56 protein-coding genes, 1 tRNA gene and 1 pseudogene (1 of these 58 cut by a window edge) are annotated in these 55,099 nt (G+C 55.5%); 30 read left to right on the plus strand and 28 right to left on the minus strand.

What is annotated here, in order from left to right; all coding sequences use genetic code 11:
- The 3 genes and pseudogenes from ACR0NN_RS20300 to ACR0NN_RS20310 all read right to left on the minus strand — a co-directional run.
- Positions 1–601, minus strand: a pseudogene (locus ACR0NN_RS20300) (hypothetical protein); the annotation flags it as partial.
- Positions 602–1,353: 752 nt separating this feature from the next.
- On the minus strand, positions 1,354–2,691 hold the full coding sequence (locus ACR0NN_RS20305; RefSeq protein WP_170723675.1) for an adenylate/guanylate cyclase domain-containing protein: 1,338 nt from the start codon (positions 2,689–2,691) through the stop codon (positions 1,354–1,356).
- 311 nt (positions 2,692–3,002) lie between these two features.
- Positions 3,003–3,869, minus strand: a complete 867-nt coding sequence (locus tag ACR0NN_RS20310) for an NAD(P)-binding domain-containing protein (RefSeq protein ID WP_170583810.1) — start codon at positions 3,867–3,869, stop codon at positions 3,003–3,005.
- 102 nt (positions 3,870–3,971) lie between these two features.
- Between ACR0NN_RS20310 and ACR0NN_RS20315 the strand changes: the two genes are divergently transcribed.
- A complete protein-coding gene (locus ACR0NN_RS20315) occupies positions 3,972–4,889 on the plus strand; it encodes a LysR family transcriptional regulator (protein WP_480685405.1) in 918 nt (305 codons plus the stop codon).
- 194 nt (positions 4,890–5,083) lie between these two features.
- Here ACR0NN_RS20315 and ACR0NN_RS20320 read toward each other — a convergent pair whose 3' ends face one another.
- A complete protein-coding gene (locus ACR0NN_RS20320; RefSeq protein WP_170583814.1) occupies positions 5,084–5,560 on the minus strand; it encodes a MarR family transcriptional regulator in 477 nt (158 codons plus the stop codon).
- Between the two features lie 208 nt (positions 5,561–5,768).
- Here ACR0NN_RS20320 and ACR0NN_RS20325 point away from each other — a divergent pair, with 208 nt between their 5' ends.
- The 3 genes from ACR0NN_RS20325 (at position 5,769) to ACR0NN_RS20335 (ending at position 7,080) form a co-directional block, all read left to right on the plus strand.
- Positions 5,769–6,299: a GNAT family N-acetyltransferase gene (locus ACR0NN_RS20325; RefSeq protein WP_480685408.1), complete on the plus strand. Its 531-nt coding sequence runs from the start codon at positions 5,769–5,771 to the stop codon at positions 6,297–6,299.
- Between the two features lie 38 nt (positions 6,300–6,337).
- A complete protein-coding gene (locus ACR0NN_RS20330) occupies positions 6,338–6,736 on the plus strand; it encodes a helix-turn-helix domain-containing protein (protein ID WP_170583819.1) in 399 nt (132 codons plus the stop codon).
- Positions 6,737–6,807: 71 nt separating this feature from the next.
- A complete protein-coding gene (locus tag ACR0NN_RS20335; protein WP_170583821.1) occupies positions 6,808–7,080 on the plus strand; it encodes a helix-turn-helix domain-containing protein in 273 nt (90 codons plus the stop codon).
- Positions 7,081–7,340: 260 nt separating this feature from the next.
- Here the strand turns inward: ACR0NN_RS20335 and ACR0NN_RS20340 are convergent, their stop codons facing one another.
- A complete protein-coding gene (locus tag ACR0NN_RS20340) occupies positions 7,341–8,237 on the minus strand; it encodes a LysR family transcriptional regulator (protein WP_480685410.1) in 897 nt (298 codons plus the stop codon).
- Positions 8,238–8,330: 93 nt separating this feature from the next.
- Here ACR0NN_RS20340 and ACR0NN_RS20345 point away from each other — a divergent pair, with 93 nt between their 5' ends.
- Entirely contained in the window at positions 8,331–9,068 is a 738-nt protein-coding gene (locus ACR0NN_RS20345) for an SDR family oxidoreductase (protein ID WP_170723677.1), read from the plus strand.
- A gap of 23 nt (positions 9,069–9,091) precedes the next feature.
- Positions 9,092–9,304 (plus strand): tautomerase family protein, encoded by a 213-nt coding sequence (locus tag ACR0NN_RS20350; RefSeq protein ID WP_170723782.1) that lies wholly within the window; start codon positions 9,092–9,094, stop codon positions 9,302–9,304.
- A 62-nt stretch (positions 9,305–9,366) separates the two neighbouring features.
- Here the strand turns inward: ACR0NN_RS20350 and ACR0NN_RS20355 are convergent, their stop codons facing one another.
- Positions 9,367–10,272 (minus strand): AraC family transcriptional regulator, encoded by a 906-nt coding sequence (locus ACR0NN_RS20355; RefSeq protein ID WP_170723678.1) that lies wholly within the window; start codon positions 10,270–10,272, stop codon positions 9,367–9,369.
- A gap of 95 nt (positions 10,273–10,367) precedes the next feature.
- Between ACR0NN_RS20355 and ACR0NN_RS20360 the strand changes: the two genes are divergently transcribed.
- Positions 10,368–11,117 (plus strand): SDR family oxidoreductase, encoded by a 750-nt coding sequence (locus ACR0NN_RS20360; RefSeq protein ID WP_480685413.1) that lies wholly within the window; start codon positions 10,368–10,370, stop codon positions 11,115–11,117.
- Positions 11,118–11,187: 70 nt separating this feature from the next.
- On the opposite strand, the gene ACR0NN_RS20365 is transcribed toward ACR0NN_RS20360, so the two are convergent.
- Both ACR0NN_RS20365 and ACR0NN_RS20370 read right to left on the minus strand, forming a co-directional pair.
- Positions 11,188–12,030 (minus strand): methylenetetrahydrofolate reductase, encoded by an 843-nt coding sequence (locus ACR0NN_RS20365; protein WP_170723680.1) that lies wholly within the window; start codon positions 12,028–12,030, stop codon positions 11,188–11,190.
- 105 nt (positions 12,031–12,135) lie between these two features.
- Complete coding sequence (locus ACR0NN_RS20370) at positions 12,136–12,525, minus strand: DUF983 domain-containing protein (RefSeq protein ID WP_170723681.1); 390 nt, start codon at positions 12,523–12,525, stop codon at positions 12,136–12,138.
- 159 nt (positions 12,526–12,684) lie between these two features.
- On the opposite strand from ACR0NN_RS20370, the gene ACR0NN_RS20375 reads away from it, so the two are divergent.
- The 3 genes from ACR0NN_RS20375 (at position 12,685) to ACR0NN_RS20385 (ending at position 15,331) form a co-directional block, all read left to right on the plus strand.
- Positions 12,685–14,055 (plus strand): aminotransferase-like domain-containing protein, encoded by a 1,371-nt coding sequence (locus ACR0NN_RS20375; protein ID WP_170723682.1) that lies wholly within the window; start codon positions 12,685–12,687, stop codon positions 14,053–14,055.
- A gap of 89 nt (positions 14,056–14,144) precedes the next feature.
- A complete protein-coding gene (gene map / locus ACR0NN_RS20380) occupies positions 14,145–14,945 on the plus strand; it encodes a type I methionyl aminopeptidase (protein ID WP_170723683.1) in 801 nt (266 codons plus the stop codon).
- Positions 14,942–15,331 (plus strand): SgcJ/EcaC family oxidoreductase, encoded by a 390-nt coding sequence (locus tag ACR0NN_RS20385; RefSeq protein WP_170723684.1) that lies wholly within the window; start codon positions 14,942–14,944, stop codon positions 15,329–15,331. The genes map and ACR0NN_RS20385 overlap by 4 nt, the downstream gene beginning before the upstream one ends.
- Positions 15,332–15,344: 13 nt before the next feature.
- On the opposite strand, the gene ACR0NN_RS20390 is transcribed toward ACR0NN_RS20385, so the two are convergent.
- Positions 15,345–15,962 carry a TetR/AcrR family transcriptional regulator gene (locus ACR0NN_RS20390; protein WP_170723685.1) on the minus strand — a complete coding sequence of 206 codons (618 nt, stop codon included), beginning with the start codon at positions 15,960–15,962 and terminating at the stop codon, positions 15,345–15,347.
- Between the two features lie 106 nt (positions 15,963–16,068).
- Here ACR0NN_RS20390 and ACR0NN_RS20395 point away from each other — a divergent pair, with 106 nt between their 5' ends.
- From ACR0NN_RS20395 to ACR0NN_RS20410, 4 genes are all read left to right on the plus strand, one after another.
- Entirely contained in the window at positions 16,069–16,530 is a 462-nt protein-coding gene (locus ACR0NN_RS20395) for a DMT family transporter (protein WP_170723686.1), read from the plus strand.
- A 69-nt stretch (positions 16,531–16,599) separates the two neighbouring features.
- On the plus strand, positions 16,600–17,055 hold the full coding sequence (locus tag ACR0NN_RS20400) for a nuclear transport factor 2 family protein (RefSeq protein ID WP_170723687.1): 456 nt from the start codon (positions 16,600–16,602) through the stop codon (positions 17,053–17,055).
- A complete protein-coding gene (locus ACR0NN_RS20405) occupies positions 17,048–17,926 on the plus strand; it encodes an ergot alkaloid biosynthesis protein (RefSeq protein ID WP_170723688.1) in 879 nt (292 codons plus the stop codon). Before ACR0NN_RS20400 ends, ACR0NN_RS20405 begins: the two co-directional genes overlap by 8 nt.
- A 136-nt stretch (positions 17,927–18,062) precedes the next feature.
- Entirely contained in the window at positions 18,063–18,551 is a 489-nt protein-coding gene (locus tag ACR0NN_RS20410; protein WP_170723689.1) for a DUF1993 family protein, read from the plus strand.
- Between the two features lie 109 nt (positions 18,552–18,660).
- Here the strand turns inward: ACR0NN_RS20410 and ACR0NN_RS20415 are convergent, their stop codons facing one another.
- Complete coding sequence (locus tag ACR0NN_RS20415; RefSeq protein WP_480685416.1) at positions 18,661–19,593, minus strand: LysR family transcriptional regulator; 933 nt, start codon at positions 19,591–19,593, stop codon at positions 18,661–18,663.
- An 83-nt stretch (positions 19,594–19,676) separates the two neighbouring features.
- Between ACR0NN_RS20415 and ACR0NN_RS20420 the strand changes: the two genes are divergently transcribed.
- Together ACR0NN_RS20420 and ACR0NN_RS20425 are read left to right on the plus strand one after the other, a co-directional pair.
- The gene (locus tag ACR0NN_RS20420) at positions 19,677–20,084 is read left to right on the plus strand and encodes a RidA family protein (protein WP_170723690.1); all 408 of its coding nucleotides are present in this window, start codon (positions 19,677–19,679) and stop codon (positions 20,082–20,084) included.
- Positions 20,085–20,108: 24 nt separating this feature from the next.
- A complete protein-coding gene (locus tag ACR0NN_RS20425; RefSeq protein ID WP_170723691.1) occupies positions 20,109–20,267 on the plus strand; it encodes a hypothetical protein in 159 nt (52 codons plus the stop codon).
- Between the two features lie 60 nt (positions 20,268–20,327).
- Here ACR0NN_RS20425 and ACR0NN_RS20430 read toward each other — a convergent pair whose 3' ends face one another.
- Positions 20,328–20,843 (minus strand): RrF2 family transcriptional regulator, encoded by a 516-nt coding sequence (locus ACR0NN_RS20430; protein ID WP_480685464.1) that lies wholly within the window; start codon positions 20,841–20,843, stop codon positions 20,328–20,330.
- 72 nt (positions 20,844–20,915) lie between these two features.
- Between ACR0NN_RS20430 and ACR0NN_RS20435 the strand changes: the two genes are divergently transcribed.
- Together ACR0NN_RS20435 and ACR0NN_RS20440 are read left to right on the plus strand one after the other, a co-directional pair.
- Positions 20,916–22,325 (plus strand): MFS transporter, encoded by a 1,410-nt coding sequence (locus tag ACR0NN_RS20435; protein WP_170723693.1) that lies wholly within the window; start codon positions 20,916–20,918, stop codon positions 22,323–22,325.
- A 13-nt stretch (positions 22,326–22,338) separates the two neighbouring features.
- Positions 22,339–22,983: a class I SAM-dependent methyltransferase gene (locus ACR0NN_RS20440; protein WP_170723694.1), complete on the plus strand. Its 645-nt coding sequence runs from the start codon at positions 22,339–22,341 to the stop codon at positions 22,981–22,983.
- 214 nt (positions 22,984–23,197) lie between these two features.
- On the opposite strand, the gene ACR0NN_RS20445 is transcribed toward ACR0NN_RS20440, so the two are convergent.
- The 8 genes from ACR0NN_RS20445 to ACR0NN_RS20480 all read right to left on the minus strand — a co-directional run bounded on the left by ACR0NN_RS20445 (position 23,198) and on the right by ACR0NN_RS20480 (position 29,780).
- Entirely contained in the window at positions 23,198–23,629 is a 432-nt protein-coding gene (locus ACR0NN_RS20445) for a DUF5946 family protein (RefSeq protein WP_480685465.1), read from the minus strand.
- Between the two features lie 312 nt (positions 23,630–23,941).
- Entirely contained in the window at positions 23,942–24,448 is a 507-nt protein-coding gene (locus ACR0NN_RS20450; protein ID WP_480685419.1) for a DUF6653 family protein, read from the minus strand.
- Positions 24,449–24,561: 113 nt separating this feature from the next.
- A complete protein-coding gene (locus tag ACR0NN_RS20455; protein WP_480685421.1) occupies positions 24,562–25,428 on the minus strand; it encodes an alpha/beta hydrolase family protein in 867 nt (288 codons plus the stop codon).
- A gap of 78 nt (positions 25,429–25,506) precedes the next feature.
- Positions 25,507–26,130 carry a LysE family transporter gene (locus ACR0NN_RS20460; protein WP_170723696.1) on the minus strand — a complete coding sequence of 208 codons (624 nt, stop codon included), beginning with the start codon at positions 26,128–26,130 and terminating at the stop codon, positions 25,507–25,509.
- A gap of 106 nt (positions 26,131–26,236) precedes the next feature.
- Positions 26,237–26,677 carry a TetR family transcriptional regulator C-terminal domain-containing protein gene (locus ACR0NN_RS20465; protein ID WP_170723697.1) on the minus strand — a complete coding sequence of 147 codons (441 nt, stop codon included), beginning with the start codon at positions 26,675–26,677 and terminating at the stop codon, positions 26,237–26,239.
- An 85-nt stretch (positions 26,678–26,762) separates the two neighbouring features.
- Complete coding sequence (locus ACR0NN_RS20470) at positions 26,763–27,041, minus strand: hypothetical protein (RefSeq protein ID WP_170723698.1); 279 nt, start codon at positions 27,039–27,041, stop codon at positions 26,763–26,765.
- Positions 27,042–27,365: 324 nt separating this feature from the next.
- The gene (locus tag ACR0NN_RS20475; RefSeq protein WP_170723699.1) at positions 27,366–29,648 is read right to left on the minus strand and encodes an adenosylcobalamin-dependent ribonucleoside-diphosphate reductase; all 2,283 of its coding nucleotides are present in this window, start codon (positions 29,646–29,648) and stop codon (positions 27,366–27,368) included.
- 26 nt (positions 29,649–29,674) lie between these two features.
- Positions 29,675–29,780 (minus strand) — tRNA-OTHER (locus tag ACR0NN_RS20480).
- Positions 29,781–29,906: 126 nt separating this feature from the next.
- Here ACR0NN_RS20480 and ACR0NN_RS20485 point away from each other — a divergent pair.
- Positions 29,907–30,338, plus strand: coding sequence for a DUF1489 domain-containing protein (locus ACR0NN_RS20485; protein ID WP_170723700.1), 432 nt, complete (start codon positions 29,907–29,909; stop codon positions 30,336–30,338).
- On the opposite strand, the gene hisG is transcribed toward ACR0NN_RS20485, so the two are convergent.
- From hisG to hisS, 3 genes are read right to left on the minus strand one after another with little or no spacing between them, the layout of a single operon-like run.
- Positions 30,335–31,024: an ATP phosphoribosyltransferase gene (gene hisG, locus ACR0NN_RS20490; RefSeq protein WP_170723701.1), complete on the minus strand. Its 690-nt coding sequence runs from the start codon at positions 31,022–31,024 to the stop codon at positions 30,335–30,337. The two genes, ACR0NN_RS20485 and hisG, sit on opposite strands and share 4 nt — an antisense overlap.
- Positions 31,021–32,109 (minus strand): ATP phosphoribosyltransferase regulatory subunit, encoded by a 1,089-nt coding sequence (locus ACR0NN_RS20495; protein WP_170723702.1) that lies wholly within the window; start codon positions 32,107–32,109, stop codon positions 31,021–31,023. The genes hisG and ACR0NN_RS20495 overlap by 4 nt, the downstream gene beginning before the upstream one ends.
- Positions 32,110–32,112: 3 nt before the next feature.
- Positions 32,113–33,600 (minus strand): histidine--tRNA ligase, encoded by a 1,488-nt coding sequence (hisS, locus tag ACR0NN_RS20500; protein ID WP_170723703.1) that lies wholly within the window; start codon positions 33,598–33,600, stop codon positions 32,113–32,115.
- Positions 33,601–33,725: 125 nt separating this feature from the next.
- Between hisS and ACR0NN_RS20505 the strand changes: the two genes are divergently transcribed.
- A complete protein-coding gene (locus ACR0NN_RS20505; protein WP_010443294.1) occupies positions 33,726–33,920 on the plus strand; it encodes a SlyX family protein in 195 nt (64 codons plus the stop codon).
- A gap of 3 nt (positions 33,921–33,923) precedes the next feature.
- Here ACR0NN_RS20505 and ACR0NN_RS20510 read toward each other — a convergent pair whose 3' ends face one another.
- The 3 genes from ACR0NN_RS20510 to dnaE all read right to left on the minus strand — a co-directional run bounded on the left by ACR0NN_RS20510 (position 33,924) and on the right by dnaE (position 38,074).
- The gene (locus ACR0NN_RS20510) at positions 33,924–34,286 is read right to left on the minus strand and encodes a YmgD family protein (RefSeq protein ID WP_170723704.1); all 363 of its coding nucleotides are present in this window, start codon (positions 34,284–34,286) and stop codon (positions 33,924–33,926) included.
- Between the two features lie 2 nt (positions 34,287–34,288).
- Positions 34,289–34,501 carry a YMGG-like glycine zipper-containing protein gene (locus ACR0NN_RS20515; protein ID WP_480685424.1) on the minus strand — a complete coding sequence of 71 codons (213 nt, stop codon included), beginning with the start codon at positions 34,499–34,501 and terminating at the stop codon, positions 34,289–34,291.
- A 72-nt stretch (positions 34,502–34,573) separates the two neighbouring features.
- On the minus strand, positions 34,574–38,074 hold the full coding sequence (dnaE, locus tag ACR0NN_RS20520) for a DNA polymerase III subunit alpha (protein WP_170723705.1): 3,501 nt from the start codon (positions 38,072–38,074) through the stop codon (positions 34,574–34,576).
- A gap of 342 nt (positions 38,075–38,416) precedes the next feature.
- Between dnaE and xdhA the strand changes: the two genes are divergently transcribed.
- From xdhA to ACR0NN_RS20560, 8 genes are all read left to right on the plus strand, one after another.
- Entirely contained in the window at positions 38,417–39,778 is a 1,362-nt protein-coding gene (gene xdhA, locus ACR0NN_RS20525; protein ID WP_480685426.1) for a xanthine dehydrogenase small subunit, read from the plus strand.
- Positions 39,775–42,177 (plus strand): xanthine dehydrogenase molybdopterin binding subunit, encoded by a 2,403-nt coding sequence (gene xdhB, locus ACR0NN_RS20530; protein WP_170723707.1) that lies wholly within the window; start codon positions 39,775–39,777, stop codon positions 42,175–42,177. Before xdhA ends, xdhB begins: the two co-directional genes overlap by 4 nt.
- The gene (gene xdhC / locus ACR0NN_RS20535) at positions 42,177–43,112 is read left to right on the plus strand and encodes a xanthine dehydrogenase accessory protein XdhC (RefSeq protein WP_170723708.1); all 936 of its coding nucleotides are present in this window, start codon (positions 42,177–42,179) and stop codon (positions 43,110–43,112) included. The genes xdhB and xdhC overlap by 1 nt, the downstream gene beginning before the upstream one ends.
- A complete protein-coding gene (locus tag ACR0NN_RS20540; RefSeq protein WP_170723709.1) occupies positions 43,109–44,626 on the plus strand; it encodes an ABC transporter ATP-binding protein in 1,518 nt (505 codons plus the stop codon). The genes xdhC and ACR0NN_RS20540 overlap by 4 nt, the downstream gene beginning before the upstream one ends.
- Before the next feature lie 63 nt (positions 44,627–44,689).
- Complete coding sequence (locus tag ACR0NN_RS20545) at positions 44,690–45,772, plus strand: ABC transporter permease (RefSeq protein WP_170723710.1); 1,083 nt, start codon at positions 44,690–44,692, stop codon at positions 45,770–45,772.
- A 1-nt stretch (position 45,773) separates the two neighbouring features.
- Entirely contained in the window at positions 45,774–46,694 is a 921-nt protein-coding gene (locus tag ACR0NN_RS20550; RefSeq protein WP_170658660.1) for an ABC transporter permease, read from the plus strand.
- 31 nt (positions 46,695–46,725) lie between these two features.
- A complete protein-coding gene (locus ACR0NN_RS20555; protein ID WP_170723711.1) occupies positions 46,726–47,799 on the plus strand; it encodes a BMP family ABC transporter substrate-binding protein in 1,074 nt (357 codons plus the stop codon).
- 444 nt (positions 47,800–48,243) lie between these two features.
- Positions 48,244–48,978 carry an SDR family oxidoreductase gene (locus ACR0NN_RS20560; protein ID WP_170723712.1) on the plus strand — a complete coding sequence of 245 codons (735 nt, stop codon included), beginning with the start codon at positions 48,244–48,246 and terminating at the stop codon, positions 48,976–48,978.
- A gap of 295 nt (positions 48,979–49,273) precedes the next feature.
- Here the strand turns inward: ACR0NN_RS20560 and ACR0NN_RS20565 are convergent, their stop codons facing one another.
- Complete coding sequence (locus tag ACR0NN_RS20565; RefSeq protein WP_170723713.1) at positions 49,274–50,506, minus strand: HlyD family secretion protein; 1,233 nt, start codon at positions 50,504–50,506, stop codon at positions 49,274–49,276.
- Positions 50,507–50,509: 3 nt separating this feature from the next.
- Entirely contained in the window at positions 50,510–50,920 is a 411-nt protein-coding gene (locus ACR0NN_RS20570) for a hypothetical protein (protein WP_170723785.1), read from the minus strand.
- Between the two features lie 203 nt (positions 50,921–51,123).
- Between ACR0NN_RS20570 and ACR0NN_RS20575 the strand changes: the two genes are divergently transcribed.
- Together ACR0NN_RS20575 and ACR0NN_RS20580 are read left to right on the plus strand one after the other, a co-directional pair.
- Positions 51,124–52,188 (plus strand): NAD(P)/FAD-dependent oxidoreductase, encoded by a 1,065-nt coding sequence (locus tag ACR0NN_RS20575; RefSeq protein WP_170723714.1) that lies wholly within the window; start codon positions 51,124–51,126, stop codon positions 52,186–52,188.
- Positions 52,188–52,841: a DUF938 domain-containing protein gene (locus ACR0NN_RS20580; RefSeq protein ID WP_170723715.1), complete on the plus strand. Its 654-nt coding sequence runs from the start codon at positions 52,188–52,190 to the stop codon at positions 52,839–52,841. Before ACR0NN_RS20575 ends, ACR0NN_RS20580 begins: the two co-directional genes overlap by 1 nt.
- A 125-nt stretch (positions 52,842–52,966) precedes the next feature.
- On the opposite strand, the gene ACR0NN_RS20585 is transcribed toward ACR0NN_RS20580, so the two are convergent.
- Positions 52,967–55,099, minus strand: the 3' portion of a protein-coding gene (locus ACR0NN_RS20585; protein WP_170723716.1) for a GcvT family protein. It continues 375 nt past the right edge of the window; 2,133 of the gene's 2,508 nt are visible here — the last part of the coding sequence; the start codon falls outside the window, past its right edge — the gene reads right to left on this strand; its stop codon occupies positions 52,967–52,969.

Genomic DNA, 55,099 nt, shown 5'->3' on the forward strand with positions numbered 1-55,099 from the left:
CGCACTTGTCCCGGTTTGCGCGAAAACCACGTTCGCATTTCCATCCGGAATAAGTTTCAGGCGCGAGGTATGCATGCTGTGGAACTGCCACAGGCTCACAGCCGCTATCCGCTGCCCTGTAACCTCTGATGCACACCCAACCATCCGAGCTTCCTCTGTCGCTCAGACGACCGTTTTCTGGGACCTCTATTGCAACACAATCCTGGTTCTCCTTACGAAATCCCCAGTTGCAGTGTATTTCCTGCACGCCAAACCGTGTTTCGACGTACCCATTTTGAGGCGAAATCACTTCTTCACATTCTTCTCCAACACGCTGGAACAGCCGATTGCACTCCCACTGATCTCCGGTTGATGCAAGATAGGCATTTTCAGGAACTCTTATTTCCTCACAGAATTCTCCGACATTCTGAAAACCGTGATTGCATTCCCAGCCGCTGCCATAGGCGCTACCCGTCAAAAATGCGTTTTCTGGTAAGTCTGTTCTTTGGCAGGATCCGTTCTTGTTTTCGAAACCTTCGTCACAAACAGACCCATCGGCATTGCCCGCGACCTGAGCAGGAAGTTGCGTTCCTGAGAGAAACACCAAAAGTGTCGGGATCAAACAAAGAATGCAGCTAGCAAACACGATGAATGAATGGTCGAAACGGAGCCTGAGACCTGATCTATCGGGCATCAAGCACGCAATTTAAGAGCCGTGTGTTGTTCATACGGTGCCTTCTTTCATGGGTCACGCGATGACTGGAGCACGTCAGGTGACAGTTGCAAATGCTTGCGAGGAACGAGCTCATAGCGAAGACCCCAGCGAAACCCGTTCCTATGCTGGGGCACATGCTACAGTTAGTCTGAAGGCCATTGGGTCATCGAAGCCGGCAGCATCGCGGCGACGAATAAATCTTCCCAATACACTCTTCTGGTTCCTACTCTGTGAAGAGTCAAGGACGCACCCTCGTCACGAAGCGTGGGCTACGGAGATGATCAATTTTTGAGACCGGTGAATGACCAGGTGGCTTAGAGAGTAACTGAGAGGAAAAATGCAGCGTGATACCAAATTTGAAACGGAGCTATTAACGAACTGGTTGAAACTGAGTTCTGCGATGCTGAGTGCAGCTTCACGAACGCGTTGCTTTGAAAGTCTGCTTCACGGGCCAATTTCGGGTACTAAGGCACAATGATGAGACAGGAATTCTGGGCACATTGATACCGCAGTGTGATCGGCCCATTTGCAAATCCCGAGAAGCGGAAATTCCTGTCATTCAGAGCGTGTTGAAAAAGGTCAGCTTTACCCAGGAAGCTGCTAGGATTGAAAGTACCAAACTCAACCTAGCACTCATCAACTCATCTTCGCGATCAGCTTCAATGAAGTTCCTGATGGGCTTCATACAATGACCACTCTCCCGGCAGACCCTTGAGTGATTGCTTTTCGATGAATGCAAGCTCGAGCTTGGAGCCAACGACCAGATCTTTCACTGTGCCTGAAACCCGTATCTGGCTCGGTAATGCAGTGTCCATAATTCGCGCTGCAATGTGAACTGCCAGCCCGCCAATATCACCGCCACGTCGTTCACATTCTCCAGTGTGGATACCGGCCTTCACTTTTAACTTGGTATTGGCCAAGTCAGAGTTAATTGCGTTAGCACACTGAATTGCACGCGTCGGTCCTGTGAAAGCGGTGATGAACCCATCCCCCGTAGTGTTGATTTCAGAGCCATCGTAAATTTCCAGCTGTCGACGCACGATCTCATCATGTTGGTCTAACAAGGCACGCCAATGGTCATCACCCAAACTGGCGGCTAATTCTGTGGAACCTACGATATCTGTCATCAATATCGTCAGAAGCACCCGCTCGCTCGGAGTGACGGTTTTTTGTCCCGTCGCAAACTCTTCGATTTCGTTTATCACCCGGTCCTGATCTCCATACCAGACCAGGTGATCAACGCCGGGAACGAATTTCAAAACTGAATTGGGTATAAGGTCGGCCACAAATCGCGCCTCATCTTTTGGGTGCCAGACATCATTTTCGCGATTAACTATGAGCGTAGGGGCATCGATCAGTGGTAAGATTTCACGAATGTCGAGCTCAGCGTTCAGTCGGGTTATTAGCTCCGCAGTTTTTGGACTTGCAGAATTGCGCATGTAGCCGCCCCACCACTCACATGCCTCAGCATCTTTTGCCATACTTGGCGCGGCTTCATCGAGCCCAAATGCACTTCCCCAGTTTTCGCGGAGATAGCTGATCGTATTCTCAGTAGCCTGCTGTGTCGGCGCCCAAGGGTAGTCTGGAGCCCAACTACCTTTAGCTGATGTTCCACTCAATATGACAGCTCGTGTACGCTCTGGGTAAGTAGCTGCGAATAATGCACTTATGTTGGCGCCTTCTGATACACCAAGTAACACTGCCTGATCCGAACCGATGGCATCGAGCACAGCGGTGATGTCCTCAATGCGTTGCTCCAGCGTTGGAAAACCAACATTGCGCTCAGAAAGACCAGTCCCACGCTTGTCGTAGAAAATCAGTCGGCAAAACCGGCTGAGTTTGGATAGAAAACTCGCATAGTGCGGGCTTTGCCAAGCATATTCGATATTGGTCAGCCAACCTTGGCTATACACAACATCTATAGGTCCATCGCCAATCACCTGGTACGCGATGGCAATGTCGTCTGCGAATGCATACTGAGTTTGCGGTTGTTTCATTGTCCGATTGAATAGGCTCTCCGGGCGCAAACCAACGTCCGAGCCCACCAGCTCAATTCATGCCAGACAAAACCAATCGGATCAACTTACTGCTTCGGCCGCCCTGCTTTGTCCGACTGATAGCGGACTTTTGGTTCAGTTTGCTGCTTCATACACTTTGGGCTCGATGCCTCCGTTCGCGACCAAATGCATTATTGGCAGGTCCAGCCCAAACCAGACATTGGCGACGAAACTTCGCAATCCCGTGTATGCAGCTTTGCAGCCGTTTTTTGTCCAAGTCGAACGACCATTCTGACAGAAATCGCCCGACGTTATCCGGCGTCCGCCATGTGCTCGACCAACGAGGTCAATTGTTTGTCCCCATATCCATCCGCCCACGCCGCTTTTGTGCGGTCATGCATCATTCGGATAAAATCAGCCGGTGCATTCAGAGAAACGCAGGTCTTTAGCGCGTCCTCTTGGGCCAATGCGTAGACTTTCAACGAGGCTTCGGCGTCGTCATAGTCCTCGGTTGGAACGGTACGGACAAAGAGATCGTGGTAGTCATTTACCAGCTTGATCGTCGCAGGAAGTTGATCGGCATAGACCTGCATAGGAACACCAGCTTTCTGGCAAACCAGTGCGCCGTAAATCATCCCAAACATGAACCCTTGCCGGACAGTGAAGAGACCAGCAAAAAGTGCTGCAAGAGCTGCGGGTTTCTCACCGACTTGAGCGGACTTTCCCCCAAGAGACCTTATCACTTCGCCGTAGCGATCCCAAGTTCCGGCACTGCCCACGGTAAGGATGGTGGTGTCGCTGCTACCGATGCCGGAAGGGTATGCATTGATCATGCCCAGCATGTAGTCTGCGTTTTTTTCGCTGAGAAATGAGACCAGTGAATCAGCATCGGACGTGTCGCCGGTGCTCATGTCGCAGATTGTTTTCCCCTTCAACGATACACTTAGACCGCTGATCAAATCGACAGTTTCCTTGTGACTTTTGATACAGACGATGACGAAATCGGACGCGGCAACAGCATCTTCCGGCGATGCGCAAATAACTGCACCTGCATTTGCAAACGATTTTGTCTTTTCAGGTGTCCGATTCCAGACGCAGACGCTGTAACCTAATTTGAGCAGGCAATGCGCCAGCGCAGAACCCATGTTGCCCAATCCGAGTACCGCAAGCGTTGCCATGGTTCCCTCCTGTTCTGGTCATTGGTGTTTCACGTCAACATGCGTGAGAATTGAGAAATCGCGTAGTTGTAAATTTTTCTGTATTGTAAGATTTTCTGACTTATGGATTGGCACACGTTACCTTCGTTGACGTCTCTCAGAGCCTTTGCCGCCGCCGCAGAGTTTAGAAACTTGACCCGCGCAGCAGGGGCGCTGAATGTGACCCATTCCGCGGTCAGCCAACAAATCCGAGGACTGGAGCAGCATCTGGGAACCCAGCTTGTTTCTCGGACGCGACACGGTATCGCTCTGACCGCACAGGGGGAATTCTTAGCGGCGGGTTTACATGAAGCATTCGCCTCAATGGCGTCCCTGACTGAGAGCATATCAAGTGCAGAGGCGGTTCGCCCACTGGTGGTCAGTGCGACACCGATGTTTTCAAGCGCATTCCTTATGCCGCGACTATCGACGTTTGTTCAGGAGTTTCCGGATATCGAACTTCGGATCGACTCAACAATCCAGGCAGTCGACCTCAAACCAGGGGGCATTGACATAGCCATTCGATACGGCACCGGGCGTTGGTCGGGACTGGTCTCGCAGATGTTGCTACCTGGCTGTCTGACAGTGGTTGCTGCAAAAGAATTGATTGGGGAACGGGTACTCAAAGGCCCAATTGAGTTGCTCGACTTTACTCTTCTTCAGGAACAGGCTTCGGTCGAATTTGACCTGTGGTTGGAAAAGGTTGGAGTGCCACCCGGTGCCGATAGGAGAGTTGTTCGTTTGCCGGGCAACATGCTGCTTGATGGAATCCGCCGGGGTGATGGTGTCGGGGCGACGGTTCCGGCATTCATCTCTGATGAATTGAAGTCTGGAGATCTCGTAGCGCTATTTGATGATCCAATCCCTCAGATCGGATATCACCTCGTCACGCTGCCTGGACCAGTTCGCCCAGCGGCAAAGGTGTTTCAGAAGTGGCTTTCGAATTCAATTACTGAATATGAAAAAAGCCTCTTCAGATGGACGCCTGCTCATATGATTTGACCGTTGTTGGTGTTCAACTCGATTGGATAGAAGCAGCCCAAAGCGGAAGTCTGGTTCCAAAAGGAGGGATTGGCTTCTAGCGAGCAACTAATATGTGACAATGAAAAAGCGACCAAGTTGACGACGACTCCGTTCATGCCGCCAAATCCTTTCTTGATTAAAGCCTTAACAAAAAGATACGCGAAGAGGGTCGGTCATTCCGTCTTGTTCAAATCGCCAGTTGTCAGGATCGCGCCGGCCTGAAGATCTTCGGCGTCCAGCATCGTTGCAACCCTTTCGAGCGCGGCAACAAGCATCGCCTGCTCCCAGTCCTCCATCTGCTTGAACCGCTGCACATAGAGCTGTTGCAGCGGATCAGGGGCGTCCTCAAGGGTTTGCCGCCCGCGATCCGTGATCAGGATGTTGGTCTGCCGTCGGTCGGTCAGGGATTTCTCGCGCACGACCATGCCGCCCGAGACCAGCTTGTCCACCAGTGCTGTGACAGTGGCCTGGCTGACATGCATGCGCATTGAAATTGCTTTGGCCGTGGTTTGCCCGGTTTCGCCAATCACTTGCAGCACACGAAGTTGCACCGCAGTCAGCCCTGCGGATTGCGCCAGTTCCCGGCCGGATATCTCGGTGGCGCGCAGGATTCGGCGCAGGGCGACAAGGCTGCTGTCGATACGATCCATGTATCTACTCCGCATTCGAATGGAGTGAGATTGTCAAAATTGTATTGATTGCTCAAGCGTTAACGGAGCGCAAGATAATTAGCCTTGCAAATTAAAATATCGCAAAATAGGTAGATTTATGACGTTTCGGTAGAATTTCGCTTCGCCTTTTGAAGTTTTGATGCCGCTGTGTTACTTAGCTAATCAAAGTTTATTGATGGAGCAGTACATGCAGCATTCTTTGGAGTTGTTCGAACAACCTATTCCGGTTTTGCGTCCCCCTTTGCCGGAAGACGGTGCAGCTGTGTCTTTGCTGGCCAGTACCGGGGATCAGCAAGCTATTGGTGACTTGCTTGGTGAACTGGCGGCGTTTGATGACTACAAAGAATTCTCGGTTATTGCAGAACTGGATGGAGACCTGGTCGGCGCGATACTGGCTTATGTTCTGCCATATGACACGGAAACCCTGTTTATCTGGCGGGTCGGCGTTTCAAAGGGTGAGGCGGACAAGGGTCTTGCGTCGCTGATGTTGGGGCAGGTGATGCGTCGGGACGTCTGCACCGATGTCACCCGTGTTCAGACTGTGATTACGTCCAGCGACGAGTGCACCTGGGCTTTGTTCCGCAGGTTTGCGCGGTGGCAGCGGTCCCGGATGGATATCCAACCCTTCATCACGCAGGCGCTGACCCCATATCGCCGTCATGAAAACAGCAATCTTGTGACGATCCGTCTTGCGGATCGTAGCGAACTCGCGGCCTGACCGCGCCACGACATTTTCAACCAAAGTGAGAGAGCAGAATGAACGTAGCCACGACTATATCAAACGACACCTCATACTACGGTGATGAAGCGGCAACTCTGGGCGACCGGATCGTCGCCGCGCGCGAAGCCGTTGGATACTCGCAAAAGAAGCTTGCCAGTCGCCTGGGCGTCAAACTGAAGACCGTACAGGGATGGGAAGAAGACCGTACCGAGCCACGTGCAAACAAGGCGCAGATGATGTCCGGCATTCTTGGGGTCTCTCTGGTTTGGCTTCTGAGCGGTGAGGGGGAAGGTGTGCTTGAACCAACCGATACCACTTCCGGATCGGAGGATATTCAAGGCATCCTTGATGAAATTCGGAGCCTCCGGACGGATATGACTCAGACCACCCGCAGGCTGAGCACTGTTGAAAAACGCCTGCGCGCCAGACTTTGACATCTGCGCAAATGCGAACTTCAAGCATGACCTATGGCCATGCCTCAAACGACAATAACAGGGAGCAGATGATGACAGGACCGGATCCCAGCCTTGTGTCCGTTGATCCGGCGCAAGGCGCCCGTTCGGACACCAATTCCGAGCCCGTGGCTACACCGCTTGAAGTCCGCGAAAAGGCCGGATTGACCGTGGCGGAAATGGCCGAACTTATCGGGATGAGCGAATCTGGTTACAAGTTGTGGGAGAGCGGCGCTCGCCGCCCCGGAGGACCAGCGTATAAGCTCCTTGCACTACTGGATGCTCATCCAAAAGAAACAGTTACTCTTCTTCGGGAACAGATTTGAACGATACCCGTGCAGATCGCTTCGTTTTGCTTGCCAGCCGTGGACGCGATTGGTCTCGTTGTCAGGCCAGAAACAGAATTGAAATTTACTTTGGCAAGTCTAGTTTTGAATGTCTGCTTCGGGCTGCGACCGGTTTTTGATTTGTAAAGTAGCGAGAGGCGGCAACGAGCCCACTTTGGCCGATGCCGCGCGTTGCCCGAATTACAGAAAGCGCAGTTAGCGGACTTTGCAAAGTCGAGAGGACGGCCCCGGCCATTTTGTCAAAGCGCGGCGTCATCGAAAATTCGAACGACCCAATCGAGGAAAACCCGGACGCGCGGAGAGAGCTGTCTGTTTTGTGGATAGTAAGCAGCCAGCGGCGTGGGCGATGGTGGAGCTTTCGTTAAAACTTCTACAAGGCGTCCCGCTCTCAAGTCTTCCAGAAAACGATATTTCGGCGCTTGTCCAATCCCCAACCCGTCTCGGATCAGATGATGCACTGTGTCCGCGTCATTCGCTGTAACCAGTGCAGGCAACGTTACATCCTTAATCTTGTCTCCAATTTTGAACTCCAACGGCATTGCGGCGCCGGTGCGAGAAGACAGAAAGCCAACCATCTGATGACCCTTCAGGTCATCAACGGAGTTTGGAGTGCCAAACTTGTCCAGATACTCTGGACTCGCACAGGTGATCTCCGGAAGATCTGTCAGGTGCCGTGTGATCATTCCGCTATCATCAGGAACGCCGGCACGGATGACGCAATCAACACCCTCGCGCACTAGATCCACCAGGCGCTCTGTCTGGCCGAGTTGAAGGGTGATCTTGGGGTATTTTGCGAGAAAGTCAGTCAAGTGAGGTAGGAGAAAGACCCGTGTCAGAGTGCCTGGGGCATCTATGCGAAGCAGACCTGACGGTTCGTGCCCACGCAATGCGCCTTCAGCTTCTTCAATATCACCCAAAATAGCCGCGCATCTTTGGTAATAGGCCTGCCCATCTGGTGTTGGGGCCACGTGGCGTGTCGTTCGATCCAGCAGTCGACTTCCAAGGTCACGCTCCAACCTTTGGATGGCTTCGCTTGCGGTAGACCGCGGAATATTCAGATCCGCTGCGGCCCTTGTAAAGCTTCCGCGTTCCAGAACCCGAACAAAAAGCCGCATGGTTTCAAGTCGATCAATCATTGTTCGCCTTTACCGAATTGTCATTCCAATTCAAGACACATTATCTGGATCAGGTCCCCGTCTATCTTCGCTTCAAACAGAAAGGAGATTGACATGGTACAAGCAAAACGAACCGCAATTGTAACTGGCGCCAGCAAAGGGATTGGTGCTGCCATCGCACTCCGCCTGGCTCAGGATGGCCATGTAATCATTGCCAATTTTGCAAGTGATGAGGCCGGAGCGAACGAGGTTGTAGACGCTATCAAAAAAGATGGTGGCCAGGCAATCGCAGTTCAGGGTGACATTTCTGATCCATCTTGTATGCCACGATTGTTCGATGCGGCTGAACAGGAGTTCGACTCCGTCGATGTTCTGGTCAACAACGCGGGTATTATGCGCCTGAGTGCAATTGCATCTACATCTGATGACGACTTCGAGGCCCACTGCACCATCAACATTGGCGGTGTGTTTCGTGGCATGAGAGAGGCTGCCAACCGACTTAACGCGGGCGGAGCGATTGTAAGTCTGTCCTCCAGTGTTGTCGGGCTCTATCAGCCGAAATACGGGATCTATGCGGCGACAAAAGCTGCTGTGGAAGCGATGACCCATGTGCTGGCCAAAGAACTGGGCTCACGGGACATCACCGTGAATGCTGTCGCGCCTGGGCCGGTCGGAACCGACCTATTCATGACTGGCAAGCCCGCGGTGGTAATCGAGAACATCAGGAAGATGAACCCGTTTGGCCGGCTCGGAACGCCTGAAGATATCGCTGCTGCTGTTTCGCTTTTGGCCGGGCCAGATGGTCGTTGGATCAGTGGTCAAACACTTCGCGCCAATGGCGGCGTCATCTGAAACCTACCTGAAAGGAAAATCCAATGCCATTTGCCAACTACAAACTCCCGCAGGACTCTTTGACGACAGCTCAGAAAGAGGACCTGATCCATAAAACGACAGAACTGATGGTCGGCTTCTTTGGGGAGGTGGTGCGCCCGACCACGATAGTCCTGATCGAAGAGGTCGAAGACGGTGGATATGGTCGCGCAGACGAGGTGATTGTGATGCCGGAAGAGTATCGGGCCAAGGAATAAACTAAAATAACCGGAGGGCAGCGTCGTAAAACGCAGCCCTCCAATACGGAACTACGGAAAAACTAATGTGTCTCTATAGCCTTTGAGTAGCGCGCGGGTGGGCACCCCACATAGCGGGAGAATGCGGTGCTGAAGGCGCTGGACGACCCATACCCGGTCTGGGCAGAGATTTCGGCAATACTGAGATTACCCGCCCGGAGCATGTGTTTTGCCAATGTCATCCGCCAGTTTTGCAAATAGCTCATTGGGGGCATTCCCATGACGCCTTCGAACCGTGTGAAGAACGCAGATCGAGATAGCCCGGCTTCGGTTGCAAGAGCTTGAACAGTCCAACCGTGAGCCGGGGCCGCGTGCATGGCTCGCAAACTGGGTCCAACACGAATGTCTGCCAATCCACGTAATAGGCCAGCAGCCGGTGCCGGGTCCGCGCCAGACCGGAAGGCTTCGATCAGTAGGACTTGCAATAGGTTCTCGACGATCACATCTCGCGCCGGCCGGTTTGCGCGCGCTTCATCGCGAACAAGCCCCGTAAGTGCAGCCAACCGACCCTCACCGCGAACAAAGATCAGATCAGGCAGCAGAGAGATCAATAGATCAGCGTCCGGGCTGGCAAAGGTGCAGTGTCCCACGAGTTGTTGAACCTCTGGATCCGCATCAGTCGCCCCAAGCTGGAAGACTCCGTCTTCCCCCTCCACCGGGTGGTTGACCAGATCAGCCGGTGGTGGAGGATCCATGCTTGAGAAGGTGAAGGACTTGACCGCAGGGATCAGCACAAAATCACCCGCATTCAAGACCAGGGCCTCTTTCCCCTCGACCTCCAGGCATGAACGTCCCGCAAGTAGAGAACAGTAAAACGCCTCGTTTACATCCTCACGATGCACCCGAAACGGCCCCGATGCATGCACCAGCTTTGAATAGGATGCTTTGGGTTGAAGGAGGGCGATGATTTCAGAGAATGGATCTGCCATTTTGGACTATTGATAATAAGAAATGGATTATTGATTATATATAATACTGACGACGTCGTCTACCTTCAAGGCATCAACAAATAGGAGACAACGTCATGAAGACCGCATTGATCACAGGATGTTCTTCGGGATTTGGGTTGGAGACGGCACGCTTCCTTCTGGAACAGGGCTGGTCTGTTATCGCAACAATGCGCAAGCCAGATTTAACTTTATTGCCGGCCTCGGATCGTTTGACAGTCTTGCCATTAGATATCTCGGACAGCGAGAGTATTGCAAAGGCAGTGGACGCTGCTGGCCCCATCGACGCCTTGGTGAACAATGCCGGCGTGGGCTGGCTTTCCCCTTTTGAGGGCACTTCAGCGGATAACCTGCGCCGGATCTTTGAGACCAACACGTTCGGCACCATGGAAATGGTCCGTGCGGTGCTGCCACAAATGCGCGCCGCGGGATCAGGGGTGATTGTGAATGTCTCCTCCAGCGTCACACTCAAACCGCTGCCGCTGGCTTCGGTCTACACGGCCAGCAAAGCTGCGGTGAACGCCTTCACCGAATGCCTTGCCCTTGAACTGGCTCCGCTGGGTATCCGGACCCATATCGTTCTACCAGGTCAGGCCCCAACAACGAATTTTGGCAAGAACGCAATGGCACTGATGTCAGAATCCAATGACACGCCTGAAGACTACAGGCCGTTCGTCGAGCAAACCATGGCAGCTTTCATGAATACCGAAGGGAAAGAGTTCACCTTCTCAGAAAATGTCGTTCAGGCAATCTGGAGAGCCGTGACTGACAGCAGCTGCCCACTTCGGCTCCCTGCCGGAAAGGACTCGGTCGCTCTGGCGGCTTGACAGCTTCAACAATCAGAAGAAGCCCTCTCGAATACCCAGCATGGCCGACCACAATGGCCGGCCTTTTTCCTCAGGCTAGCATATTGCTCGAAGCGTCCCGAACTTGCCGCGCCTTAGTCGCAGCAAGCCACTCAACGGCAACCTTCACGTCACCAAAAGGATAAAGGTGAACCGCAACATCAGCCAAATTGCGTCGTTGCAATCCTTGTTCGATCAAGCCGACCAGACGGGAGAAATCAACGATCCCGTCCACGGTGTCACTCACGTTGTTCAACCCGCCACCCGAAACCCCGAATGAGCGTGCAAACCTGAGCAGGAGATCCTTTTTGGTCGGCCCAGGTATCCCAATTTGGATCGGCTGGCTAACACCAACGTTTCGAAGCTGGCTGATCCAGTTGAGAATTCTGTCGGGATCAAAGGCAAGTTGAGTTGTTATGCTCACGCTGCACCCGTAGGACTCCAAAAGTTTTACCTTCCGCTCCAGTAGGGCCACGTCCGAACGATAACCTATGGCAGCGTTTCCCTCAGGAAAGCCCGGCAAGGTGACTCTTTTGATCGCATACTTTTCAATCCACTCCGTTCGAAGGAGATCCATCGCGGTGTTAAACGGACCCGACGCATCAGATGGGTCACCGCCAACGATCATGACTTGTCCTTGTGCGCCGGCGAACCGGAGTTTTTCGGTCAGGTCAAACAGGTGTTTCTTTGATTGAAGGCGTCGAGCTGCAAATATTGGCACCGGCAACAGTCCGGCATCGTCGATCCGGCGCACCGTTCGCAGCCTGTCGTAATCATCCTCATCGTTCAGCCAGGCCACATTGACAGGGGTTCTCGCAGGAAGAAGGGGTGCGGCTGATGTGAGATCCGCAATCGTTTTTCCTGTCGCTTCAAGCGAAAAGAAATCCAAATCCATCAAGGAATCCTCCAGCTTCAATTACCGAAGTCGTTCGTCATGACCTCGAAGCTTGGCAGCAGAAGCAAGCCACAGGCGCATGGCCAGCCTGCAAAAGTAGGCTGGCTAGAACCCGTGCATTCGTTTGGCCCATTGGTATCCAACAATCAGGCCCTTCATGACCGGCAGCAGTGCCAAGGCACCGACGACTGCGATGACCGACATGCTTAAAGCCAAGACCCAGGGTTCTGGCCGCCATGTGACCCAGGCGATGTGCAGCGCGAACCCCATGAGGTGGCCCACGATCAGGATCGTAAGATAAGCCGGGCCGTCATCTGCCCGCTGGTGGCTCAGATCCAATCCACAATTCGAGCACTCATCGTTTACCTTGATATAGCTGTGCAGCAGCCTGCCCTCCCCACACTTGGGGCACTTGAGGCGCATCCCATTCATGATCGCGGGTTTGATGGGGCGCTCTTCGCTGTCGTCGTGGGTGTCAATTGCAAGGTCGGACATCTTTGATCTCCTTCGGTCGTGCTTCAGATAGCTCATCTTCAGACATAATGCAATCAATAGCCAATCAATATGATGACAAGTGCGACAATATGTTGAAATACGCCTGTAAAATGGGTAAAGGTGACAGACACAATCTTATATATTGAATGGAATGATGCCTTGAAGTCATGGACACCGAATCTGCGCGACGACGGGAAACCACTCTATGTCCAGATCGCTGAAGCGATCAGACATGATGTAGAGACAGGTGTGCTTGATGCAGGTGACAGGCTTCCGCCTCAACGCAGCGTCGCCAAGCTTGTTGGCTTGGATTTCACAACTGTCTCTCGCGGATACTCTGAGGCTGCGAAGCGAGGGTATATCGACACCTTTGTCGGCCGGGGTTCGTTTATCCGAAAACCAGAAGAAACTTCAGAAAAAGCGGACCCGCGCCGCGCGCTGGAAGAAGACCCAAACATGAACATGCCCCCTGAGCCAGATGATCCAGCTCTGGTGGCCCGTATGGAGCAAGGTCTCACACATGTTTCTGCGAACCTCGTTCCTCTACTTCGCTACCAATCCATTATCGGGAGCCGGCAAGACCGGGAGACCGCAGCGCGCTGGATGACCATCAATGGTATCGACATCACAGCAGATCAATTGGCCATCACGCCAGGCGCACATGCCAGTTTGCTGTCGATCCTGACATTGCTCTCCAAGCCCGGAGACACCGTGATCTGTGAGCGTGTGACCTATCCCGGCATTCGTGCCATCGCTGCCCAACTTGGTATTCGGCTGGTTGGCGTGAGATCGGATAACAGTGGAATTCTCCCCGATGAGCTGGATGCTGCAATCCGAGAACATGCGCCTTCTGCTCTGTACCTGAACCCGACGCTACAAAATCCCCTGACGCTTACAATTCCAACAGAGCGACGTGAGCAGATCGCATCCGTTTTGGACAACTACGGTTTGCCTTTGATTGAAGATGACGCTTGTCGTTTTGTGTCGTCGGATGCGCCACCGCCTATCTCACAGAATATCCCAGAATTGGGGTGGTACATCGCGGGTCTTTCGAAATGTCTGGGTGCTGGTTTGAGGCTTGCGCTTACGGTGGTTCCATCTGGCCTGTCGAAAACCCACTTCACGCGGGCCGTGCAGGCATCGAATGTCATGGCGTCACCAATCACAACAGCTTTGATGGCGCGATGGATCGAGGATGGTACAGCCGCGGCGGTGCAAAAGTTCATCCGCAAGGAGGCGAACCACAGACAGAACCTTGCGGCCAAGATTATGCAGGACCAAGACTTCGTCGGCAGCAACGACGCGTTCAATATCTGGCTCAAGCTGCCCGAAGGGTCGAGCCGAGCCGACGTGATGAGCCACATGGCCAATCGTCAAGTCGGGATCATGCCGAGCAATGCGTTTACGGTGACGGGAGCGCCCGATGAAGCGGTCAGAGTATGTCTGGGAGGACCAATCTCATACAGCCAATTAACTGAAGATCTTGAAGCACTAAACTATGCGATCACCCATCAAAACTGGGTTCCCTAAACAGTCTTTTGACGCCGAAACAAAAACGAAACGCAATGTGGTTACCATCAGAGCTGAGAGCCTGGTAGTAAGCTGAAAAGGTGAAAGAAATGGTGAAAACTCCGGAAGAGATTGAACTGATGCGGGTATCCGGAAAGCTGCTGGCCTCTGTTTTTGAGATGCTGGATCAGCAAGACTTTCTGGGTATGTCCACCTTGCAGGTCAATAATCTGGTCGAGGACTTCATCACCAATGACCTTGAGGCCCGTCCAGCAAGCAAGGGTCAGTATGGTTTCGAATACGTTCTGAATTCCTCGATCAACGAGGTCGTGTGCCATGGAGTGCCGTCAGCTGAGGATGTCATTCAGGATGGGGACATCGTGAACTTTGACATCACGCTGGAAAAGAACGGGTTCATTGCAGATTCGAGCAAAACATATCTGGTTGGAAATGCTGCCCCCGCAACCAAGCGGCTTGTGCAGATTGCCCAACAGGCCATGTGGCAGGGTATCAAGGCAGTAAAGCCGGGCGCTTACGTGGGTGATATCGGGTTCGCCATCGAGAAATACGCGAAGAAGAACCGGTGCTCAGTTGTGCATGAATACTGCGGGCATGGCATAGGGCGAAAGATGCACGAGGAACCTCAGGTCACGAACTACGGAAAGCCAGGAACGGGCGTGAGGCTACGAGAAGGAATGGTCTTCACGATTGAACCCATGATAAATAGAGGTACTGGCAAGACTGTGACCAAGGATGATGGATGGACCGTCATCACTAAAGACAGGAAGCTCTCAGCTCAGTTCGAGCATACAGTTGTTGTGACCAAGTCGGGTGTTGAGGTGCTGACGCTGCGTGGTAACGAGAACGGGGCTGCGAGAGTCGTCTGTGAATGTGGTAGTAAGCAGCCATGAGTACTCACGACGTTCTCAGTCTGATCAAACAGGCCGACAAGGCTATAAGCGCGGAAGACTTTGAAGCACTGATGGAGTTTTACGCTGATGATGCCGTTCTGGTCGTTCAGCCTGGTCAAATCGCACAAGGTAAGCCTCAAATTAGGAAAGCGTTTGAGGCAATCGCGAAGCACTTCAAAAATGCGCTGACCGTTACACAGGGGGAAGCGCAGGTGATCGAGGGCGGTGACACGGCGCTGGTCATCATGGAAACACATCTTCACATTGGTGGTGAAGCCGAGCCGGTCACCCGTCGTGCAACTTATGTTTTCAGAAAAGACCAGGCTCGCGGCTGGCTTTGCACAGTTGACAACTCCTATGGAACCGAACTGCTCGATGCCAACTAGCGATATGTCGTCCTCAATTCGATGCGCCTAGCACTAGCCTGGTAAATCTTTGGATGTCTTCTGATTTGACGGGTCTGTGCTGAACGATGACTTGCCAATAGAGCGGCGCGATGAACATATCGAGCACCACGCCCTTATCTGCGTCTTCTGAAAGCTCACCACGCTCAATAGCTCTGTCCAACATAACCATTGCCTGAGCCCGGCGATCTCGCGTCACACTTTCCAGCAAGTCTGCCAACTCATCAGAGCGCGCGTGCTCGGCATGCAGGTCAGGCAAGATCCGCCGCACAAGTGGATGGCGCAGAGTGGCAGCCATCCGGCGTATCAGCCTGGCAACATCTGTCTCAAACGATCCTGTATCCGGGATGGGGGTAAGACCAGTGGCTGCTGACTTCACCGCTTCTGTCACCAGTTCGAACTTGGACTTGCTACGCCGGTAAAGCGCTGCTTTCCCAACACCAGCTCGCGCCGCAATGCGCTCCATTCGAAGAGCAGAGTAACCCGTTTCCGCCCATTCCTCGAACAACGCGCGTTGGATTGCTTCCGTCACCGTGTCTTGCAAAACGGCAGCCCCAGCCGGCTTCCGGCGTGGCCGATCAGACTTTTTTACGTCGGAACTATTGCGTTCCATCGTGATTCTCCCTTATATAGGACGAAACGGTAACGTTCCGTTGTACTTTGAGGCAAACTTGTCGATACCGCAACCCGTTTTTGGCGGCTGAAGAAAGGACGCGAAGATGGATCCGAAAATCGCACTTCTGTGGTTTGCGCCTTTGCTTTGCGGGGCCTTGATACCCATCCATGCCGGAATGAACGCAGAGCTCAGCCGTGCTGCCAGCCACCCGCTCTGGGCAACCCTGTTGTCGTTTGGAATTTCATTCGTTTGCCTGGTGGGCGGGATTGCTTGGCTCCGTCCAACACTGCCAACCTTATCATCATTATATGCGGCTCCTCCCTGGGCGTGGGTAGGAGGTGTGATCGGTGTCGTTTACGTGATGGCGACCATGGTTCTGATCCCACGCTTTGGGGCCGCCGCTTTTATTGCCGCAATCGTTGCCGGACAAATGACGATGGCACTCATCCTCGACCAGAACGGGCTTCTGGGGAACGCTTCTCGACCAGCGGACTTCTATCGCATAACAGGTGCAATGCTGTCGATTGCAGGCGTTCTCATCATGCAATTCGGAAAAGCACCATGACCCAAGCCACCACTCACACCACACCTTTCGACCCCCTCAAAATCCACCATTACGAAGTTAGGAGAGATCATGTCTGATACGAACACGATACCAAGCTTTGGCGCGATGCTGCGCGGTGCCCTTGGAGATGCAATCATTGCAGATGCAGGTGAGAGCTTCCTGGACATGTGTGATGAAGGCATTGTCTTCGAGTTCCCGTTTGCGCCAGAAGGCTCAGTGCGAGAACTCCGCGGCCGAGACACGATGGCCGCCTATCTGCCAAAAGCCGGAGGCCTCATCAGCTTTGAATCCATGAGCCCGGCTGTCACCCATGTTGCCAAAGACGGCGAAACCTTTGTGTTGGAATTCTCCTGCAAAGGTGCAGGCGAAGTCGGGCGTTATGACCAAAACTACATCTCGGTCATTGAGGTAAAGAACGGACGTATCACCCGTTACCGCGACTACTGGAACCCTCTGGTTCTGCTGAATGCTGTCGGAGGCGTCGAAGTTCTGAAATCCAAACTGGGAGAATTTATCGATGGCTAACTCCATTCTTGTTACCGGCGGTACTGGGAAAACCGGCAGCCGCGTTGTCGAACAGTTGAAAGCAAAAGGCGTCTCTCCGCGCGTAGGCACACGTAGCCCAAAAGGTGAAAACGATGCGCGCTTTGACTGGAAAGACCCATCGACATTTGATGCCGCGTTTGAAGGCGTCAGAGCTGTTTATCTCGTAGCACCCACGGACACCGTGGATTCACTGGGAGCAATGCAGCCCGGTCTTGAGGCGGCACTTTCCGCGGGCGTCCAACGCTTCGTGCTGCTCAGTGCCTCTTCTTTGGAAGAGGGAGGGCCCATGATGGGCGCAGTCCACGCTTGGCTGCGCTCCAACGCTCCAGAATGGGCCGTTCTGCGTCCAACCTGGTTCATGCAGAACTTTTCAGAGCTTCATCACCGAGATCCCATTCGCGACGAGTCAGCCATCTACACAGCGACAGATGACGGCCGAGTTGGCTTTATCGATGCTGGCGATATAGCAGCCTGTGCAACGGCGCTGCTGGTCACTCCCTCAGTCGAAAACACGGGCTATGTACTCACTGGCCCGGAAGCGATTTCTTATGATGTCGTTGCCGAAACACTAAGCAATCAATTGGGGCGGAAGATCACCCATCATCGCCTAACCGTCGATGAACTGGCAGAGCGTCATCAAAGCCTGGGATTGCCGGAAGAGTACGCAAGAACGCTGGCCGCAATGGACGGTGTAATTGCTGGCGGGTCAGAGGATCGCGTCACTGACAGTGTTCTGAAGCTGACCGGATCACGGCCAACCTCTATCGATCAGTTCGTTCAGCAAAACATGGAAGCATGGACGCAGAGAAAAGATATCAAGATACGAGTGGCTGAGACAGCGAACATGTGAGATGCGTGTGTCCTTAGCTGATCTTCGCGTTGGCTCGAACAGTATTGTCTATTTCGACACGTGTTTTGCCGATGCTGCCGAAACATAGAGCGAGGATATAACTTTGGAAAATAGATCCACTTAACAGGAGATCTCGATGATCGGAAATTCGCAATTTGACGATGCTCTTTCTCCAGCAATTGAGTACTATCTGGAGCAGACCAGTAAGCTGATAGAGACTGTCGCCACGCAACCAAATTCGAAAGAACTCCTTGCGGTCCAACTTGCTCCGGATACGTTTGACACTGGATTCCATCTCGCAGTGGCCATCCAGTTTGCCGCGCGTGCCCTTTGCCTTCCTGCCGGTCATCCAGTACCTGAAATCGTAGAACCCTACAGTTTGTCGAGCCTTAGGAAGTTGTACCAAGACGTTTCTGAAGCTCTGTCCTCTGCACCTTCATTTGATTGGAATTCAGAAGTCACCCATGTCGCCGGAAAAGCGAAATTGAAACAATCTGCCGCCGATTACGTTATCCGCTTTGCCTTTCCAAACATGCTGTTTCACTTATCCCAGGCGTATGCGGGATTACGCCACGCCGGACTCAATATTGGGAAGGCCGATTTTGATGGGCAGCACGAATACTAAGTTACTTAGGTTTGGGCTGCGACCGCTCATTTACGCAAAACGTAGGGAACGACGACACGAAGCCCTTTCTTCCAGAGTTCCGCATCGCAATGAACTTTGGAAACTCGGACTAACTCCCTTTGCCGGAACGAAGCTTCTGGAGATCCTCACTCAGCATGTCGATGAAGCGCCGCACACGTGGCTCCAGCAGACGCTTGTGTGGATAAAGTGCCAGGATCGGAAGCTGACCGTGGTCGAGTTGGGGCAGAACCTTCTCAAGACGACCCTCTGCAATGTCGGTGCCGACCAGAAGTTGTGGCAATAATGCGATGCCAAGGCCTTCCAATGCCGTCGCGCGCAGGGCCTCTGCGCTGTCGAGACGGAGACGGACTTGCCCCTGAGCGCGAACCCAAGTGCCGTCATCTTCTTGCAGATGCCAACCCTGCCGTTCGTTCCGGCTTGCGAACTGAAGCAGATTGTGGCGCGTAAGCTGTTCAACGTTCAGCGGTCTATAGCGCTCCTTAAAATAGGTCGGCGCGGCACATAAGACTGCTTCATCCCGGAGAAGCGTACGCGTGATGAAGCCCTGATCGGGAGAGCTCACACCGATCCGGATTGCAAGGTCAAACCCCTTTTCGACGATGTTGTCGACCCTATCAGAGAGCGACATTTCGATTTGGGTATCAGGCCAGGTGTCAAGATATCGGCGCACCGTGGGCAGCAAGAGCATTCGTCCAAGCGCGTCCGGAGCCGTTATTCTCAAGACGCCGCGCGGCACGCCGCTATCACTGGCGATGCTATCGTCGGCGGCTTCGATTGCTTCACGAATAGCTAGCCCGTGTTCATAAAGGCGCTTGCCTTCTTCGGTCAGGCCCATTGCGCGCGTGTTTCGGTTCAAGAGCCGGGCACCGTATCCATCCTCCAGTCGCGCGATGGCCTTTCCGGCCGTGGATCGTGACAGCCCAAACATCTTTCCGGCGGCCACGAAGCTCCCGGTCTCGACAACCGTGAGAAACAGGAGGATGTCATTCACTTTCGATCCAATCATGACCCTTTGTAGCATGAAGTTCGTATCTGAAGCGATTTCCATTCGTCACTTGTAGCGCCTAGGTCTTTCGCCGAGACAGTCCACAAATGGAGAAAGACATGTCCACAGCAATTGATCGTATGAACCCACCATCGCTGCCAGATGCGAGCAAGGTCGGGTATTCGCAAATCTCCATCGCGCATCCCGGTGCACTTGCATTTGTATCTGGTCAGGTTGCATGGCGGCCTGATGGGATACCAACGCCCACATCGTTAGTCGAGCAGACTGCTATCGTCATCGAGAACCTGCAAGGAGCGCTCGATGCGCTTCAGGCGACGTCTGACGACATCATCCAGATGCGCGTCTACATGACTGACCTGCGGGACGAGACACAAGAGATCGCAATGGGCGCCATCCTGCGTTTTCTAAACGGCGCAAAGCCGAGCCTGACCGGCATTGGAGTAACCGCTCTTGCAGGTCCTGAGCTTCAGATCGAGGTGGAAATGGTGGTGCAAGTGGCTGTCTGACATCCGCCAACGAAAGACAAGTTCATGACGCCCTTTGCACCCACCCAAGATTGGCCGAACTGGGGCGGCGGCAACCGCTGTATCGGCCGCCGCTTTGATGCCGTGATTCGTACCAGCCCAAGCACAATCCGAGTTCAAAGGATCAAATTTAGTGCCTATCTTCTGGCATTCATCGATGCGTGATCAATGTGTGTGACGTGGGACAGCGAACCTCGGCTGCCAATACGATTCATTGACCACCTGCTATTCTAAATCGCTCGATGCCCGCGCCTGGTATGCTGCGATTTCGGCGCGTGATAGCTCTATGAGGTCTGCAACACTCTGACTGGCAAGGGTTTGCAAGAAACTCTCTCGTGCCGCATCAAGTGCCCTTTGCGTCGCGGCATTTGCTGATCGCTCTAACAAGCAAGTTGGCGTGTCATCAGACGCGCCAATTGCAAAGAGTTTGGGCTCGTCTAAAGCAGAGTAGACATCTGTTAGCGACAGATCTGCCAGCGGTTTCTCAAGATACCAACCGCCGCCATGCCCTTTCGACGAACCAACGATACCTGCCTTGCGCAAAAGCCCCATCGTGCGTCGAACTAGGGAGGGATTGGTATTGAGCATTTGCCCGATCAGTTCCGATGTCATCGGTTCATCGGTCTCTCCAAGGTGCATCAGGACGTGCAAAACGCGGGATAGTCGGCTGTCTGTTCTCATCGGTTCCTCCCCACCCGGCAGTTTAAGGTAAGTACAGTCATGTGACAAATAAAAGCACATGATATTGACACGGCAGATCACGTTACTTATAAAGTTACGTTACTTCGTTCCTCCGTAGAAGGAGTCACCACAATGGCATACTCTCTCACTTCACCGCCTCAAGATGGCGTCCTTTCGCGGCACTGGCTGGCAGCAGCGTTCCTGTTCGCTGCAGCCTTCATCAATATGCTGGACACCACGATCATCAATCTCGCGCTTCCCGCGATCCAGACAGAGTTCTCTGTTTCGCACAGCGGCCTGCAATGGACGCTGGTGGTCTATGTCCTGACCTTTGCCGCTGGCCTCCTACCATTCGGCCGTTTCGGCGATGCCTTCGGACGGCGCCAACTTTTCCTGGTTGGGCTTCTTGGCTTCCTTATCGCCTCGACCGCGTGCGGCTTCGCGCCCTCGATTGGGGTGCTGATCCTCGCGCGGTTCTTTCAGGGTCTGATGGCGGCGATGATGATGCCACAGGTGCTTGCAATCCTGCACGAAAGCTTTCCGGAAGAGCAGAAGGCCAAGGCCATTGGCCTCTTCGGTATGGTGACGGCCTTGGGGGCTATGGCGGGGCCCCTGATCGGCGGTTTTCTGGTCTCAGCCGACCTGTGGGGACTGGGATGGCGCATGATTTTTCTGATAAACCTACCCATAGGTCTGATCGCGTTCGCAGGGGTGTACGCGTTTGTTCCTGCAAGCCCAAAAGCCAGCGAACAAACCGTCGATTGGCTGGGCGCGCTTCTCTTTGCAATTGCAGCTCTAGCGCTTCTTTACCCCATGATCGAAGGGCAGGCTTTGGGATGGCCTATATGGCTTTTTGGCCCGATTGCATTGTCCGTCGGAAGCGGGGTCGCTTTGCTGCGGCTCCAGTTTCGCAGCGCGCAGATGGGCCGGCCGCAACTCCTCCCTGTCTCACTGCTGACCAATACCCGTTTTCTCGTGCGGGTCGGGATCGTCACGCTCATGTTCATTGGAATTGCCGGACCAATCGTGGTTTTGGCTATAGTCCTGCAACTTGGGCTTGGGATGCCGCCTGACGGTGCTGGCCTCGCTCTCGCTGCGCACCCCCTCAGCATCATGGGTGCATCTATCCTGTCGAGTCGCTTGGGCAATCGGTTCCTGGGGCGTCGTGTCACACTCGGCTTGGTCTCATTGCTTGGCGGCATGATTGGGCTCCATTTGGCCATTGCCCCCGATGTGCCCCTCCTCATGATCTGGGCACCCTTGGTCCTGGTTGGTGCCGGGGTCGGGACAGCCACCGTGGTTCTCTACCAACTGGTCCTCAAGGAAGTGCTGCAGACCGAGGCTGGGGCAGGTTCCGGTGCGCTACAGGCTTTTCAGCAGATCGGAATAGCCTTGGGCATTGCCCTTGTTGGGCAAGTCTTTGTCGTCGCGTTGGGCAAAGCTCCTGACGCTTCAACATACATCGAAGCCTTGAAAGTCGCGCTCTGGGTGCCGTTTGCGCTTTTCGCGGGGCTGAGTCTCGTCTCATTGAAACTGTCATAGAAGGAAAACGAACATGCAAAGGCCTGATCTCGGATCGAAAACGCCTGTAGAATTTTGGGAGGAGATCTATGGCAACGCGTCACCTGAAACATCCGGTGTGCCTTCAAAGGTCCTTAAACAATTCGCCGAAGGACTCGCACCGGGTCAGGCGCTTGATCTGGGCTGCGCCAAAGGAGACGACGTCGTTTGGCTGGCGCAGCAAAGTTGGCAAGTTCTGGGCGTCGACATCTCCAAAGCAGCTCTCGACATTGCATCTGAAAACGCCGCTCGGAACGGAGTGACTGATCGTGTCACGTTCGAACAGCACGATTTATCCAGAAGCTTGCCGACGGGTTCGTTCGAGCTTGTTTCAGCCCTTTTTCTGCAAACCCCGTTCGACTTTCCGCGCACAGAAGTCTTGCAGGCCGCCGCATCGTTGGTACTGCCATCCGGGCTTTTACTAATCGCTACGCACCAAACCTATGCGCCGTGGTCATGGAGCGATCCAAGCGAACCAGAGATCACGGCCGAAAACCGACTTGCGGAAATAGGCCTTGATCCAACCGAATGGCGGCAGGTTTTTGTCGGACCCTTTCGCCGAGAAGCTACAGGACCTGATGGTCAAAGAGCTTATGTCAAAGACGCAGTGCTTGCTCTGGAGAGGGCCAGACCAGCGTGACGGCGAGGTGAATGGACGTCAAAACTGATCCAAATCCATATGCAAAGTGCGTCGGCTATATCTGCATCGAGCCGCGCGAAGTTGTGAGGTGGATTTTCATTTCAAAACAGCCAATGGGGCTCTTGTTCCGCAATCAGGAGACTGTGACGTCTACTTTTGTATGTCCGCCTTGGGCTTAGAGCAACCAAAGATGCGAAAGGCAAAAAAGCTAATCCTAGACCCATTTCGCAGTCCAACTGCGAATGTAGGAGTGATGTGCCGACCAGTCTTCCCAAGTCACGTTAGCCCACTCTCGGACCAATTTAGAGTGGGCCCCGGAACCCGCATGAGGTGCCACATCTGCGACCGTCATTGCATACTGTTCGGGAGGATCTAGGTATTCGAGTGTATGTTTGTATTTTCCAAGGCCAAGCATTACCTCATTTGTTTCTTTTGGCGGTATCTGAGACGTGAGTTGCAAACCTAACCTTGCGAGATGCAACCCAACCGATTGGATTTGTCGTCGGGTATCGCCGCAGCCTGGATGCTGAACTGCATATGTATCGACGGTCATGCGATGTGTTTGCAGCAATGTCCGATCACTATATTCGCAGGCTAAGATTTGATTGAAGAATTCAAAAAAAGGCCGCCGAACCTCCCATGTAATTGTGGGTCGGGCCGTCGATGATTGGCAGCTTCACTTTGCAGCCGGGACATATAGATACTGCACCTGTACTCACACCCATTAGTCATAGATTTTGGAGAGTTTTTCGCAATGCTCGCTATGTCCGCATCGGGATATTTGTGCGGTTCGGTATTGAAAACCGCCTTTATAGCTGAATCCAGCCAACTGTGCGAAATGGCGCATAAGATGGAAAGCAAGAACTGAATTTATTCGGGGTGGTACGGTACTGCCGACGAATGGAGCTGCACATACAGTCCTGATTTCAGTACGCGTCTTTTCCTCAGAGCCAAATCTTTATCGATCTGTCTCCAAGTCTTCAATCGATCCTCCGTCACTTTGGAAGTCGCGCCAAACCCAGACCATTCTATCCACAAACCACATTTTGCCACCTGCAATCAAAACGATGCCAAGGCATGTGAAGCCGATATCGAATGTCCAAAGTCCGTACGCGAAAGGTATTAGTCCCAGGCTGCTTCCGACCGCCAGAACGTTCGCGACACGTTTGTGATGCTCGGCAACTTTCTCACGATGGCGTAGCCAGACACGTTCACCGAGAACTCCTTGTGCCGCCCAGCTGTCGAAACGATTGGGTTGCAGGAAGACGCGCGGGTTTAGCCAGATCCAGATAAGAACGATTGCAACAGCCGACCAAGCCCAGCCACCAATCCAAGCCCGGCTCCAGATCGCCAACGCCAAAAGCGGTAATGGCGTCAGTACGCGCGTCCAAACTGACCATGGATTGGCGTGACGCAGCCATACCGCATCCTTCATGCCCATCAGGCGTTCGGAAAACCGGGCCATGTCCAATTTGTGCATCTCCGAAAGTCACCGAAACCGTAATTGAACGACTACCCATTCGAAAGAGTACTCGTACGCAGCCAATATCTGAAAGTTGGCGAGCGTTTCATTTCCCGCTACGGGCAAATCTTCAAGAATTGACTAACTATCGCAAGCAACTCTAACTGAAATGCAGCGCGATCAAACCCAATCGGATCCTGTGATGGCAGAAACTGAGGGCGAGTCATTTGCGGAGGAAATGGGCTCTGGAATGAGAAATGACCGGCACCCGGAATAGCTTTGTGCGTGAGAAGATCTGATCGCTGCAAGCCTGAGGAAAGAACGCCTGCGTGGAACTCAGAGGTGACTTCGTCCAGTTCAGCCGTGAGCATCAGCGTCAGGGTATCAAATTCTGAAAGTGAATCCGCGCCCTGAAACCACGGAGTTGCCGGTGCAAATACCACAACCGACGCAAAACATGTGCGTTCAACACCAATTTCTTCTGCTTTGCCGGATTGTGTTTCATGTGGTCCAGCATATGGCTTGGCACCAGCGGCCGCCAACACGGTGTAACCGCCGATTGAATGTCCGATACCGTGCGTCTCGGTGATGTAAGGCCCAAACTCTTCGGAGCGGCATAGGTGCTCCACACACAGTTTCAGCTGTCGAGGGCGGTTGATGAGGTTCTCCTGAGTACTATCCAGGCTATTGTCAGATCGGCTTTTTCCCACATGCTCCGGCAGAATGACAAAAGCACCCATCGCTGCAAGCCCCATGGCCAAGTCCCGGTGAACCCAAGGCGATCCACCATTGCCATGCGACATCACGATCAGCGGAGCTTTGACAAGTGTGGGCGCAGCATCTCGCGCTGCGGTGAATGCATAAGGTCCGACCTTCTGCGGTGCCGTTTTTGCGTCGCAGGGGTAGAACAAAACAACTGGTATCGGTCCAGGCCCAGCTGGGTCAGGCACCAAAAACTGGCGCATGCCGGTGTTTGATCTCATGGATTAAACCCTGTTGATTTCGCCGCCGCGATTATCAGTCTTCTAACCGCATAACTGCCAAGCCAAATGGCATTTGGCCTACTTTGACGCCGATGCGAGCGCCGCTCCGATTCCCACAAACGCGCCACCGGTGATCCTGTTGAACCATCGCCCGCTTCGGGCAAGCCAGGGCGCAATGCGCTGCGCAAATCCTGCCAGTAAAAGCTCATAGACAACCTCAACGAGTACGAACGTTCCGCCAAATACAGCGAGCTGTAGCAGGAAGGGCGATCCCGCGACCATGAACTGTGGAAGGAACGCAGCAAAGAACAAGAGGCCCTTTGGGTTAGAAACGGCGACAAGGAATCCCTGCTGGAACATCTTATATGACCCGATATCATTTGCTCTCGCCAAACCGGTTGCCGCACCAAAATCGGGGGGTGCGGAGCGCCAAACCCGAATACCAAGATAGACGAGATATGCGGCACCGATCCATTTCGCGACGAGAAAAGCGCGCTCCGATGCAGCGAGCAAAGTGCCAAAGCCAGCCAGAGAAATCGCGATCAGTAGGAAGAACCCAAGCGCTCCGCCCAAAACGGTGGAAACAGTCGGGCGGAAGCCGTAACAGGCCCCATGTGTCAGGGACAACAACCCATTCGGACCAGGGGTCAGGGATAATCCAACCGCAGCAGCCAAATAAACCAGCCATAGTTCGTACGTCATTTCATGCCTCCAAATCCGCCATAGCGACCTTTTTCTCGCCAATCGCCTCGCGCAACCGGTATCCTCGGCGTTTGATTTACCAATACACACTGGTATGTGCCTGAATTCATTTTTCGTCCTCTCGCTTGAGCAAGCCCCGCATTAAAATGCTTGCATGGTCTCGCTTGAATTTTTCCACATCCATGGGATCAATTTCGCTGAAAATCAGGCTCCAGATACCTGCAAAAATTACTGGCGCAATAATGGTCCGCGGATCCAAACCTGAAGCCTGTTGGCTGAGCTCGCCACGCTCGACCCCGGTGCTGATCAGGCGGCGCAAGGTCGCGTCACCTTTTGAAAAAATCTCACGATGGTAGAAGGCAACGATTTCAGAGTGATCGTGACCTTCGGCCACCATGACCTTGAAAATGTAGCGCGCGTCACCCGCAACAAGCTGATCGTATAACCGGTCGATGACCTTCTCAAAGAGTTCCTCATGAGCAGCCTCATCTGACTGGTCCAAATTGATTGTTAGTGCATCGACATACGGAATCTTCGACCACGCCACAGAGCGTCACACTGAACCGAGAACTGGTTTACTTGATTGTGTGAACGTCAGATTGGTCTACACGCCAGTTTCACGCCTTCCGGCCTCATTCGTCTTGTAGCTCAGAGCCCGCTTCGGGGCGGAGAAGTACAGACAATACTCGGCGGTGAATACGATCTAGATCGTAATCGGTTAGTTCTAATCCCTCAGTCATCCGCGCTTTGAATGATTGAAAGTCTCCGCGAGTAATCTCGTCACGGTTTTTGTCGTCTCCGGCGAGTTGCTGCGCGAGTTTTTCCTTTCGGAAGTCCAGCAGAAAACGGGAAAATCGAGCGTTCAATTCGGAGTACTGAGGGGACTCCTCGATAGGCGATTTGTTTTTCATCAATTCGGTATCCGATAGCCATGGAACTGCCCGAGCGGTTTTGCTGGGCAAGTACAACATTCTGGTCAGCTTTTGCGTGTGACGCGTATGAGACGATTTGGTTCCATGGCCACAGTCTTGAGATTTTCTGGTCTTGGTCAATAGCGCGAATGTTATCGACGGTCGCCTAACGCAGAACAATCTCAGAACTCTACAGGAATCTTTTTTATTTTATTTCAAAGTCTTAAGAATCTGCGGGCATTAAAGACCGTTCAAATGGGCGCAAAAATCAACCTTATGGGCTATTTATGCCCACCCACACAACTAAAAGGCTAAATCACTATATCACCCACATTTAGAGTGCCCACAGCTTCGGCACGTCATACAGCCCTCGATCATAACCATGTCGAACTGTCCGCAAGAGGGGCAAGCTTTACCGCGTGGGGCATCCATGTTGACGACTTGAGCCCGAGGATCAGATTTCAGCCCCATGCCTTCGCCCTCAAGGAAATCGATATTGACCATGTGTTGCTCGATCACTCCGCCGATTGCGGCCAGAATAGAAGGAATGTACTTGCCCTTGACCCAAGCGCCGCCGCGCGGGTCGAACACTGCTTTCAATTCCTCAACCACAAAGGACACGTCGCCTCCGCGCCGGAAAACAGCTGAAATCATCCGCGTCAGGGCCAATGTCCAGGCGTAGTGTTCCATATTCTTCGAATTGATGAACACTTCGAACGGGCGGCGGCGGCCGCCGATGACGATGTCATTGATGGTCAGATAGATTGCATGTTCACTGTCCGGCCACTTAAGCTTGTATGTCGAACCTTCCAGAGATTGCGGGCGGTCCAACGGTTCGGACATATAGACCACTTCGCCGCCATCGACCTCATGTGGAGCATCCGCGCTTTCACCCGGAGCCTTGTCATCACTTTCCGAAACTGTCAGCACCGAACCCGTCACGTCATTCGGGCGATACGTGGTACAGCCTTTGCAACCCTGATCCCAGGCCTGCATGTAGACGTCCTTGAACGCGTCAAAGCTGATGTCCTCGGGACAGTTGATCGTCTTTGAAATTGAGCTGTCGATCCATTTCTGCGCCGCCGCCTGCATCTTGACGTGATCGGATGGGCTCAGCGTCTGTGCATTGACAAAGAACTCGGGCAACTCGGCGTCACCGAATTTGTCGCGCCACATCTGCACGGCGTAATCCACCACCTCTTCTTCGGTGCGCGAGCCATCCTTTTGCAGCACCTTGCGGGTATAGGCGTAGGCAAAGACCGGTTCGATCCCTGACGATACGTTGCCTGCATAAAGCGAAATTGTGCCCGTCGGCGCAATTGAGGTCAGCAAGGCGTTACGTATACCATGTTCGCGGATTGCCTCACGCACATCTTCATCCATCTGCTGCATCGTACCGCTGGCCAGATAATTCTCGGCATCAAACAGCGGGAAAGCGCCCTTTTCCTTCGCCAACTGCACCGACGCCAGGTACGCGGCGCGCGCGATCGCGTGCAACCAGCGCTCGGTCTGACGCGCCGCCTCGTCCGAGCCATAACGCAGGCCCAGCATCAGCAACGCATCCGCCAGCCCGGTTACGCCCAGACCGATCCGACGTTTGTCTTGCGCCTCGGCCTCTTGTTCGACCAGAGGGAATTTCGACGCGTCGACCACGTTGTCCATCATCCGCACCGCAGTACCGACCAGCTCTTTCAGAGCCTCTTCGTCCAAATGCGCCGCATCCTCGAATGGTTTGGCCACCAGCCGCGCCAGATTGACTGAACCCAAAAGGCAGGCACCATAGGGCGGCAGGGGTTGCTCACCACAAGGGTTGGTCGCAGCGATGGTTTCGACATAGTTCAGGTTGTTGGCCTGATTGATACGGTCGATGAAAATCACGCCCGGCTCAGCATAGTCATAGGTGGCCTGCATGATCTTGTTCCACAGATCACGCGCCTGAACGGTGTGATAGACTTTGCCGTCGAACACTAAATCCCACGGACCGTCGGCTTTGACGGCCTCCATAAACGGATCGGTCACTAGTACCGACATATTGAACATACGCAGGCGGGCCGGGTCGGATTTCGCGGTGATGAACTGTTCGATATCGGGGTGGTCGCAGCGCATGGTCGCCATCATCGCCCCCCGGCGTGAGCCTGCAGACATGATCGTCCGGCACATGGCGTCCCAAACATCCATGAAACTCAGCGGACCAGATGCGTCTGCCGCGACGCCTTTCACATCCGCACCGCGCGGACGGATGGTCGAGAAATCATAGCCGATCCCCCCGCCCTGCTGCATGGTCAGCGCAGCTTCTTTCAGCATATCGAAGATACCGCCCATGCTGTCGGGTATCGTTCCCATCACAAAGCAGTTGAACAGGGTCACCTGACGCGCAGTACCCGCTCCGGCAGTGATGCGACCGGCAGGAAGGTATTTGAAATCCTCCAACGCCTCATAGAACTTGTCTTCCCAATGCGCCGGGTCTTTTTCCACCCGCGCCAGGTCTCGGGCGATGCGCCGCCAGCTATCTTCAACCGTCTGATCAATGGGTGTGCCATCCGCCTGTTTGAAGCGGTATTTCATGTCCCAGATCTGCTCGGCGATGGGGGCGGCAAAGCGGCTCATTGGTGCTCCATATCACAAAAAGAGTTTGGTCGCGGCGACGGGACTTGAACCCGCATCCTCCTCACCGTAGCCTATAGGTGCGAACCATGACTACTCGAAAGCAAGGCGCTCTGTCCTTTGAGCTACGCCACGTTACCGTCGATTCGTCGACGGATCTCTACATTACAGCAGTGCAATTCTAAACCACAACACCTTGATGACAAGCGCATGAGGGCTACAATATAGGGATCATCCTTGGGACGACTCTGTGGGAAAACTGTGGATAAGTACGTAAACCTCATCAAACTTTCGGTTGGATCGGAAAGCGTCGACACGCTGATGGCGTGGCAGGACAGCCGCAAGCCGCTCTATGAGGACGGCTGCCCGCGCCATGTCACCCGCATGTGGCCCAAGCGTGAGGCTGAAATTTTAAACGGTGGATCAATCTATTGGGTGATCAAAGGCGTGATCCAGTGCCGGCAGCGTATCCTGCGTTTGGACGAGGTGCGCGGTGAGGATGGCGTTCGCCGCTGCGCCATCGTTCTTGACCCTGAAGTGCATCGCACACAGAATGCTTTGAAACGGCCATTTCAAGGATGGCGCTATCTGAAACCCGAAGACACGCCCGCCGATCTGCCTAAGATGCGCGAGCAGGACGATGCCCTGCCCGATGACCTGAACCGTGCTTTGGCCGAAATCGGGGTGCTTTAGGACAGTCGATCCAACAACTCGTTCAAAACCGCCTTTTCACCCGCATCATATTTCGCGACACGGCTGCGCCACAGGGTCGCCTGCGATTGCAGGATCAACCCGTCCGACAGGATCTTCAGGTGGTTCGCGCGCAATGTTTCCCCAGTCGAGGTGATATCCGCAATTGCCTCGGCGGTTTCATTGACCACGGTGCCTTCGGTCGCGCCTTGGCTGTCGACCAAAGTGTAGTCAGCCACGCCTGCATCGGTCAGGAATTCCCGGACCAAACGATGATATTTGGTCGCGATCCGTAACCGGTGTCCGTGTGCTCTCCGAAAACCTGCCGCTGCTGCATCCAGATCATCCAGACTATCGACGTCGACCCAGCAGGCCGGGGTTGCGATAATCAGGTCGGCCTTGCCGAACCCCAGCGGTGCGATCTCTTCTACCTGTTGTTCCCAACGTGGCAGTTTTTCTTGAACCAGATCGATACCAGTCACACCCATATGAATGCGTCCGGCCGCCAATTCACGCGGAATCTCACCAGCTGAGAGAAGGATAAGCGAAACACCGTCGATCCCGTCGACCTTGCCCGCATATTCCCGATCCGATCCACTGCGCGACAAGGTGATACCGCGTTTTTCAAACCACGTGAAAGTCTTGTCCATCAACCGGCCCTTCGAGGGCACGCCTAGTTTCAGGCTCATTGCACACCCTCCTCGACTTCCAGCATCAGGTCTGGACGGATCACACCCCCGATCGCCGGAATCTCTGAGCCGCCACCCAACTGTCGAGTCAGCGCGTCATAGCGGCCCCCGGTTGCGACCGGGGGCAGATCAGGGCGGCCTTCGGCGTAAAATCCAAAGACAAATCCATCGTAATATTCCATCGAGGTTCTGCCGTAAGACGCTTCGAAATCCAACCGGCTCACATCGATACCCCGCGCTTGTAACGCAGCAATGCGGGCTTCGAGCCGATCCAGAGCAGGAGTAATCTGCGGCAAATCAACCGCCACGTCGCGCAGCTGTTCCAATGCAAAGGGCATGGTCTCTCGCACGTTCAGCAGCGTTTCCAACCCGGCCAGTTCATTGTCCGAAATCGGCGGGGCAGCCCGGTCTTCGCGCAGCGCCTCGATCCGCTCAAGGATTTCGGGTGCGCGGCGCTTGCCGATCATCGGCGCGTCTATTGCCAGAGGATCAGCAGCGTCCAACAGCGCATCGCGTCCTTCAGGGCCCGGCTTACCGCCAGAATATCGATCCAGCAAAACGCGGAACCGGCGCGGACGCCACAGATGCCGCATAAGCGCGGCTTTACGACGCTCGGTTGTCTTCAGCCCTGCCACGGCTGCGGTCAGAATACCGATATCACCCGTCGCAGCACGCAAAGGCAAACCGCGCAATTGCAAGGCAAACAGGGAAAATACTTCGGCATCTGCCCCAGCCGGATCTTCGCGATCAAAGACCTCGTACCCGACCTGAATGTATTCGTTGGCCCGGTCCGGGTCATGCTCCTGTCGGCGAAAAACCTCACCCGAATAGGTATAGCGCGCAGGCTCGGCCCCTTCTGACATGTGCATCTGCACGACAGGCAGAGTGAAATCCGGGCGCAGCATCTGCTCGCCTCGCAATGCGTCCGACGTCACATAGGCACGCGCACGGATATCTTCACCATATAGGTCAAGCAGCGTTCCGGCCGGTTGCAGCAGAGGCGTATCGACGACCTGCGCACCCGCGGCTTCGAACCGGACGCGCATCATCGCGGCACGCGCCTGTATTTGGGAACGGTTCGGCATCGATCAGTCCTGACTGTCCAAAATCTCGCGCACTTTTGCGACCAGCTCGCCGCGCGGCACCTCAAACTGGCTGGGGCGTTCTTTCCATTCCTCGAGCGTGGCGCTTTCGGCGATCTTGGCGCCAAGGATCAAGTCCTTGATCTGCACGATGCCCTTGGCCTTTTCGTCACCACCTTCGATTACCGCAATGGGTGAGTTCCGCTTGTCCGCGTATTTCAGTTGGTTGCCAAAGTTCTTGGGGTTGCCCAGATAAACCTCAGCCCGGATACCTGCATTGCGCAGCTCGGCCACCATCGCTTGATAGTCGGCCATCCGGTCACGGTCCATCACGGTTACGACCACTGGGCCGGTGGCTTGCGCCGCAATCCGACCCTTTTCTCGTAAAGCGGCCAGCAAGCGATCAACGCCAATGGATATACCCGTCGCAGGCACTTCTTGCCCAGTGAACCGTTTGACCAGATCGTCATATCGGCCACCACCCGAGACGGACCCGAATTGCCGTTTACGACCTTTCTCATCGAAAATCTCAAACGTCAGTTCGGCCTCATAGACCGGACCGGTATAATAGCCGAGGCCACGCACGACCGAAGGGTCAATCTCGATCCGGTCCGAGCCGTATCCGCCCGCAGCCAGCAGCGCACCGATCTGTTCCAGCTCGGCAATCCCGTCGGCGCCGATCTTGCTATCGCCAACAGCAGCTCGAAGGTTCGCTATGGTGCCTGAGGTATCAGCGACCTTGGAAGTCAGGAAGGCAAGCACCGGCTCGGCCTGGTCATCGCTCAGGCCCACGCCGTCGATGAACGCGCCCGATGCATCCAGGCGGCCCCTGGTCAACAGTTCACGCACGCCAGCCTCGCCAACCTTGTCGAACTTGTCGATTGTGCGCAAAACGTTGTCGCGGGCAGCGGCGTCTTCGCCCAGGCCCATCGCCTCAAGCACGCCGTTCAGAACCTTGCGGTTGTTGACCCGTACCAAATAGTCACCGCGCGGGATGCCAACGGTTTCCAACGTGTCCGACAGCATAGCGCAAATCTCGGCATCTGCGGCCATCGAGGCCGTGCCAACTGTATCCGCATCACACTGATAAAACTGGCGATACCGCCCCGGTCCCGGCTTCTCATTCCGCCAGACCGGACCCATCGCATAGCGGCGATAAGGAGTCGGCAGATCGTTGCGGTGCTGCGCATAGACGCGGGCCAGAGGTGCGGTCAGGTCATAGCGCAGCGCCATCCAGTCGCCATTGCCGCCTTCATCAAACTCTTGCCACGCGAACACGCCCTCGTTCGGGCGATCCACATCCGGCAGGAACTTGCCCAGCGCCTCGACGGTTTCAACCGCGCTGCTTTCCAGCGCATCAAACCCGTAACGATGATACACGCCCGCAATCGTCCGCAGCATCTCGGTGCGCTGCGTGACTTCCTCGCCGAAATAGTCACGAAACCCTTTCGGCGTTACGGCCTTGGGGCGGGGCTGTTTCTTGGGCTTGGCCATGTGGGGCGTCCTTGGGATTTAGTGTTCCGCGCGCGGTCTATCCCATGGTCTGTTTCGGGGCAAGGCGGGGTTTGACTGGTCACTGGCTGCCGAGGCCGCTAAGAGACGCCTATAAGGAGAGCCCCATGCAGCATCTGGAAGAACAGATCGCCCATCTGACCCGCACGGTCGAAGAGTTGAACTCGGTCGTCACAAACCAACAGAGCGAGATCGACCGCCTGACCCGCCGCGTCGAGATGTTGCTTCAGCGCGAGGCGGAACGGGCACAGGAAGGCTCAGGTGGCGTTGTTTTCGGCGACGAACGCCCGCCACACTACTGAGGCTCACAACCCCAGCGTCGATTTCACCGCGCTATCGACCACACCGCCCAGCAGGGCGTTTTTGTCTGCGGCACAACCCTCGGATAGCGCAGCGATGAAGGCTTGCCGCAGCTGCGTCTTTTCCTCATCGGTGGATGCGTGCTCTTCGATGTTGATCTGGCGGTTGTAAAGTGACAGGGCCGTCATCTTTCCAACGACTTCAACTACAAAAGCTTCGTCGCCGTCGGCCTCTTCGGTGATTGAGGCGCAGGTGTAGTGCATCACGGGCAAGGCGTCCTGCACCATTTGCTCGGCAGCGTCGTCAGCCAACGCAAATGTCGGCGCAAACAAAAGGGAGGCGAAAACAATAGGTTTAAGCTGCATCATGTTCACTTCCAATTATGTCCAATAATCGCGCCAGCCACACCGCCGATCGCAGCACCCTTGCCGTCTCCGACCAATGCGCCGACACCGGCACCGATCAGCGCGCCTTCGAGCGTCTTTTTCTTCTTTTTGTCATCCGCAAATGCGGCAGTTGCTACGGCAAGCGAAAGTGCCCCTGCCAAGACCAACGCCTTGGAGCCCATACCTGAAAGTGCCAAATCAATGCCCTCCTGTATCACGTATCAAATCAGCCTAGCCCCGTAGAAACGCCGTGGCAACAAACCCGGTTGCTAGATCTCTTCGACCGACATGATACCGTCCAGCGATTTGATTGCGCCTTTGATCTGCGGGGTGATCGGGAAATCCTGACCCAATTCCATCTCGACCTCTCCCGGCAATGCCGGGTCAAGCAGGCACAGTTGGATCGGTCCTTTACCAGCCCCCTTGGCTGCAGCGCTTGCATCTTCCAGCACCTTTGCCACAGTCGGCAAGACATCTGGCTGATCGAGATAGATCCGCAAGCCTGTTGCCCCGGCCTCGGCCACGACCGCATCGACCGGGCCGACGGATCGACCCAATAGCTTAAGCTGATCGGCCTCCATAGTCGCCTCGGCGGTCAGAACCACCTGCGCGCCGGTTTCCAGAAACTCGCGCGATTTCTCGAGCGTTTCCGAAAACAATGTTACCTCATAGGCACCGGAGGGGTCAGAAAGCTGGGCGAAGGCAAACCGGTTACCACGGGCAGATTTCCGTTCTTGTCGTCCAGCAACAACACCGGCCATCTTGGCGATCAGCGGGCCCGAGCGCGCCTTTTCCATCACCTCATCCAAGGTCAGCACCTGCTTGCGCTTGAGTGCGGGCATATAATCGTCCAGCGGGTGGCCTGAGAGGTAGAATCCGATGGCCTTGAATTCCTCGCTGAGGCGTTCTGCGGGCAGCCAGTCAGGCGAAGGTGACAGGCGCGGTTCCGGCAGGTCATCGCCAGCTTCGCCAAACAAAGATACCTGGTTCGAGTTTTTCTGATCATGGATTGCCGCCGAATACTGCACCAACGGATCGAGGCTTTCGAAAACACGGCGGCGGTTTTTGTCCAACTCATCAAACGCACCCGCACGGGCCAGCATCTCTAGCGGGCGCTTACCGACCTTTTTCAGATCAACACGGCGGGCAAAGTCGAACAGGTTGACGAAGGGTTTGTCTGCCCGCCCTTCAACCACGAGGTTCATCGCTTCGACACCCACATTCTTGAGAGCGCCCAGCGCATAGACCAATTGCCCTTCGTGAACATCGAAGGTCGCCTGAGACCGGTTCACGCAAGGCGGCACATACGGCAATTCAAGCCCCTTGCGGACCTCTTCGAAGTAAACCGCCAGCTTGTCAGTCAGATGGATATCGCAATTCATGACGCCCGCCATGAACTCGACCGGGTGGTTCGCCTTTAGCCAACCGGTCTGATAGCTGACCACTGCATAGGCCGCCGCGTGGGATTTGTTAAAACCGTAGTTGGCGAATTTCTCGAGCAGGTCGAAGACTTCGCTGGCCTTCTTAGCATCCACGCCATTCTCGCCAGCGCCTTTCTCAAATTTCGGGCGCTCGGCATCCATCGCCTCTTTGATCTTCTTACCCATCGCACGGCGCAACAGGTCGGCACCGCCAAGGCTGTACCCAGCCATGACCTGTGCGATCTGCATCACCTGTTCCTGATAGACGATGATGCCTTGGGTTTCCTCAAGGATATGGTCGATCAGAGGATGGACGGATTCGATTTTCCGCAGGCCATTCTTGACCTCGCAATAGGTCGGGATGTTCTCCATCGGACCGGGACGATACAACGCCACAAGCGCCACGATATCCTCGATGCATGTCGGCTTCATCCGCTTGAGCGCGTCCATCATGCCCGAGGATTCCACCTGAAACACTGCGACGGTCTTGGCGGCGGAATAAAGTTTGTAAGTCGCCTCATCATCCAGCGGGATGGCGTTGATCTGGTTTTCGGCCCCTTCGGCGGGTTCGTAAAGCTCTGTACCATCTGCCGCGATGTGCAAATCGCGCCCGGATTTGAAGATCAAATCCATCGCGTTCTGGATCACGGTCAGCGTTTTCAGGCCCAGAAAGTCAAACTTCACCAGCCCGGCCTGTTCCACCCACTTCATATTGAATTGTGTGGCAGGCATATCAGAGCGCGGGTCCTGATACAAAGGCACCAGCGCGTCCAGGGGACGATCCCCGATCACAACCCCCGCCGCGTGGGTTGAGGCGTTACGCAGTAGCCCCTCGACCTGTTGGCCATAGGTGAGCAGACGCTCCACAACCTCTTCGCTGCGGGCTTCTTCGCGCAGCCGCGGTTCGTCTTTCAGCGCTTTTTCGATTGAAACGGGTTTCACCCCCTCAACCGGGATCATCTTGGACAAGCGATCCACCTGCCCATAGGGCATCTGTAGCACCCGTCCGATGTCGCGCACGGCGGCCTTCGACAGAAGCGCACCAAAGGTGATGATCTGCCCCACCTTATCGCGCCCGTATTTCTGCTGCACATAGCGGATCACCTCTTCGCGGCGGTCCATGCAGAAGTCGATATCGAAGTCAGGCATCGAGACCCGTTCCGGATTCAGGAACCGTTCGAACAGCAGCGAATAGCGTAGCGGATCAAGGTCGGTGATTGTCAACGCATAGGCCACCAGCGAGCCCGCACCCGAACCCCGCCCCGGCCCCACTGGAATGTCGTGGTCCTTAGCCCATTGGATAAAGTCGGCAACGATCAGGAAATAGCCCGGAAAGCCCATACCTTCGATGATGCCCAGCTCGAAATCCAACCGTTCCTGATATTCCTCCGGCGTCACGGCATGCGGGATCACGGCCAAACGTTTCTGCAAACCCTCATTAGCGATCCGGCGCAGTTCGGCGACCTCATCATCAGCGAATTTCGGCAGGATCGGATCTCGGCGATAGGCCATGAATGCGCAGCGCTTGGCGATCTCCACCGTGTTCTCGATGGCCTCGGGCAGGTCGGCAAACAACGTCACCATCTCTTGCTGCGACTTGAAATAGTGCTGTGCGGTCAGGCGGCGGCGGCCATCCTGCTGGTCAACATAGGCACCCTCGGCGATACAGATCAGCGCGTCGTGGGCCTCATACATATCAGAGGTCGGGAAATAGACGTCATTGGTTGCAACCAGCGGCAGGTTCTTGGCATAGGCCATCTCGACATGGCCGCGTTCGGTCAGGCGTTCGGCTTCGGGCTGTCCGTCTTCGCCGGGATGGCGTTGCAGTTCAACATACAGGCGTTCAGGGAACATGCGTGCCAAGCGATCCATCAACGCCTCGGCTGCGGGGCGCTGGCCTTGCTGCAACAGCATGCCAACCGGCCCATCAGGGCCACCTGTCAAACAGATCAAACCATCTGATCGGTCTGCCAATTCCTCCAATGTGACTTGAGGCAACTGCCCACCCTTGTCCACGTAAAGGCAAGAACTGAGCTTCATCAGGTTCTCATACCCCACCTCGGATTGCGCCAGCAGAACCAAGGGCGCAGGCGCTTTGGGTTTCTCCCCCGGCTGCGCCTGTAGGTAGGTCAAATCGACCTGACAGCCCATGATCGGCTGAATCCCCGCCCCACTGGCCGTGACGGAAAACTCCAACGCCGAGAACATCGAGTTGGTGTCTGTCACGGCGACAGCAGGCATCTCCAGCTGTTCGCAAAGGCCAGGTAGCTTTTTCAGCCGCACAGCGCCTTCCAGCAGAGAATATTCAGTGTGAACGCGGAGGTGAATGAATCGAGGATTACTGCTCATACCCGGCACGCTACCTCAGCCAGCGCCGGTGAAAAAGTAGGAACCGTTGCATTGAAACGCCTAAAAAATCGCCATCGATTATTCGGCTTTTTCAGAAGGTGCTTCCGAAGGCGCGATACCCCCATTCCATAAAATACTTTAGTTTCAAGTAGCTGAGTATTACACATTGAGGGCATATCACCACTAAACGGGCTAAATGGTGTATCGCTCAGGCAGTTTTTCTTGCCAGATCGGTCACGCTGTTTCTAACATCCTAGGGCAAGCTAACGCCCGCCACTCTTTCTACGTCGCATCGAAGGAGGGCCGATCGGGCGCAACCGGGTAAGGCGACGGGTTTCTCGAATGAATATCACGTTTCTTCTGAACGGAGAGACAGTGGAGCTGACGGATGTGAATCCGACGGCGACCCTGCTGGATTGGCTGCGCGAAGATCGTGGCCTGACTGGCACCAAAGAGGGCTGCAACGAAGGCGATTGCGGGGCCTGCACCGTTATGGTGACGGATGAAGATGGCGCGAAGGCGCTGAACTCCTGCATCCTGTTTCTGCCTCAGCTACATGGCAAAGCTGTGCGCACGGTCGAAGGGGCCAGTGGCCCAGATGGGGAGGCGCACCCAGTGCAACAGGCGATGGTTGATCTGCATGGCTCACAATGCGGTTTCTGCACCCCGGGCTTTGTCATGTCGATGGTCGCGAGCCACGCGAACGGCGCGACGGATCACGACACGCAGCTTGCCGGGAATCTGTGCCGCTGCACCGGCTATGCGCCGATTATCCGGGCGGCAAAAGCAGCAGAAGAACAACCCGTGCCGGTTTGGGTTAAGGATAATCCTGTTGCGACATCTGCAGCGTCGCCAATGCTTCCCGGATCGTCTGACGAATTGGCATCCGTTTATGCCGAAATCCCCGATGCAACTCTGGTTGCCGGAGCAACAGATGTTGGTCTTTGGGTCACCAAGCAATTGCGCGATCTGGACCCGGTGATCTTTCTCAACCGTTGTGAAGATCTGAAAGAAATCACCATCACCGATGACGATATCCGCTTTGGGGCCATGGTCGATATGAACCGGATGGGTGAGGCGCTGTCTGATCTCCACCCCTCGTATGCCGAGATGATACGCCGTTATGCCAGTGTTCAGGTACGTCATGCTGCGACGGTTGGGGGCAACATCGCAAACGGCTCACCCATCGGCGACAACCCTCCTGCGTTGATTGCTTTGGGCGCAACCTTACATCTGCGCAAAGGCGACACTCGCCGGGCCATTCTGCTGGAAGACTTCTTCATCGAATATGGCCAGCAGGACCGCACGCCCGGCGAGTTTGTCGAAGCCGTCAGCTTTCCGCGCAAGGCAGACCGCCTGAAAGCCTACAAACTCAGCAAACGGTTCGATCAGGATATCTCAGCCGTGTGCGGGTGTTTCAATATCACTGTTGCGGACGGCACGGTCACTCTGGCGCGTATCGCATTTGGTGGCATGGCCGGAACTCCGAAACGGGCAACCCATGTCGAGGCCGCACTGATCGGCAAACCGTGGACGCGCGAGACGATCGACGCAGCGCTTCCTGCCTTTGCCGACGACTATTCACCACTCACGGACATGCGCGCCTCGGCAACCTATCGATTGGAAACCGCCAAAGCGATGCTTGAGAGGTATTTCCTAGAGGATAAGGGCGAAGTGACCAACGTGCTGGAGGTAACGGCATGAGTGTGACCAAGCCCCTCCCCCATGACGCTGCGCCGCTACATGTGTCCGGCTCGGCGCGCTACGTGGACGACATTCCAACACCCAAAGGCTCGTTGCATCTGGCCTTCGGCCAGAGCCCGATTGCCAAGGGCAAGATCGCGTCGATGGACCTTTCCGCGGTAAAAGCTGCCGAGGACGTCGTGATGGTGATGACCGCCGAAGATTTGCCCTTTGCCAACGACGTCTCGCCATCGATCCACGATGAGCCGCTGCTTTCGGACGGTACGGTTCACTATATCGGCCAGCCCGTGTTTCTTGTTGTCGCGACCAGTCATTTGGCCGCCCGTAAGGCCGCAAGGCTCGGCAAGATCGATTACGCAGAAGAAACGCCAATCCTGACCGTCGAAGAGGCTTTGGCCGCCGATAGTCGTTTTGAAGATGGTCCCCGTATCTATGCCAAGGGTGATGCGGACGCTGCCATCTCAAGCTCGGCCCATGTGATCGATGGGACCTTCGAGCTTGGCGGGCAGGAGCATTTTTATCTCGAAGGTCAGGCTGCATTGGCCGTGCCAAATGAAGGCGCAGACATGCTGGTGCACAGCTCAACCCAGCACCCAACCGAGATACAGCACAAAGTGGCGGACGCGTTGGGCGTTCCGATGCATGCCGTCCGGGTTGAGACCCGTCGGATGGGGGGCGGTTTTGGTGGCAAAGAAAGCCAGGGTAACGCGTTGGCCGTCGCCTGCGCCGTGGCTGCCCGCGCCACCGGCAAGGCCTGCAAGATGCGCTATGACCGCGATGATGACATGATCATCACCGGCAAACGCCACGCCTTCCGTATTACCTATAAGGCCGGATTTGACGAAAACGGTCATATTCAAGGTGTTTCTTTCCACCAATACGCCATCTGTGGCTGGGCGCAGGACCTCTCCCTGCCCGTTGCCGACCGGGCAATGCTGCATTCGGACAACGCCTATCTGCTGCCCAATGCGCGGATCGAAAGCCACCGGTTAAAGACCAACACACAATCCGCCACCGCCTATCGCGGGTTCGGTGGCCCTCAGGGCATGGTCGGGATTGAACGTGTTATGGATCACGCCGCGCATGAGTTGGGCCTGGATCCGGTCGAGCTGCGTCGACGCAACTACTATGAACCGGCGCACAAGGTCGCTGAGGTTGAGCCAGCCGAGAAACCTCTGGGCCACCCCGACCCGCACGAAGACCTGACCAGCCGTGGCGCGGTTGAGATGGGAGATGCCCCTGTACGCCCTCTGCCCGCGGGCGGCAACACCACGCCCTACGGCATGGAGGTCAGCGACTTCGAATTGCATGGCATGACTGAGGCTCTGCTGAAATCCAGTGACTATGCCAACCGCAAGGCTGCGATTGAAAGGTGGAACGCCGAGAACAGCGTGATCAAGAAAGGTATCGCCTTCTCTCCGGTCAAATTCGGGATTTCCTTCACTCTGACCCACCTGAACCAGGCGGGCGCTCTGGTGCATGTGTATCAAGACGGCTCGGTTCATCTGAATCATGGCGGGACAGAGATGGGACAGGGCCTGTTCCAGAAGGTGGCACAGGTTGCCGCATCGCGCTTTGGCATCCCGCTGGAGATGGTGAAGATCACCGCCACAGATACGGCCAAAGTCCCGAATACCTCGGCCACCGCGGCGTCCTCCGGCAGTGACCTGAACGGGATGGCGGTGAAAGCTGCGTGTGACACCATCCGAGATCGTATGGCGGACTATCTGGCTGAACGGCATCAAGCCGATCCGTCGACGGTTACCTTCGAGGGCGGCCACGTATCAATTGGCGAAGAGCGCTATACCTTCGCCGAGGCCGCCGCGCTGGCCTATCAGGGACGCATCAGCCTGTCGGCGACGGGGTTCTACAAGACGCCCAAGATAGAATGGGATCGTATCGCCGGACGTGGACGGCCATTTTTCTATTTTGCCTATGGCGCTTCTGTCACCGAGGTGGCGATTGATACCTTAACCGGCGAGAACCGCATCCTGCGCACGGACATCTTGCATGATGCGGGCGCGTCGCTGAACCCGGCACTCGATGTTGGGCAGGTCGAAGGCGGCTACGTGCAAGGCGCGGGTTGGTTAACGACCGAAGAGCTGGTCTGGGATGGCAAGGGCAATCTGCGCACGCACGCACCGTCGACCTACAAGATCCCGGCCTGCTCGGACCGGCCCGACATCTTCAATGTCGCGCTTTGGGATGGCGCGAACCGCGAGGACACTATCTATCGCTCGAAAGCGGTGGGTGAGCCGCCCTTCATGCTGGGCATTTCAGCATGGCTGGCCCTGTCGAATGCGGTGGCGGCTTGTGGTGACAGCTACCCGGCGCTGGATGCGCCTGCCACGGCGGAAGAAGTCTGGCGTGGCGTCCAAAGGATGAAGGGAGGTATCTGATGGGATTTGACTTGGAGGCTTTGAGGGAGGCGGTCAAAATCCACGGAATGGTCACCCGCGTTGCCATCGCAGCGATCAAGGGGTCATCTCCGCGTGAGGTCGGTGCGGCAATGCTGGTTTGGAAAAACGGGCAAAGCGGCACAATCGGGGGCGGTACGCTTGAATTTCAAGCAGCCGAGGCTGCGCGAGCGCAAACAGCGCGGGCCCGGCTGACACACCACGCGCTTGGCCCGGAGATGGGCCAATGCTGTGGCGGGGCCGTTTCGCTGTTTAGTGAGGTCTATGATCTCAGGGCAGTTGATGCGCTCGACAATACAGTCGTTGCAAGGTCAGCATCAGAAAGCGAAGCACCGCTATCGGTGAAACGGTTGCAGGCAACTGCGCGCGGTCAAGGGATCGCCCCTGAACCGCAACTGATCGATGGATGGATGGTTGAACCGGTCCACAAGCCAACCCGGAACCTATGGATCTGGGGCGCAGGTCATGTTGGACGCGCGTTGGTGGATGTGCTCTCTCCGCTGCCCGATATTGCGATCACATGGGTCGACACAGGCGCTGAACGTTTTCCAGCCTCGGTCCCTGCGGGTGTAACAACAGTTCCGGCGGCCAAACCCGCAGCACTGGTTCGCCATGCGCCGATAGATGCCGAGCACCTTGTGCTTACTTATTCACACAATCTAGATCTAGAACTGTGCAACCGGCTGCTTTCGCACGATTTCCGCTTTGCGGGGCTGATCGGCTCGGCTACGAAATGGGCGCGATTCCGGTCACGGCTGGCGGCGCTTGGGCATTCGCCCGAGCGGATCAGCCGGATCACCTGCCCCATCGGCGACCCCGACCTGGGCAAACATCCGCAAATGATCGCCGTTGGCGTCGCAGCCGAGATGCTGCGCCCCGCCCAACAGAAAGAATTGAAGAAGGACCTGAGCGCGTGACCACTCCACTGTTAAGCTTGCAAGGGCTGACCAAAGCCTACCCCGGCGTCGTGGCCAATGATCAGGTGTCTTTTGACATCGGCGAAGGCGAGGTTCACGCCCTGCTGGGCGAAAACGGCGCAGGCAAGTCCACGCTGGTCAAGATGATCTATGGGTTGGTGAAACCTGACAGCGGCACGATGCTTCTGCGCGGCCAGGCTTTTGCGCCCCCCGAACCGCGTGCAGCACGCGGCGATGGGATTGCGATGGTGTTTCAGCATTTCTCATTGTTCGACGCTTTGAATGTAGCCGAGAATATTGCTTTGGGGATGGAGAACCCGCCTCCTATGGGCGACTTGGCCTCGCGCATCCGCGAAGTGTCCGAAACCTACGGTCTGCCACTGGACCCGTATCGCACTGTCGGTGATCTGTCTGCTGGTGAGCGTCAGCGAGTTGAGATCATTCGCTGCCTGCTACAGGACCCCAAACTTCTGATCATGGATGAACCGACCTCGGTTCTGACCCCACAAGAGGTCGATATCCTCTTTGAGACGCTGAACAAATTGCGGTCCGAGGGTACCTCGATCCTGTATATTTCCCACAAGCTGGAAGAAATCCGCACGCTTTGCGACCACGCCACGATCCTGCGTCTGGGCAAAAATGTGGGTGAATGCGTTCCGGCTGAAACTTCGGCGCGCGACATGGCTGAGATGATGGTGGGATCAACCCTGCAGACCCCAGAACGGTCAGGACGCGAGTTCGGCGAGGTTGCGCTGGATGTCAGCGGTTTGTCGGTGCCGTCGCCGTCTGAATTCGGAACGGCACTGAAGAACGTCCACATGACTGTCCGCAAGGGTGAGGTTCTGGGCATTGGCGGTGTCGCTGGCAACGGGCAGGACGAGTTGCTGGGTGTGCTGTCTGGTGAAATCCCCACGACTGCTGATGCGATCAAATTTAACGGCCAGCCTATTGGCAAGCTTGGCCCAACCGCGCGCCGCAAACTGGGCGTATTGACCGCACCCGAAGAACGGCTGGGCCACGCCGCTGCACCGGATATGAGCCTGACGGAAAATGCCCTGCTGACCGGATCGGTACGCGAAGGGTTGGAGAATAACGGTTTTCTCAAGTGGGCAGAAACCAAGAGTTTTGCCGAAAAGATCATCAGCGAATTTGACGTGCGAACGCCGGGGCCTGAGAACGCGGCACGCTCGCTGTCTGGGGGGAACCTTCAGAAATTCGTGATCGGTCGCGAAGTGCTGCAAAGCCCGGATGTTCTTGTCGTGAACCAGCCAACCTGGGGTGTGGATGCTGCAGCGGCGGCTTCGATCCGGCAGGCCATTCTGGATTTGGCGGCCAAGGGAACCGCAGTCATCTGCATCAGCCAGGATTTGGATGAACTAATGGAAATCTCAGACAGTTTCGCCGCACTGAACGAAGGGCGCTTGAGCGCACCGCGTGAAACCACGGGCCTTACGGTCGATGAGATCGGTCTGATGATGGGCGGTGCACACGGCATGGAGGTGGCGCATGTGTGATCGGTCGCAACGCCTTCGGCGAGAGTATTTACAAAAAGATGAAGACCTTGGGGGGACGAGCAGATGATTGTGTTGGAGAAACGGCCACAGCCGTCCAAGGCGTGGTCTTATGCCACCCCTCCGGTTGCGGTGCTGGCGACCATGTTTTTTGGCGGCATCCTGTTCGCTATTCTGGGCAAGAACCCGGTCGAAGCCATAGGCACCATCTTCTGGGAACCGCTGTTTGGTGAGTTTGCGTTCTATTACCGCCCACAACTGCTGGTAAAAGGCGCACCACTGGTGCTGATCGCCATTGGCCTGTCGCTGGGTTTTCGCGCCGGTATCTGGAATATCGGGGCCGAGGGTCAATACATCATGGGCGCCATCTTTGGCGCTGGTGCGGGCTTGGCCTTCTACCCTCTGGACGCGTTCTACATCTTTCCGATCATGGTGATCGCGGGCGCGTTTGGAGGCTGGTTGTGGGCGATGATTCCGGCCTTCCTGAAGGTTCGCTTTGGCACCAACGAAATCCTCGTGTCGCTGATGCTGGTCTATGTGGCCGAGCAGATGTTGGCCTCGGTTTCTCTGGGCCTGCTGAAAAACCCCGAAGGGTTTGGCTTTCCCGGCTCTCGCAATCTGCAATCCTATGACAGTGCACATAACGCTGAGCTGATTGCTGGATCGGGAATGCATTGGGGCGTGGTAACCGCCCTGATCGCCGTGATCTTTGCCTATGTCCTGCTGAACCGGCACATGCTGGGCTTCCACATCCGTCTTACGGGTGAAGCCCCTCGGGCAGCCAAGTTCGCTGGCGTGAACCCTGCCCGTTTGATACTATTCTGCCTTGGCCTGTCCGGCGCTCTGGCCGGTCTGGCTGGGATGTTCGAGGTCTCGGGCCCTTCAGGCGTGGTCAGCATCGATTTCAACGTCGGGTATGGCTTTACCGCGATCATCGTGGCCTTCCTTGGCCGCCTGCATCCGGTGGGTATTCTGCTGGCCGGTGGCCTGATGGCGCTGACATATATCGGCGGTGAAATCGCGCAGTCTCAGCTGGGTCTACCTGCCGCGGCCATTCAGGTGTTTCAGGGGATGCTTCTGTTCTTCCTTTTGGCCTTCGATCTTCTGACAAACTACCGCATCCGTGCGGCCCGTAGCGAGGTAGCGTGAAATGGACCTTGGTGAAATTAACCCCGTCCTTTTGGTTGCCTCGCTGATGGTAGCCGCAACCCCGCTCCTGCTGGCGGCGATCGGAGAGCTTGTTGTCGAAAAGGCAGGCGTTCTGAACCTTGGCGTCGAGGGCATGATGATCGTGGGCGCAATCAGTGGCTTTGCGATTTCGGTCGAAACCGGCTCACCCTGGCTGGGCTTTGTTGCAGCCGCCATCGGCGGTGCCGTGCTGTCGCTACTGTTCGTGTTGCTGACACAGGTCGCTCTGGCCAATCAGGTGGCCAGCGGGCTGGCACTGACGCTGTTTGGTCTGGGCTTCAGCGCCCTCATGGGCCAAAGCTATGTTGGGGTCAAACCTCCCGATATGGCTGACATCCATATCCCCGTAATCAGCGATATCCCAGTGATCGGACCGATCCTGTTCCAGCATGATCCCATCCTCTATGTCGGAATTGCGCTGACCGCGGCCGTCTGGGCAACGCTGAAATACACCCGCGTCGGTCTGATCTTGCGCGCGGTCGGCGAAAACCACGACGCGGCGCACGCGCTTGGCTACAAAGTCATCAAAATCCGCATCATGGCGATCCTGTTCGGCGGGGCCTGCGCGGGTCTTGGCGGAGCTTACATCAGCCTGATCCGCGTGCCGCAGTGGACTGAGGGTATGACCGCCGGTGTTGGCTGGATCGCCCTGGCGCTTGTGGTCTTTGCCAGCTGGAAGCCATGGCGCGCCTTGCTGGGTGCCTATTTGTTTGGCGGCATCACCGTGTTGCAGCTTAATTTGCAGGCAGCGGGCGTTGCCATTCCTGTCGAGTATCTGGCAATGTCGCCCTACATCATCACGATCCTTGTGCTTGTGATCCTTTCGGCCGACAAGAGCAGCGCACCTGCCGCATTGGGCCGGACCTTCCATGCCTCGCACTAGGGGCCAACTGAACCAACTTGGGGAGTAACACATGAAATTCACTACACTTTTGGCAAGCGCGGCAATGGCGCTGGGTCTGGCCTCGGGGGCTATGGCCGACGACAAGACCAAAGTCGGCTTCGTCTATGTCGGTCCGGTCGGCGACGGTGGCTGGACCTACGAGCACAACAAGGGCCGTCTGGCCGTGGAAGAGCACTTTGGCGACAAGGTCGAAACCGTATTTGTCGAGTCCGTTCCAGAAGGCCCTGATGCCGAGCGCGTAATGACCCAGATGGCGCTGGAAGGCGCAGACCTGATCTTCACCACGTCGTTCGGCTATATGGACCCGACCATCAACGTCGCGAAGAAATTCCCGGACGTGAAGTTCGAGCACGCGACCGGCTATAAGACCGCCGACAACGTCTCGGTCTATTCTGCGCGCTTCTACGAAGGCCGCGCTGTACAGGGCCATATCGCTGGTAAGATGACCGAGTCGAACATCATCGGCTATATCGGCTCTTACCCGATCCCCGAAGTGATCCGTGGCATTAACTCGGCCTATATCCACGCCAAAAAGGTAAACCCGGATGTCGAGTTCAAGATCGTCTGGGCCTATACATGGTTTGATCCGGCGAAAGAGGCTGACGCTGCCACCGTTCTGATCGAGCAAGGCGCGGATGTGATCCTGCAGCACACCGACTCGACCGCACCACAAGCGGCTGCGCAAGAGGCTGGCAATGTAGTAACCTTTGGCCAAGCGTCGGACATGAGCGAATACGCTCCCTTCCCGCGCGTCTCGTCGATCATTGATGACTGGGCTCCATACTATATTGCGCGCACGCAAGCCGTCATGGATGGCACATGGGAAAGCGCAAACACCTGGGATGGAATCCGCGAAGGCATGGTTGCAATTGGTGAAATCTCGGACGCAGTTCCCGCCGACGTCAAGGAAGAAGCGTTGGCTTTGAAAGCCGCCATGGCCGCAGGTGAATACCACCCCTTCACCGGCCCGATCAAAAAACAAGACGGCAGTGACTGGCTGGCCGAAGGCGAATCCGCCGATGACGGTACGCTGGCGGGCATGAACTTCTACGTCGAAGGACTGGAAGGCGAGATTCCTCAATAGAACTTGACCAGTAATCAACAACAAGGCCCGCAGGTTTTGCGGGCCTTTTTTGATCGTATTGAGTCTTAGGGCACCGATGCTATGCAGTGAATATCTGTCTGTTTGGAGCCAAAACTTGCAATGTTCGTACTATAAATTTTGACCGAGATAAGAACATGCCGGTTTCAGAAGAAGATGAAAATCCGCGCATTCCGTAACTAATCGCAATGCCACCGGATGCCTTACCGGAAATCGTTGTCTCGAATGCATTATCCGAAAACAATGATCGGATGTGGATGAAATGATCACTTACTTTCAAGTGATCGGGGTGATGTATTATGCTAACCCCTACGGAAAACACCTAGGGTACGAGGACGTGTTCACAAAAATTGACATGTGTTGTGCTCATTTCGAAAAGGTGGACCTAGGGACCGACTATGTCAAAATTTTATCCGGTAGACGAGTATGAGCAACGTTTCTTATGATTTTTCGGGATGTGCGGCGGTTGTCACAGGAGGATCAAACGGCATCGGCGCCGAGATCGCTCGCCATTATCGCACCGCTGGGGCACAGGTCGCAATCTGGGACATGGCGCCGCCGGAAACCGCCGATTTCCCACATCAGTTTTGTCAGGTGAATATGAGCGATTTGGATCAGATCGACAGGGCCGTCGCAGATACGATGCAACGGCTAGGTGGCATTGATTTTTTGTCCCACAACGCCGGATTTGCAGGGCCGACGGTCCCTGTCACAGAGTATGATCCAGACGAATGGCAAAAGATTATTGACGTAAATCTGACCGGAACGTTCCGGCTGTGCCACGCGGTGGTTCCCGTGATGCAACGCGCCGGGTCTGGGCGTATCATAAACATGGCGTCGCTGGCTGGCAAAGAAGGGACGCCAAATGCGTCTGCTTACAGCGCGGCCAAAGCCGGAGTAATCGGGTTTACCAAGTCTCTGGCCAAGGAATTGGCGGAAACGAATATTCGCGTGAATTGCGTTGCACCTGCCGCTATTAAAACGGCGATCCTCGACCAAATGGCGCCAGAGTTCGTTCAAGTCATGATCGACAAATCGCCCATGAAACGCCTCGGAGAAACTGATGAAGTCGCGGAGCTTGTGATGTGGCTTAGTTCGACTGCATGCACCTTCAACTCGGGTGCTGTCTTTGATCTCTCCGGCGGTAGAGCGACTTATTAACCGTTCTCGCTCGTGAGAGTTTTATGGCTGTGGTGAACCGCTTTATGTTCCAAAGCGATCCAAGACCGGACTTTGGAGCACCCGCAGCGAAAGTCGGCCTTGTCCGCATAGCTGCCGTCAACGAACGCTAATACTTCAAACGGGTCAAAGCCCGATTAGTGTCAAGCCCCAACAGCGACCCGACAGCATCAGCGCGTGGACAATATAGGCCCCGAGAGTTTCAACACCGATTTGCCACGGGTCTCGTCTTCTGGCCATTGACTTGCTGCAACGGCCAGAACCTAGGGCCTATGATTCAATGCCCTGTCAGCACCAGCGTATTCACCGGCATCAGGATCAAGCGCAAGCGCAGGCCTGCCGCGTGGACGACGCCAATCGTATCCACCACATGCAGGAATGACTTTTCCCAAAAGCCAAGATTCTCATCCTCGAGCTTGGCGTGATTGTCGGTGTATACGTTCGCCAAGCAATTGCTGCCGGGAGGAACATCATCGGCCATGCTTTTGTAAAGCGGTTCAAGATAAACGAGGATCGAGCCGGGGTTGGTGTTGTTCTGTACGTCCCGCAATTCATCCGATGGGCGAATTTGCCCAGATGGGATCACGTCTTGCACCTCGACCACAACAACTGGGATCACGGTGAACGGCTTGGTCATACAACCCAATTCGCCAATCATGCCCGGTTTGATGACCTGCGCTGAAAGCTGACTGAACGCCGCCTGGAACCGATCGTGTCCAGAAGAGGACGGCACCAGAATACCCGCGGGTCGCAACAGCGGGCTGACATAGTCGCCGACTTGAAGCCCGAATTGCTCAACCCTGCCCGTTACCCCTGCGCTTACAACGGTTTTGTCCAGCTCGGTCAAAGCGGCATCCAGTTGCGCATTGGCACTGGCCAGTTGGGCCGGGATCAGCTCTTCGATCTGTTGCACGACGGCTGCGCGTTTCGAAACAGCGGCATTGACCTGCGCTTCGCGCTCGGCAACCAGGTTCTCAAGCCGGTCAATCTCGGCCAAGCGCACCGCGCTGGAGCCTTCGTCACGCAGCGTGGTATTGCGTTCCAGATCCTCCAGCGCCTGATCCAGAGCCGCGCGCGCACCCGCGATCCCGGCCTCGGCTTCGGCCAGATCGGTTTCCGCCACTTTCAACGAGGCTTGAACCTGCGCGATCTGTGCATGCGCAGCCTCAACCTGTGCAGTTTGCGTAAAATCCTCGATTCGGAAGATCGGCTGCCCTGCTGTCACTTGTTCATTGTTGCGCACATAGACTTCGGACACGCGCCCCCCCAACTGCGGCAGGATCGTCACGGTACGAAAATAGGACGCAGCAGTGCTGCTGGCAGGGTGAAAGTAGAACAGCGTAGTGATCACGGTCAGCGCCAGTATGGCGCAGGTCGTCAGCCCCCAACGCAATTCGTACCACATGGTGAACAGCGTGATTTCATGCCCGATCCGTTTGCCCTGAACAAAGCGGCGGAACAGATAATCGGGAAACACGGTGATCAGGGCGCACAGCATTGTCTCAATCATGGTTCAGTGCCCCTGTGTTGCCGGTTCGGAAGGATCAGACGGTTCGGGATCGCTGTCCGGCTCAGGCGGGATTGAGACCTCTTCCTTGTCCTGCCCCGGTGCCAAAGATCGGATGGCATCTGCAATCGCGCGCAGAGGTGCGGCAAAATCCGGGAACTGGAAGCCGGCCACCAAAATAGCCGCGATCCAGAAAATACCGTTATGCGTAAACAAAGCCAGAAGTGCCAGAATTCCAACAAGTTGGAATTGCGGGTGGTTGGTTTCATGCGCCATTTTTTCCGGGATCGAGTGCAGTGTAAAGTAAGCGACCCCGATCAACACGACCATTCCAACGGTGAAAACAACCATGAATGTGAAAAGGAAATCACTACCGTCTGCCTGCGTGACATACGAGGGTATGTGCCCCGTTGCCATCGGGTGAATGTCTGCCGCGTTCACGTCCGCCTCCGAATCTTGCGTTGTTCGCACTAAAAGCAGGCTGGTCGCCTGCGATCAAGTTTCCATTGCTTGCAGCTTGTGCCTTTTCGTACAGCGATGCGCATGCGAAGGTCCGCCCTGAGGGTCAGATCTTGAATTCGCGGCAGTGTTCATTGGATGATCGAAATTGGAAGAAACGTATGATTGATTTTCTGGTGATTGGTGGCGGAATAGCCGGGCTGAGCGCAGGAGCGCGCCTTTCTAAACACGGTACGGTCGCGGTTCTAGAGGCTGAGGATGCGCTGGGATATCACGCATCAGGCCGGTCAGCCGCCTTGTTCGAAAAAGGGTATGGCCCGACTTCTGTCAAAGCGCTGAACGAAGCAAGCGCCGATTTTTTTGTGGCAAGTTCATATCTTACACACCGGGGTCTGATGCTTGTTGGCGGAAAAGATCAACGGTCATTGTTCCTTAAGGACGCCCATGACCTTGGGGTCCAAGAGATTTCGATAGATGACGCGTTTGGCCGCATCCCGATCCTGAACCCGGACGTCGTTGGCTATGCGGCACTCAGTGACAATGCACTAGATATCGATACAGATCGCATGCTTCAGGACTTTGCCCGGTCCATCCGGCAAAATGGTGGGGCGGTACTGACACGCCAGGGCGTTCAAGATATCCGAAAATCTGATCGCTGGATTGTCGAAGCCTCCGAAACCTTCGAAGCCCTAAATTTGGTGAATGCAGCCGGGGCGTGGGTTGATGAAGTTGCAAGGATGGCGGGGATAGAACCGATTGGTATTACGCCGTATCGTCGATCAATGGCGCGCATTCCGGCGCCGGGCGGGCATGAATTAAGAAACTGGCCTATGATGTTGGGCGTGGGCGAAGCTTGGTACGCCAAGCCAGACGCCGGAATGTTACTGGTTTCGCCTTGTGAGGCAGACCCGACGACTCCGCACGACGCCTTCGCGGATGACATGGTACTTGCAGAAGGATTAGCCCGATACGAAGCGATGGTCAGCGAACCTGTGACGCGCGTTGAAAGCAATTGGGCTGGACTTCGCTCTTTTGTTGCAGATGGTACATTGGTGCTTGGGCCTGATCCCTCTGAGCCCTCGTTCATTTGGTCGGCTGGTCAGGGCGGGTACGGATTTCAAACTGCACCAGCGGCCTCACAACTGGTTGCTGATCTTGTGACGGGCGCGGCCCCTGGTCTCGATGCAGCAAGCGTGCAGGCGTTGACCCCGGAAAGGTTGCGCTGATGACCAAACGCAACCTGCCCCCAAATGCCAGCGTCGCGACCGAAAGCGCTGGCGGCAAACTGATCGCCCCAGCCGCGAGCAGAAATGCAGCAGTTCTTTGTGATCTATTGGTGCGCGTGGCCCCATCGTCGGGCCGAGCGTTGGAGTTGGCCAGCGGCACAGGTCAACATATCTCGGTCTTTGCCCGGCGAATACCCGGACTGCATTGGCAACCCAGCGAAATCACTTCTGAACGGCGTGCGAGTATTGATGCCTATACGGATGGCTTGGCAAACACTTCCCCTGCGATTCACCTGGATGCAACCGCGGTTGGTTGGCACAAAGCCATGTCGAGGCAGGATCTGGTTGTTCTCGTCAACCTCTTGCATTTGATCAGCTTGCACGAGGCCGAAACCCTGATTGCCGAAGCTGCCTGTGTCCTGAATCGCGACGGGCGATTGGTGCTGTATGGCCCCTTCAAACGAGATGGACGTCTGACCAGCAAGGGGGACCAACAGTTTCACAACGCCTTGGTTCAACAGGACTCAGAGATTGGGTACAAGGATGATACTCAGATCACGGCATTATTGGCCGAGAATGGCCTCGCGCTGATAGAAATCGTCCAGATGCCAGCGAATAATTTGGCATTTGTTGCGCAAAATTCGATATCCTGATCAGGGTCAACGTCGGCCCCCAGCTTCGACAACTATCCTTATTATTTTATGCGTTGAGCACAAAAAAGCCCGCCACAGGCGGGCTTTCTAGCGGTGGTCCGAATAAGCTCCGCCATGTCTTAATGTCAGCCGTCCTTACGGATGACCTCGTTTTTCGGATCATAAGGGCTGTCGCAGGTGACGACTGCATCCCACAACTTATCCTGCATCTTGACCTGCAGCTTGGTGCCTTCGACCGCCAGCTCGGGTTTTACGTATCCCATACCGATGGATTTCTCGAACGCGACCGAATAGCCACCTGAGGTCAGACGCCCCACGCGCTGGCCTTCTGGCGTATACAGCGCCTCGCGACCCCACGGATCGGCATCGTCCGGTCCGTCGATCAGCAGAGTGCAGCATTTCACGCGCACTCCGGTTTCTTCCAGCTTGGCCTTACCGTGGAAGTCCTTGGACAAGTCGACAAAGCGCGGCAGGTCGGCTTCCAGCGGGGTCGCGTCGCGGCCCAGTTCGGTGCCAAAGGCGCGATAGGATTTCTCCTGCCGCAGCCAGTTCTGGGCGCGTGCACCAACCAGCTTCATACCGTGCTTTTCACCGGCCTTTTCCAACAGATCGAACAGGTAGTTCTGCATCTCAATCGGGTGGTGCAGTTCCCAACCCAACTCACCGGTATAGGCCACGCGGATGGCGTTGACTGGGCACATGCCCAGTTCGATCTGACGGGCCGACAACCATGGGAAGCGCTTGTTGGACAGGGCGGTGTCCGGATCGGGGTCCTTGATGACCTCTTTCAAAACATCACGCGACTTGGGTCCGGCGATGGCGAAGACGCCCCATTGGGTGGTCACGTCCTGGATCTCGATGTACCCGAACTCCTCCATCTTGTCCTCGGCCGCCTTGCGCAGGTAGTCGGCGTCATACTCGGTCCAGGCACCGGCAGAAACGATGTAGTAGTTGTTCTCGCCATTGCGGACGATGGTGTATTCTGTGCGGGTGGTCCCGTGCGAGGTCAGCGCATAGGTCAGGTTGATCCGACCAACCTTGGGCAGCTTGTTGCAGGTGAACCAATCCAGGAACTGGGTCGCACCGGGGCCTTTGACGACGTGCTTGGTAAAGGCCGACGCATCAATCAAGCCAACGCCTTCGCGGATCGCTTTGGCTTCTTCGACGGCGTATTGCCACCAGCCACCACGACGGAAGCTGCGGCTTTCCTTGTCGAAATTGTCTGATGCGTCCAGCGGGCCGAAATAGTTCGGTCGTTCCCAGCCGTTGACCCAGCCGAACTGTGCGCCACGTGCTTTCTGGCGGTCGTACGCCGGAACGGTACGCAGCGGACGGCAGGCCTCGCGCTCTTCATCCGGGTGATGCAGGATGTAGACGTGCTCATAGCACTCTTCGTTCTTGCGCGCCGCGAACTCGGTGGTCATCCAGTTGGACGAGTACCGCTTGGGGTCCAGCGAAGCCATGTCGATCTCGGCTTCGCCATCGACCATCATCTGAGCCAGATAATAACCGGTGCCGCCCGCAGCGGTGATGCCAAAACTGAAGCCTTCAGCAAGCCACATGTTGCGCAGACCCGGAGCTGGACCGACCAGCGGGTTGCCATCAGGTGTGTAGCAGATCGGGCCGTTGAAATCGTCTTTCAGACCGGACTCGGCGCAGGACGGCACGCGTTCGGCCATCGCCATGTATTGATCCGCAATCCGGTCCAGATCCAGCGGGAACAGGTCAGCGCGGAAACTGTCAGGCACACCATGTTCGAAGCGCGCGGGCGCGCCGTGTTCGTAGATACCCAGAATCCAGCCGCCACGCTCTTCACGCGCATAGGATTCATTGTCAGCGTCACGCACGACGGGATGCTCGGGGTTGCCCGCTTCGCGCCATTTGACAAGCTCCGGGTCTTTGTCCATGACGATGAAGGTATGCTCGACCGGGATCGCGGGCATCTTGATGCCCAGCATTTTGGCGGTGCGCTGTGCGTGGTTGCCCGATGCGGTCACGACATGCTCGGCGGTGATCACCACCTGCTCGTCGCTTTCAACCAGATTGCCGCCTTTTTCCACCATCTTGGTGCAGGTCACTTCCCAGTGGGTGCCGTTCCAATGGAAGGCATCGGCCTGCAGCTTGCGCACGATCTCGACACCCCGCTGACGGGCCCCTTTGGCCATCGCCTGGGTCACATCTGCGGGGTTAATGTAGCCGTCTTCGGTGTGGTAGATAGCGCCTTTCAGGTCCGAGGTCTCGATCAGCGGCCAGCGTTC

This window comes from Ruegeria sp. BA2 (genome assembly GCF_056539605.1).

What these genes read in the sequence shown, in the direction of transcription:
- ACR0NN_RS20425 (WP_170723691.1), top strand. Translation starts at nt 20,109, where the DNA reads ATGACGCCCTTTGCACCCACCCAAGATTGGCCGAACTGGGGCGGCGGC.
- ACR0NN_RS20345 (WP_170723677.1), top strand. Translation starts at nt 8,331, where the DNA reads ATGGTACAAGCAAAACGAACCGCAATTGTAACTGGCGCCAGCAAAGGG.
- ACR0NN_RS20420 (WP_170723690.1), top strand. Translation starts at nt 19,677, where the DNA reads ATGTCCACAGCAATTGATCGTATGAACCCACCATCGCTGCCAGATGCG.
- xdhB (WP_170723707.1), top strand. Translation starts at nt 39,775, where the DNA reads ATGAGTGTGACCAAGCCCCTCCCCCATGACGCTGCGCCGCTACATGTG.
- ACR0NN_RS20510 (WP_170723704.1), bottom strand. Translation starts at nt 34,286, where the DNA reads ATGATGCAGCTTAAACCTATTGTTTTCGCCTCCCTTTTGTTTGCGCCG.
- ACR0NN_RS20555 (WP_170723711.1), top strand. Translation starts at nt 46,726, where the DNA reads ATGAAATTCACTACACTTTTGGCAAGCGCGGCAATGGCGCTGGGTCTG.
- ACR0NN_RS20550 (WP_170658660.1), top strand. Translation starts at nt 45,774, where the DNA reads ATGGACCTTGGTGAAATTAACCCCGTCCTTTTGGTTGCCTCGCTGATG.
- dnaE (WP_170723705.1), bottom strand. Translation starts at nt 38,074, where the DNA reads ATGAGCAGTAATCCTCGATTCATTCACCTCCGCGTTCACACTGAATAT.
- ACR0NN_RS20370 (WP_170723681.1), bottom strand. Translation starts at nt 12,525, where the DNA reads ATGTCCGACCTTGCAATTGACACCCACGACGACAGCGAAGAGCGCCCC.
- ACR0NN_RS20410 (WP_170723689.1), top strand. Translation starts at nt 18,063, where the DNA reads ATGATCGGAAATTCGCAATTTGACGATGCTCTTTCTCCAGCAATTGAG.
- ACR0NN_RS20320 (WP_170583814.1), bottom strand. Translation starts at nt 5,560, where the DNA reads ATGGATCGTATCGACAGCAGCCTTGTCGCCCTGCGCCGAATCCTGCGC.
- ACR0NN_RS20575 (WP_170723714.1), top strand. Translation starts at nt 51,124, where the DNA reads ATGATTGATTTTCTGGTGATTGGTGGCGGAATAGCCGGGCTGAGCGCA.
- ACR0NN_RS20460 (WP_170723696.1), bottom strand. Translation starts at nt 26,130, where the DNA reads ATGACGTACGAACTATGGCTGGTTTATTTGGCTGCTGCGGTTGGATTA.
- ACR0NN_RS20475 (WP_170723699.1), bottom strand. Translation starts at nt 29,648, where the DNA reads ATGAGCCGCTTTGCCGCCCCCATCGCCGAGCAGATCTGGGACATGAAA.
- ACR0NN_RS20340 (WP_480685410.1), bottom strand. Translation starts at nt 8,237, where the DNA reads ATGATTGATCGACTTGAAACCATGCGGCTTTTTGTTCGGGTTCTGGAA.
- ACR0NN_RS20355 (WP_170723678.1), bottom strand. Translation starts at nt 10,272, where the DNA reads ATGGCAGATCCATTCTCTGAAATCATCGCCCTCCTTCAACCCAAAGCA.
- ACR0NN_RS20315 (WP_480685405.1), top strand. Translation starts at nt 3,972, where the DNA reads ATGGATTGGCACACGTTACCTTCGTTGACGTCTCTCAGAGCCTTTGCC.
- ACR0NN_RS20385 (WP_170723684.1), top strand. Translation starts at nt 14,942, where the DNA reads ATGAGTACTCACGACGTTCTCAGTCTGATCAAACAGGCCGACAAGGCT.
- xdhC (WP_170723708.1), top strand. Translation starts at nt 42,177, where the DNA reads ATGGGATTTGACTTGGAGGCTTTGAGGGAGGCGGTCAAAATCCACGGA.
- xdhA (WP_480685426.1), top strand. Translation starts at nt 38,417, where the DNA reads ATGAATATCACGTTTCTTCTGAACGGAGAGACAGTGGAGCTGACGGAT.
- ACR0NN_RS20565 (WP_170723713.1), bottom strand. Translation starts at nt 50,506, where the DNA reads ATGATTGAGACAATGCTGTGCGCCCTGATCACCGTGTTTCCCGATTAT.
- ACR0NN_RS20325 (WP_480685408.1), top strand. Translation starts at nt 5,769, where the DNA reads ATGCAGCATTCTTTGGAGTTGTTCGAACAACCTATTCCGGTTTTGCGT.
- ACR0NN_RS20330 (WP_170583819.1), top strand. Translation starts at nt 6,338, where the DNA reads ATGAACGTAGCCACGACTATATCAAACGACACCTCATACTACGGTGAT.
- ACR0NN_RS20360 (WP_480685413.1), top strand. Translation starts at nt 10,368, where the DNA reads ATGAAGACCGCATTGATCACAGGATGTTCTTCGGGATTTGGGTTGGAG.
- ACR0NN_RS20435 (WP_170723693.1), top strand. Translation starts at nt 20,916, where the DNA reads ATGGCATACTCTCTCACTTCACCGCCTCAAGATGGCGTCCTTTCGCGG.
- ACR0NN_RS20335 (WP_170583821.1), top strand. Translation starts at nt 6,808, where the DNA reads ATGACAGGACCGGATCCCAGCCTTGTGTCCGTTGATCCGGCGCAAGGC.
- ACR0NN_RS20580 (WP_170723715.1), top strand. Translation starts at nt 52,188, where the DNA reads ATGACCAAACGCAACCTGCCCCCAAATGCCAGCGTCGCGACCGAAAGC.
- ACR0NN_RS20495 (WP_170723702.1), bottom strand. Translation starts at nt 32,109, where the DNA reads ATGCCGAACCGTTCCCAAATACAGGCGCGTGCCGCGATGATGCGCGTC.
- ACR0NN_RS20560 (WP_170723712.1), top strand. Translation starts at nt 48,244, where the DNA reads ATGAGCAACGTTTCTTATGATTTTTCGGGATGTGCGGCGGTTGTCACA.
- map (WP_170723683.1), top strand. Translation starts at nt 14,145, where the DNA reads ATGGTGAAAACTCCGGAAGAGATTGAACTGATGCGGGTATCCGGAAAG.
- ACR0NN_RS20405 (WP_170723688.1), top strand. Translation starts at nt 17,048, where the DNA reads ATGGCTAACTCCATTCTTGTTACCGGCGGTACTGGGAAAACCGGCAGC.
- ACR0NN_RS20570 (WP_170723785.1), bottom strand. Translation starts at nt 50,920, where the DNA reads ATGGCAACGGGGCACATACCCTCGTATGTCACGCAGGCAGACGGTAGT.
- ACR0NN_RS20450 (WP_480685419.1), bottom strand. Translation starts at nt 24,448, where the DNA reads ATGGCCCGGTTTTCCGAACGCCTGATGGGCATGAAGGATGCGGTATGG.
- ACR0NN_RS20505 (WP_010443294.1), top strand. Translation starts at nt 33,726, where the DNA reads ATGCAGCATCTGGAAGAACAGATCGCCCATCTGACCCGCACGGTCGAA.
- ACR0NN_RS20470 (WP_170723698.1), bottom strand. Translation starts at nt 27,041, where the DNA reads ATGAAAAACAAATCGCCTATCGAGGAGTCCCCTCAGTACTCCGAATTG.
- ACR0NN_RS20365 (WP_170723680.1), bottom strand. Translation starts at nt 12,030, where the DNA reads ATGGATTTGGATTTCTTTTCGCTTGAAGCGACAGGAAAAACGATTGCG.
- ACR0NN_RS20415 (WP_480685416.1), bottom strand. Translation starts at nt 19,593, where the DNA reads ATGCTACAAAGGGTCATGATTGGATCGAAAGTGAATGACATCCTCCTG.
- hisS (WP_170723703.1), bottom strand. Translation starts at nt 33,600, where the DNA reads ATGGCCAAGCCCAAGAAACAGCCCCGCCCCAAGGCCGTAACGCCGAAA.
- ACR0NN_RS20430 (WP_480685464.1), bottom strand. Translation starts at nt 20,843, where the DNA reads ATGTGCTTTTATTTGTCACATGACTGTACTTACCTTAAACTGCCGGGT.
- ACR0NN_RS20310 (WP_170583810.1), bottom strand. Translation starts at nt 3,869, where the DNA reads ATGGCAACGCTTGCGGTACTCGGATTGGGCAACATGGGTTCTGCGCTG.
- ACR0NN_RS20390 (WP_170723685.1), bottom strand. Translation starts at nt 15,962, where the DNA reads ATGGAACGCAATAGTTCCGACGTAAAAAAGTCTGATCGGCCACGCCGG.
- ACR0NN_RS20455 (WP_480685421.1), bottom strand. Translation starts at nt 25,428, where the DNA reads ATGAGATCAAACACCGGCATGCGCCAGTTTTTGGTGCCTGACCCAGCT.
- ACR0NN_RS20305 (WP_170723675.1), bottom strand. Translation starts at nt 2,691, where the DNA reads ATGAAACAACCGCAAACTCAGTATGCATTCGCAGACGACATTGCCATC.
- ACR0NN_RS20545 (WP_170723710.1), top strand. Translation starts at nt 44,690, where the DNA reads ATGATTGTGTTGGAGAAACGGCCACAGCCGTCCAAGGCGTGGTCTTAT.
- ACR0NN_RS20400 (WP_170723687.1), top strand. Translation starts at nt 16,600, where the DNA reads ATGTCTGATACGAACACGATACCAAGCTTTGGCGCGATGCTGCGCGGT.
- hisG (WP_170723701.1), bottom strand. Translation starts at nt 31,024, where the DNA reads ATGAGCCTGAAACTAGGCGTGCCCTCGAAGGGCCGGTTGATGGACAAG.
- ACR0NN_RS20350 (WP_170723782.1), top strand. Translation starts at nt 9,092, where the DNA reads ATGCCATTTGCCAACTACAAACTCCCGCAGGACTCTTTGACGACAGCT.
- ACR0NN_RS20395 (WP_170723686.1), top strand. Translation starts at nt 16,069, where the DNA reads ATGGATCCGAAAATCGCACTTCTGTGGTTTGCGCCTTTGCTTTGCGGG.
- ACR0NN_RS20440 (WP_170723694.1), top strand. Translation starts at nt 22,339, where the DNA reads ATGCAAAGGCCTGATCTCGGATCGAAAACGCCTGTAGAATTTTGGGAG.